Raw genomic sequence first — 57,671 nt, forward strand, 5'->3', positions numbered from 1 at the left:
ACTCTTGACATCCAGAGAAGCCAGCGGAGACGCAGGTGTGCCTTCGGGAGCTCTGAGACAGGTGCTGCATGGCTGTCGTCAGCTCGTGTTGTGAAATGTTGGGTTAAGTCCCGCAACGAGCGCAACCCTTATCCTTAATTGCCAGCACTTCGGGTGGGAACTTTGGGGAGACTGCCGGTGATAAACCGGAGGAAGGTGGGGACGACGTCAAGTCATCATGGCCCTTACGAGTAGGGCTACACACGTGCTACAATGGCGCATACAGAGGGCGGCTAACTTGCGAGAGTAAGCGAATCCCAAAAAGTGCGTCGTAGTCCGGATTGGAGTCTGCAACTCGACTCCATGAAGTCGGAATCGCTAGTAATCGTAGATCAGAATGCTACGGTGAATACGTTCCCGGGCCTTGTACACACCGCCCGTCACACCATGGGAGTGGGCTGCAAAAGAAGTAGGTAGTTTAACCTTCTGGGGGACGCTTACCACTTTGTGGTTCATGACTGGGGTGAAGTCGTAACAAGGTAGCCCTAGGGGAACCTGGGGCTGGATCACCTCCTTAACGATAAGATTGTTGTTGATTAGTGTCCACACAGATTGATTAGGTTTAGAATAGTTTAAAGAAGCAAAGCGTGGGTCTGTAGCTCAGGTGGTTAGAGCGTTCGCCTGATAAGCGAGAGGTCGGTGGTTCAAGTCCACTCAGACCCACCAATTTCTCTTCGTAGAAAATACAGATGGGGCTATAGCTCAGCTGGGAGAGCGCCTGCCTTGCACGCAGGAGGTCTGCGGTTCGATCCCGCATAGCTCCACCATCTTTAAGTGTTTTCACTGAGAATATTTAAAAATGGTTCATTCTTAATGAATCTTTGCTCTTTAACAATTTGGAAAGCTGACGAATAACAACAATCCCCATATCAATTGATATGCGTTGTTATTCAATTAAAAGTTCTCAAATCCTATGTCTTTTAAAGATGTAGGTACCAACACACATTCAAGTGTTCTTGGGAATCTTACTTTTTAAGTAAGTATTCATATTTGAGTCCGGCAAAATCGTGTCTGCATCATGTATAAAAATGGCAGACAACTTTGGTTGTTTGATTAAACAATCTAAAGTCCGAAACTCTTTGGGGTTGTATGGTTAAGTGACTAAGCGTACACGGTGGATGCCTTGGCAGTCAGAGGCGATGAAAGGCGTATTAACTTGCGATAAGCGCAGATGAGGTAGTAAAAACCACTTGAGTCTGCGATTCCTGAATGGGGAAACCCAATTGCATAAGCAATTATCATTAACTGAATACATAGGTTAATGAGGCGAACCGGGGGAACTGAAACATCTAAGTACCCCGAGGAAAAGAAATCAACCGAGATTCCGAAAGTAGCGGCGAGCGAAATTGGACTAGCCCTTAAGCGTTTAATGGTTCAGGTGAACAAGCTGGAAAGCTTGGCGATACAGGGTGATAGCCCCGTAACCGACAAACCCTTTTACGTGAAATCGAGTAAGGCGGGACACGTGATATCCTGTCTGAATATGGGGGGACCATCCTCCAAGGCTAAATACTACTGACTGACCGATAGTGAACCAGTACCGTGAGGGAAAGGCGAAAAGAACCCCTGTGAGGGGAGTGAAATAGAACCTGAAACCGTGTACGTACAAGCAGTAGGAGCCTCCTTGTGGGGTGACTGCGTACCTTTTGTATAATGGGTCAGCGACTTATATTCAGTGGCAAGGTTAACCGTTTAGGGGAGCCGTAGGGAAACCGAGTCTTAACTGGGCGCTCAGTCTCTGGATATAGACCCGAAACCAGGTGATCTAGCCATGGGCAGGTTGAAGGTTGAGTAACATCAACTGGAGGACCGAACCGACTAATGTTGAAAAATTAGCGGATGACTTGTGGCTAGGGGTGAAAGGCCAATCAAACCTGGAGATAGCTGGTTCTCCCCGAAAGCTATTTAGGTAGCGCCTCGGACGAATACTACTGGGGGTAGAGCACTGTTAAGGCTAGGGGGTCATCCCGACTTACCAACCCTTTGCAAACTCCGAATACCAGTAAGTACTATCCGGGAGACACACGGCGGGTGCTAACGTCCGTCGTGGAGAGGGAAACAACCCAGACCGCCAGCTAAGGTCCCAAATTATTACTAAGTGGGAAACGATGTGGGAAGGCTAAAACAGCTAGGATGTTGGCTTAGAAGCAGCCATCATTTAAAGAAAGCGTAATAGCTCACTAGTCGAGTCGGCCTGCGCGGAAGATGTAACGGGGCTAAGTAATAAACCGAAGCTGCGGCTGCTAGCATTTGCTAGCGGGGTAGGGGAGCGTTCTGTAAGCCGTTGAAGGTGGTCTGTAAGGGCTGCTGGAGGTATCAGAAGTGCGAATGCTGACATGAGTAACGATAAAGGGGGTGAAAAACCTCCTCGCCGGAAGACCAAGGGTTCCTGTCCAACGTTAATCGGGGCAGGGTAAGTCGACCCCTAAGGCGAGGCCGAAAGGCGTAGTCGATGGGAAACGGGTTAATATTCCCGTACTTCTTACAATTGCGATGGGGGGACGGAGAAGGCTAGGTGGGCCTGGCGACGGTTGTCCAGGTTCAAGTGCGTAGGCTTGAGAGTTAGGTAAATCCGGCTCTCTTTAAGGCTGAGACACGATGTCGAGCACCTACGGGTGTGAAGTCATTGATGCCATGCTTCCAGGAAAAGCCTCTAAGCTTCAGATTGTAAGGAATCGTACCCCAAACCGACACAGGTGGTCGGGTAGAGAATACCAAGGCGCTTGAGAGAACTCGGGTGAAGGAACTAGGCAAAATGGTACCGTAACTTCGGGAGAAGGTACGCTCTCGACGGTGAAGAGATTTACTCTTGGAGCTATTGAGAGTCGCAGATACCAGGTGGCTGCAACTGTTTATTAAAAACACAGCACTGTGCAAAATCGTAAGATGACGTATACGGTGTGACGCCTGCCCGGTGCCGGAAGGTTAATTGATGGGGTTAGACCTTGTGTCGAAGCTCTTGATCGAAGCCCCGGTAAACGGCGGCCGTAACTATAACGGTCCTAAGGTAGCGAAATTCCTTGTCGGGTAAGTTCCGACCTGCACGAATGGCGTAATGATGGCCACGCTGTCTCCACCCGAGACTCAGTGAAATTGAAATCGCTGTGAAGATGCAGTGTACCCGCGGCTAGACGGAAAGACCCCGTGAACCTTTACTACAGCTTGGCACTGAACATTGAGCCTACATGTGTAGGATAGGTGGGAGGCTTTGAAACACTGTCGCCAGATAGTGTGGAGCCATCCTTGAAATACCACCCTTGTATGTTTGATGTTCTAACTTAGCCCCGTTATCCGGGGTGAGGACAGTGCCTGGTGGGTAGTTTGACTGGGGCGGTCTCCTCCCAAAGCGTAACGGAGGAGCACGAAGGTGGGCTAATCACGGTTGGACATCGTGAGGTTAGTGCAATGGCATAAGCCCGCTTGACTGCGAGAATGACAATTCGAGCAGGTGCGAAAGCAGGTCATAGTGATCCGGTGGTTCTGAATGGAAGGGCCATCGCTCAACGGATAAAAGGTACTCCGGGGATAACAGGCTGATACCGCCCAAGAGTTCATATCGACGGCGGTGTTTGGCACCTCGATGTCGGCTCATCACATCCTGGGGCTGAAGTCGGTCCCAAGGGTATGGCTGTTCGCCATTTAAAGTGGTACGCGAGCTGGGTTTAGAACGTCGTGAGACAGTTCGGTCCCTATCTGCCGTGGGCGTTGGAGAATTGAAAGGGGCTGCTCCTAGTACGAGAGGACCGGAGTGGACGAACCTCTGGTGTTCGGGTTGTCATGCCAATGGCATTGCCCGGTAGCTAAGTTCGGAATCGATAACCGCTGAAAGCATCTAAGCGGGAAGCGAGCCTTGAGATGAGTTCTCCCTGGCGCTTAAAGCGTCCTAAAGGGTTGTCGTAGACTACGACGTTGATAGGCAGGGTGTGTAAGCGTTGTGAGGCGTTGAGCTAACCTGTACTAATTGCCCGTGAGGCTTAACCATACAACACCCAAAGGGTTTTGTGGGCTCAGAGCCAAGAACAGAATTGAATGTGTAGAGAACATAGAAACAGCTTTCCGAATTAAAGAATTTGCTTGGCGACCATAGCGTTGTGGACCCACCTGATTCCATGCCGAACTCAGAAGTGAAACGCAATAGCGCCGATGGTAGTGTGGGGCTTCCCCATGTGAGAGTAGGACATCGCCAGGCTTTAAATCTGTACTTGCTTAGTCATTAAGCAAGTCACCATAAAGTTTTAAAGAAATTTAGAATTTTATGTTGACTTTCAAAGTGGAAAGCGTATTATACGCGTCCTGCCTAAGTGCTAACGCACTGAAAGCATTGCTCTTTAACAATATAAACCTATCAATCTGTGTGGGCACTCGTTGATGATAATCAAAACTGATTCTTCGGAATCACAATGATTTCAATGATACAGAGTGACCAAACGAAGTAACTTATAGTTACATCGGCACAGTCAATTCAAACATTACTTAGCTATTTATTAGCAAAAGAATGTTCAGTATTCATTGAGTCACCAAAATCTTAAATTGAAGAGTTTGATCATGGCTCAGATTGAACGCTGGCGGCAGGCCTAACACATGCAAGTCGAGCGGAAACGACAACATTGACTCTTCGGACGATTTGTTGGGCGTCGAGCGGCGGACGGGTGAGTAATGCTTAGGAATTTGCCCAGTCGAGGGGGATAACTATTGGAAACGATAGCTAATACCGCATACGCCCTATGGGGGAAAGGAGGGGATCTTCGGACCTTTCGCGATTGGATAAGCCTAAGTGAGATTAGCTAGTTGGTGAGGTAAGAGCTCACCAAGGCGACGATCTCTAGCTGGTCTGAGAGGATGATCAGCCACACTGGAACTGAGACACGGTCCAGACTCCTACGGGAGGCAGCAGTGGGGAATATTGCACAATGGGCGCAAGCCTGATGCAGCCATGCCGCGTGTGTGAAGAAGGCCTTCGGGTTGTAAAGCACTTTCAGCAGTGAGGAAGGTGGTGAGCTTAATACGTTCATCATTTGACGTTAGCTGCAGAAGAAGCACCGGCTAACTCCGTGCCAGCAGCCGCGGTAATACGGAGGGTGCGAGCGTTAATCGGAATTACTGGGCGTAAAGCGCATGCAGGTGGTTAATTAAGTCAGATGTGAAAGCCCGGGGCTCAACCTCGGAAGGCCATTTGAAACTGGTTAACTAGAGTACTGTAGAGGGGGGTAGAATTTCAGGTGTAGCGGTGAAATGCGTAGAGATCTGAAGGAATACCGGTGGCGAAGGCGGCCCCCTGGACAGATACTGACACTCAGATGCGAAAGCGTGGGGAGCAAACAGGATTAGATACCCTGGTAGTCCACGCCGTAAACGATGTCTACTTGGAGGTTGTTCCCTTGAGGAGTGGCTTTCGGAGCTAACGCGTTAAGTAGACCGCCTGGGGAGTACGGTCGCAAGATTAAAACTCAAATGAATTGACGGGGGCCCGCACAAGCGGTGGAGCATGTGGTTTAATTCGATGCAACGCGAAGAACCTTACCTACTCTTGACATCCAGAGAAGCCAGCGGAGACGCAGGTGTGCCTTCGGGAGCTCTGAGACAGGTGCTGCATGGCTGTCGTCAGCTCGTGTTGTGAAATGTTGGGTTAAGTCCCGCAACGAGCGCAACCCTTATCCTTAATTGCCAGCACTTCGGGTGGGAACTTTGGGGAGACTGCCGGTGATAAACCGGAGGAAGGTGGGGACGACGTCAAGTCATCATGGCCCTTACGAGTAGGGCTACACACGTGCTACAATGGCGCATACAGAGGGCGGCTAACTTGCGAGAGTAAGCGAATCCCAAAAAGTGCGTCGTAGTCCGGATTGGAGTCTGCAACTCGACTCCATGAAGTCGGAATCGCTAGTAATCGTAGATCAGAATGCTACGGTGAATACGTTCCCGGGCCTTGTACACACCGCCCGTCACACCATGGGAGTGGGCTGCAAAAGAAGTAGGTAGTTTAACCTTCGGGGGGACGCTTACCACTTTGTGGTTCATGACTGGGGTGAAGTCGTAACAAGGTAGCCCTAGGGGAACCTGGGGCTGGATCACCTCCTTAACGATAAGATTGTTGTTGATTAGTGTCCACACAGATTGATGGTTTATGTAGTTTAGAGTATGAAGGTGCCCAACACCTTCGCGATTTGGTTCTGCTTTTTAAAGTGGAAATCAAAAGCAGTGTCCCGTTCGTCTAGAGGCCTAGGACACCGCCCTTTCACGGCGGTAACAGGGGTTCGACTCCCCTACGGGATACCATTGGGTCGTTAGCTCAGTTGGTAGAGCAGTTGACTTTTAATCAATTGGTCGCAGGTTCGAATCCTGCACGACCCACCATTCTCTTCCACGAGAATAAAAACAATGTGGGCGATTAGCTCAGTTGGGAGAGCACCTGCCTTACAAGCAGGGGGTCACTGGTTCGAGCCCGGTATCGCCCACCACTCTCTAAGTATTTTTGGTGTTGTATCCAAACCAATAGTGTTCATTGTTGGTTGCTTTTACGACTTGAGAATCTTTAGAAAGTGTTTTGTACACTTTTGCTCTTTAACAATTTGGAAAGCTGACGAATAACAACAATCCCCATATCTATTGATATGCGTTGTTATTCAATTAAAAGTTCTCAAATCCTATGTCTTTTAAAGATGTAGGTACCAACACACATTCAAGTATTCTTGGGAACAACATTTTATGTTGTTCATATTTGAGTCCGGCAAAATCGTGTCTGCATCATGTTTAAATAATTGCAGACAACTTTGGTTGTTTGATTAAACAATCTTAAAGGTTTCTTCGAAACTCTTTGGGGTTGTATGGTTAAGTGACTAAGCGTACACGGTGGATGCCTTGGCAGTCAGAGGCGATGAAAGGCGTATTAACTTGCGATAAGCGCAGATGAGGTAGTAAAAACCACTTGAGTCTGCGATTCCTGAATGGGGAAACCCAATTGCATAAGCAATTATCATTAACTGAATACATAGGTTAATGAGGCGAACCGGGGGAACTGAAACATCTAAGTACCCCGAGGAAAAGAAATCAACCGAGATTCCGAAAGTAGCGGCGAGCGAAATTGGACTAGCCCTTAAGCGTTTAATGGTTCAGGTGAACAAGCTGGAAAGCTTGGCGATACAGGGTGATAGCCCCGTAACCGACAAACCCTTTTACGTGAAATCGAGTAAGGCGGGACACGTGATATCCTGTCTGAATATGGGGGGACCATCCTCCAAGGCTAAATACTACTGACTGACCGATAGTGAACCAGTACCGTGAGGGAAAGGCGAAAAGAACCCCTGTGAGGGGAGTGAAATAGAACCTGAAACCGTGTACGTACAAGCAGTAGGAGCCTCCTTGTGGGGTGACTGCGTACCTTTTGTATAATGGGTCAGCGACTTATATTCAGTGGCAAGGTTAACCGTTTAGGGGAGCCGTAGGGAAACCGAGTCTTAACTGGGCGCTCAGTCTCTGGATATAGACCCGAAACCAGGTGATCTAGCCATGGGCAGGTTGAAGGTTGAGTAACATCAACTGGAGGACCGAACCGACTAATGTTGAAAAATTAGCGGATGACTTGTGGCTAGGGGTGAAAGGCCAATCAAACCTGGAGATAGCTGGTTCTCCCCGAAAGCTATTTAGGTAGCGCCTCGGACGAATACTACTGGGGGTAGAGCACTGTTAAGGCTAGGGGGTCATCCCGACTTACCAACCCTTTGCAAACTCCGAATACCAGTAAGTACTATCCGGGAGACACACGGCGGGTGCTAACGTCCGTCGTGGAGAGGGAAACAACCCAGACCGCCAGCTAAGGTCCCAAATTATTACTAAGTGGGAAACGATGTGGGAAGGCTAAAACAGCTAGGATGTTGGCTTAGAAGCAGCCATCATTTAAAGAAAGCGTAATAGCTCACTAGTCGAGTCGGCCTGCGCGGAAGATGTAACGGGGCTAAGTAATAAACCGAAGCTGCGGCTGCTAGCATTTGCTAGCGGGGTAGGGGAGCGTTCTGTAAGCCGTTGAAGGTGGTCTGTAAGGGCTGCTGGAGGTATCAGAAGTGCGAATGCTGACATGAGTAACGATAAAGGGGGTGAAAAACCTCCTCGCCGGAAGACCAAGGGTTCCTGTCCAACGTTAATCGGGGCAGGGTAAGTCGACCCCTAAGGCGAGGCCGAAAGGCGTAGTCGATGGGAAACGGGTTAATATTCCCGTACTTCTTACAATTGCGATGGGGGGACGGAGAAGGCTAGGTGGGCCTGGCGACGGTTGTCCAGGTTCAAGTGCGTAGGCTTGAGAGTTAGGTAAATCCGGCTCTCTTTAAGGCTGAGACACGATGTCGAGCACCTACGGGTGTGAAGTCATTGATGCCATGCTTCCAGGAAAAGCCTCTAAGCTTCAGATTGTAAGGAATCGTACCCCAAACCGACACAGGTGGTCGGGTAGAGAATACCAAGGCGCTTGAGAGAACTCGGGTGAAGGAACTAGGCAAAATGGTACCGTAACTTCGGGAGAAGGTACGCTCTCGACGGTGAAGAGATTTACTCTTGGAGCTATTGAGAGTCGCAGATACCAGGTGGCTGCAACTGTTTATTAAAAACACAGCACTGTGCAAAATCGTAAGATGACGTATACGGTGTGACGCCTGCCCGGTGCCGGAAGGTTAATTGATGGGGTTAGACCTTGTGTCGAAGCTCTTGATCGAAGCCCCGGTAAACGGCGGCCGTAACTATAACGGTCCTAAGGTAGCGAAATTCCTTGTCGGGTAAGTTCCGACCTGCACGAATGGCGTAATGATGGCCACGCTGTCTCCACCCGAGACTCAGTGAAATTGAAATCGCTGTGAAGATGCAGTGTACCCGCGGCTAGACGGAAAGACCCCGTGAACCTTTACTACAGCTTGGCACTGAACATTGAGCCTACATGTGTAGGATAGGTGGGAGGCTTTGAAACACTGTCGCCAGATAGTGTGGAGCCATCCTTGAAATACCACCCTTGTATGTTTGATGTTCTAACTTAGCCCCGTTATCCGGGGTGAGGACAGTGCCTGGTGGGTAGTTTGACTGGGGCGGTCTCCTCCCAAAGCGTAACGGAGGAGCACGAAGGTGGGCTAATCACGGTTGGACATCGTGAGGTTAGTGCAATGGCATAAGCCCGCTTGACTGCGAGAATGACAATTCGAGCAGGTGCGAAAGCAGGTCATAGTGATCCGGTGGTTCTGAATGGAAGGGCCATCGCTCAACGGATAAAAGGTACTCCGGGGATAACAGGCTGATACCGCCCAAGAGTTCATATCGACGGCGGTGTTTGGCACCTCGATGTCGGCTCATCACATCCTGGGGCTGAAGTCGGTCCCAAGGGTATGGCTGTTCGCCATTTAAAGTGGTACGCGAGCTGGGTTTAGAACGTCGTGAGACAGTTCGGTCCCTATCTGCCGTGGGCGTTGGAGAATTGAAAGGGGCTGCTCCTAGTACGAGAGGACCGGAGTGGACGAACCTCTGGTGTTCGGGTTGTCATGCCAATGGCATTGCCCGGTAGCTAAGTTCGGAATCGATAACCGCTGAAAGCATCTAAGCGGGAAGCGAGCCTTGAGATGAGTTCTCCCTGGCGCTTAAAGCGTCCTAAAGGGTTGTCGTAGACTACGACGTTGATAGGCAGGGTGTGTAAGCGTTGTGAGGCGTTGAGCTAACCTGTACTAATTGCCCGTGAGGCTTAACCATACAACACCCAAAGGGTTTTGTGGGCTCAGAGCCAAGAACAGAATTGAATGTGTAGAGAACATAGAAACAGCTTTCCGAATTAAAGAATTTGCTTGGCGACCATAGCGTTGTGGACCCACCTGATTCCATGCCGAACTCAGAAGTGAAACGCAATAGCGCCGATGGTAGTGTGGGGCTTCCCCATGTGAGAGTAGGACATCGCCAGGCTTTAAATTTAGACTCTTATAGTCTAACCAGTGCGGAGCGGTAGTTCAGTTGGTTAGAATACCGGCCTGTCACGCCGGGGGTCGCGGGTTCGAGTCCCGTCCGCTCCGCCACTTATTTCAACCCGATGCGAAAGCGTCGGGTTTTTTAATGTCTGAAATTTACGCCCTTCGGTCGTACGAGTCCCGCAGGAAGGCCAGCCCGATGACCGCAATCCCGAACTAGGCGTTCCCACCGTTCCGCCACTTCTTCTAAAGCCTTAACTAGGTGTCCCCGACGTAAGACAAGGCTTTTTTGCGTTTGAAGAAAACGAAAGAGATAGAGATAGCATTGTGTTCTCCACAATATGTTCTATATTGGCGATACACAAAAAAAGAAAAGCCCCCTGATTTGGGGCTTCTAGACTTCGTCGTGTTCAGTAGCTAGCTACTTTTTTTTCCATAAGTAGTAGGCACTTGCAGCTGCTACTAACAAGATCAAACCACCAGTTAGTTCTTCTGGGTGCGAATGTGCCGCTCCTGGGTGAGCCAGTGCAAGCGTTGGGAATAACGTAATTAGAGTTAGTAGTTTTTTCATTTTTCTTTCCTTTATTGTTTAGCTATTTCCCTGTTGGGATACTTGTTCTGATTTAGTGCGATAGCGACCTGACCTAATGCTAGGCCTCCATCACCACATGAAAATTGTTGGTGCTTTAAGAGTTCTAACTGACCATCTAAGTGCTTTTCGAGAAGTGTGATCAAGAGCTTATTGTGAAAAACACCTCCAGTAAGGACTAAGTGATCTAGTTGATACCGTTTTTTAGCTTTCAGTACAATTTGTACCAAGCCTAGAGCAAGAGCATTATGAAATCCCCAAGCTTTGGACTTAGGCTCAGCGTCGTTTGATAACCAATGATTCCAGAATGAACCAAAATCCAGTTCTAGCCCTTCTGTTGGTATCTCGAAGACAGAGCCGAACTCAATGCTTCTGGAGGCTAGAGCTTCAAGCTGACAAGCTGCTTGTCCCTCGTACTCGATACAATCAAATCCAATACCAAGAGATGCCGCGACTGCATCGAATAATCGTCCGGCAGATCTTGTTGGATGGCAATTCAGGTTTTGAGCGACGGCTTTTTCAATAAGATCCAAAGGTTTGTTTGGAAACAGCTTGTCCATTTCATCTCTAGAAAGGCTACAGAACTTATGCAGATGCGCATGTAGGCTTCGCCAGGGTTGTTTAGCAGCAACGTCCCCTCCGACAAGCTCAATAGATGGAATGCCACCAATTCTCTGACATTCAGAGTAGTCAGCGATCATCAGCTCTGCCCCCCATAGCTCCCCATCATCTCCGTAACCTAAGCCATCAAGGGCAAGTGCCATGACTTTACCTTGTTCTGGTTGCCAGCCGTTCTCTAGGAGACAGCTAGCGATATGAGCATGGTGGTGCTGAATCTCTATGTGAGATCCTTTACGAGACTTAGCATACTGATGACTAAAGTATCCAGGATGTTTGTCAAAGACGTGGTTGTCTATGTTGACCTGATACAAAGATTCAAAGTGGTTAATCGCCTCTTTGTATTGAGTCTGGGTTTCTATGTTAGACAGGTCTCCAAGGTATTGGCTTACTATGATCTGATTGCCTTTCCCGATAGCAAACGCATTCTTAAGATCGCCTCCATAAGCCAGATAGCCATCCGCATTTGGAAAACCTTCTGGTAGACTCACTGCGTCAGGTACACAGCCTCTGGCGCGTCTGAGAGTCTCGTAGGAGTCTTTATTAACACGGATGAGGGAGTCATCACAGCGTTGAACGATTTCTCTGTTATGAAGCACAAAGATATCGACAACTGGTGCAAGGTTCCGTATTGCTTCTTCGTTAGATAGTGCCGGTGGTAGCCCTGTCGCATTGCCGGATGTCATAACCAGTGGTTTCTTGAATGCGTCTGCTATCAAATGCTGGACTGGGTTAGAAGGAAGCATAACACCTATTTCATTCAGCTCTGGTGCAATGTTTTCGGCGATGTAGCTATTGTCTTTTTTACCCAAGAGCGTGATTGGTGCTATACGGCTCTCAAGCAACTCCTGCTCTTGCTCATTGAAGTAAGCAATCTCGTTTATGCTGGAAAACTCGTTCACCATAATAGCGAACGGCTTATATTGCCGGTGTTTACGGTCTCTCAATAACTGAATAGAGGTTTGATTGGTAGCGTCACAAGCGAGGTGGAAACCTCCTACTGACTTAATCGCAATAGTGTTCCCATCAGTTAATGCGCTAACCACATGACTTAACCAATTACCTACTAGCTTGTCGCCACTTGAGTTACATACCCATACCTCAGGACCACACTCGTCGCATGCTACGGGTTGGGCGTGGTAACGTCGATCACCGGGATTCTCATACTCTGATAAACAATCTGGACAGAGAGGAAAATCTTTCATCACCGTCTTTGGACGATCATAAGGTAGTTCTTTGATGATGGTGAACCTTGGGCCGCAGTGAGTACAATTGATAAATGGGTACTGATAGCGTCTGTCTTTATTGTCGTGAAGCTCCTGAATACATTCCGGGCAGGTAGCAGCGTCAGGCACAACCTGAGTATCCATTGCTGTAGCTTCTGACTTGGCGATACTGAAATTATTAGGAACGGTATCCCACTCAAAATCTTGAGAATGCACTGAATCTATCTGAGCTAGTGGGGGTAGTTCACTAACAAGCTTAGTTTGAAACGTATGCAGATTATCGCTGTTTACAAAGCGTATCAGCACACCTTCACCGTCATTAAGAACTTCACCGCATAGTGATAGTTCATGAGCTAATTGCCAGACAAAGGGTCTGAAGCCAACGCCCTGAACCTTTCCTTTTACTCTTAGCTCAACACCATTCATAACCAATACCCTTAGCAGATTCTTGGCATAGGCTCACTGGAAGGAAGATCCAGCCAGCGGCTTCCGCCAAACAGGTTTTTGATGGTCACTTGCTTCGAATCATTTGCGCTGCCGATGATGGCTGCGCTCTCACCTCCAGGCGTTTTTTGTAATGCTTCTACTGCGGCTTGAGCATCCTCTTCCGATACGATGGCAATCAGCTTACCTTCATTAGCAAAGTTAATAGCTTCAAGGCCAAGTAGTTCACAGATACCTCTCACCTGAGGTGTTAGGGGAACAGCGTCTTCATCTAGCTCAAGGCCACAGCCTGAGCTTTGCATAAACTCGTGTAGAACAGCGTTAACACCACCTCGGGTTGCGTCTCTCAGGCATCTGACGCCTTTTAATGGAACGAGAGATTCAACAAGCGGATAAAGGTGCTGACAGTCGCTTTCTAGCTGACCATCGAGTCCTAGGTTTTCCCGAAGGTTAAGTATGGTTGCCCCGTGATCACCGATGGTTCCGGAAACAATAATCTTGTCGCCAGGTTGTATGGTGTCTGCTCCCCACTCGATACCCAGAGGTACCGCGCCAAGCCCACTAGTGTTAATGAAAACTTTATCAGCTGCGCCTTTTGGAACTACCTTAGTATCGCCGGTTACTATTGTGATTCCAGCTTCACTTGCAGCTTTGGCCATAGAAGCGACGATTTGCTCAAGTTCATCAATCGCCAGACCTTCTTCAAGAATAAACGCAGCAGATAGGAACAAAGGCTTAGCACCACTCATAGCAACATCATTCGCGGTACCATAAACCGCCAGTTTGCCGATATTACCGCCGGGGAAAAAGATTGGGTCTATTACAAATGAATCCGTGGAATACGCAATTTGTTCTCCTACAACTGAAAACTGGCTGATAGGTAGTCTTGCCTGATCTTCTTGTTTATCCAGTGTGTCATTAGAAAAGTGCTTAACAAACATTTGAGCGATAAGTTGTTGCATCGCTTTACCGCCGCTACCGTGTGCAAGGGTGATTCTGTCAGTCATTACGCTTCTCCCTCTTTCTCTGGGTGCTTAGCCCCGTAGTTATAGTAAGCGGCACATGCACCTTCAGATGAAACCATCAATGCACCGATAGCTGTTTCAGGCTTACAGCTTGTGCCAAATAGTGGACAATCTGTTGGCTTACAACGGCCTGCTAGTATTTCACCACAGCGACTACCTTCAGGATCTTTGGAGTCTGATTTCTTAGTATCGAAGAATAGTTCTGCATCGTATTCAGAGAACAGCTCTGTCAGCTTAACGCCTGACTCATTGATAACGCCTAGCCCGCGCCATTCGCTCTCTTCTTTGACTTCGAAAACCTCAGAGACAGCATTTAGAGCATTTGGGTTGCCATGATCCGAAACCACTCTGGAGTACTGATTTTCAATTTCACACTTAGCATCTCGGATCTGAGTGATGACCATTAACAGGGCTTGAAGCATGTCGAGTGGTTCGAACCCGGTAATAACAGACGGCTTGTGATATTTGGTCGCCAGAGGTTGATATGGGTTCTTACCGATAACCATACTAAGGTGACCCGGAAGGAGGAAGCCATCGATACGAACATCATCTTGATCGAGTAGCGCTTCTAAGGTCGGCATTATGGTGATGTGCTGACAGAAGATTCTGAAATTAGGAATTTGCTTTCTTTTCGCTTCCAGAAGAGTCATTGCCGTTGCTGGCATTGTTGTTTCAAAACCAAGTGCAAAGAAAACAACTTGTTTATCGGGGTGCTTTTCTGCCAGTAGCAGAGCATCCATTGGAGAATATACGATTCTTACGTCACAGCCTCTAGCTCTGGCATCAAGAAGGGAACCATTAGAGCCGGGTACCCTCATGGCATCACCAAAGGTGCAAAGAATAGTATCGGGCTGATCGGCTATCGAAATACATTCGTCTAAGCGCGACTTAGGCAAAACGCATACAGGGCAACCCGGGCCATGAACAAACTCAAGGCTGTCAGAGATAAGCTGTACGATTCCGAACTTGAACAAGGTATGGGTGTGACCACCACAGACTTCCATAATCTGCAGAGGTTTCTTTTCTTGTGGGATTTCTGCTAGTACTTCTTCTATCTTTCTAACCAGTGTTTTTGCGAGCTCCGGATCGCGAAATTCATCTACATACTGCATCTCTAATCACCTACTGCTTGTCTCTGACTAAAGTCATCGATTTCATGATCCAGCGCCTGCATAGACTCCAGCGCTGCCAGTGTTTCTTTAGCTTGTGCGTCATCAATAATGCACATAGCAAAGCCAACGTGTACTAATGCCCATTTGTCGATGAGTACATTTGGGTCACCATCGACTACGCATGAAAGATTTACTTCGCGTTTAATTCCGCTTACTTCTACTGTACCGAGCATGCCTTCCGCATCAGTGATAGCGACGATTTTTCCGGGGATACCTAAGCACATAATTAACGAGCCTCCAGCCAGTCTAACCAGCTCTGCATACCTTCTCCTGTTGTCGCAGAAAGTGTCATATGTTTGATGTTTGGATTAACACGCTGAGCATTCTGAATACATGCTTCCACATCGAAGTTTACATAGGGTAGAAGGTCTATTTTGTTTACTACCATCAGTTCTGCATTGGCAAAAATATCAGGGTACTTAAGAGGTTTGTCTGCGCCTTCGGTTACCGAGATAATAGCTACCTTGTGTGTTTCACCTAAATCAAATGCGGCAGGGCAAACCAGATTGCCTACGTTTTCAATAAACAGTGTTGTACCTGTTTCAGGTGCCAGATTCGCGATAGCTTCCGAAACCATTGCAGCATCCAGATGGCATCCTTTACCAGTATTTACCTGAATGGCTTTTGCCCCGGTTTCACGAATCCTGTCCGCATCATTTGTGGTTTGCTGATCACCTTCGATGACTGCACATTTGGTATGATCAAGTTTCTTCAGCGTTTCCGTAAGAAGGGTGGTTTTACCTGAACCCGGGCTTGATACCATATTCAGGCTTTTGATCTGTCTGTGCGCCAGAAAAGAACGGTTCTTTTCCGCTATTTCATCGTTTTTAGCCAGAATATCCTGTTCGATCTGCACCATTCTGCTCTGAGTCATGCCTGGTGCATGAGAGTGTGCTGGCCCTTGTCCATAATGCAGGTCATCACCGTCTTTCTCAGGTTTAAAAGCCTCGTGAGTGTGTTCGTGCTGGTGATCATGTGTATGGTCATCATGTGAATGATGATGGTCATGGCTATGCTCATGGTTATGGTGATGTGGTTCATGTTGATGCGAATGGTCGTGAGAATGAGGTTCCTGACCATTGACGTGATAATGAATATGAACCGGTCCGTGATAGTGATGATGGTGAACTATCTGTACCTGATGAGAGTGATCATGATGGTGATGATCGTGTGAGTGCTCATGTGAATGATCATGATCGTGGTCATGGCTATGACCACCTTCAATTTTAACGTTGCCCGCAGCGCAACCGCATGTAGTACACATCAGATTACCTCCAATTCACGAATCTTCATTTCATCCCCACCCTTGGTTTGAAGGCTAAAGCCAGCACAGTCAGGGCAGGGGTCTAATCTGTCACTGATACTGACTTCTTTCTGGCAGTCAAAGCACCATGCTTTGCCAGAAAGTTCGTTAATCTCTAGTTTTGCGTTATTGGCAACTGTGCCTCTGCAAACAACATCGAAGCAGAAATGCATCGCATCAGTTTCGATTCCTGCGAAAGGACCGACATCAAGGTACACAGTTTTTACTTGTTTATATCCTTGAGCGGTTGCCTGCTCTTCGATTACCTGAACCAGACTTTCACAAAGAGACATCTCATGCATAGTCTGTTACTCCTTAACTTCTATCTGAAACTCGACGCAAGGGTCGATTGCCCAGATAAGCTGTCGAATCCAGCTAGGGTCGCTGGTTTCCAACTGTTGATTCATTAATGCCTGTTCAACCACGCCGCCTTTGTCGAAGTAACGATCGGTTGGGGCATCGATTTCATAAGATTGAATAACTCCATCAGAGCTTAGTTTCACGGTATGTGCTAAAACACCGCGAGAAGCGTGTGCCATACCGGGCTCTGGCATTCTGGCTAACCTAGGGTTTTCTGTTAGCCGACTGATTTCGATAAACCGAGCCAACATACGGGTAGCTAAACCTGAACCCCAGCAGTCTAGAGCTTGCAGGATTAATGGATGGTTCTTCTGCCTCACCAAACTTCCGGACTCAAGATCTTCTGACCAGTTATCATCCGATCCCAGTGAAGCCGCATTATGTAAGTTCACTGAAAAGTGGTGCGCATAAGGTGCATCTGTATGCGTCCAGTCTATAAACTCAGACCATTTTAGAGAGCGAAACTTAGATGGATGAGTTCCAAATAACGGCTCAAGTTGAGCTTCGATCTGAGTCCACTTATCCGCAGAAACCATAGAACAGCCCTGCTCATCTAGTGTTGCAGGTGGAAGTGCCTGTAGTGATTGCAGCAACAGCCTGTTTAGGCTAATGCTCTCTTTCATCGCATACTCACCACCAAACAGTTCTCTTTGCATCTGCCACGTCTGCCAGCAATGCTCTTTCAGCCACTCCAATGCACATCTCTCAGCCAGAGATCCACTCATTTCAGGTGATAGCTCACGAGACTGAGCTTTAAAGATAGCACCTATAGCTGCAGCTAGTTGTGCCTGAGAACAGAGTAGGAAAACTCTAGGTATCAGCTGGATCGCCTGCTCTGGAGTTTTACCGCAGAGTAGTTGTCCTATTTTCGTCGGGCGAGAGTTATCGATTGAGACGTTGGTAGTTTTACATGTCTCATCGAGATCAATAGTGAGCACTAACTTTCCGACGAAATTAGCTGAAGAACCTACTGCCATTATTCACTCTCGAGTGCAGCCTGACCGCTGGCCAGTTTTCTAAACAGGCCTCGCTTGGATTTATCGGCAATATCTGTGGTTTGAATCGCGGTGATCAGCTTTCGAACATCTCCGGCCACTCTTAGAGCATCTTCCTGACTAGTAAAGTCCTGAACAGGGGATTGGACGGAACAGGATAAATAGTGCCCAAGGTTTTCATGTTCACCATAGATGAAGTTATAGTCTCCAGCGGGTAACCGGATTCCGACTTTCTCACCGATATCAAACTCACGCCAATCTCTGTTTTCACTAGGAAGTAGCATGATGCTTAAAGTCCAGGGAGTAAGAAGAACGCCAAGCCAGTCACCTTCGTACTCAGAAAACCCAACCGCTTTGACCTGTAGTTTCTCATTTACAAATGGCATTTCGCTCATCTGATTCTGATGAATTTGTCCAAATACTTCCTCAATTACGGAGGAGGGGTTATCAATATAATTCTGCGGCACGTTCAAAATCTCCTTCGGCTAACGCTTTCTGTAGTTCGATTGCTTTTACGGCCTCATCGGGCTCTACTTTTTCTACAGCAAAACCACCTACCTGAATCAGCAAGTAGTCACCCACATGGACTTCGTCATCCATCATCAGAAGGCTTATTGGATAGTCTTTGTTTTCAGCATCAACAATGGCCGAATTACCATCTTCCGATATGCTGATGACCTTAGCGGGTACACCTATACACATACAGCGTCTTCTTTGATTTCTGGCTGAACACCGATCTTATCGAGATAGGTAAGAACTCGCTGGCTCATGTTTTCCAGTTGTCCTGACACGGTGTCTGTCATTTCGAGCCCAGGTTCGACTGACTCTGGGATGATGCCAACAAGATAAATGTTTTCTGGTGATTCGCCTGTCAGTTTTAGGGCACCAAGAAGATCGGATAAACCAAGCTGGTGGGGGGAAACTTTGTTGTTGAACAGTGCTGGTACTTCATCATCATACAGGTCAACGACGGTACCCGGAGCATCCCCTGTCAGGACTGCATCGATGATGATTACATGCTCTCTGCTGGCAATGTAATCCAGTAGTTCCATTCCGGCGGTACCTCCATCCAATAGCTCCACTCCTTCAGGGAACTGGTATTTTTGCTCAAGATGATTGACGACGTGCACACCGATAGATTCATCACTCAAGAGAAGGTTGCCTACACCTAATATCAATACATTCACATCTTTCTCCTTGTATCGCTATTTACTTCTCTGACGGAAGTTAAAAATAAGAGAGGTATATGGGGATACCTCTCTTAATACTGTGCTCGGGTCTATAGCACTTTTACTTTGGTAATACCCTCTCCGCGTGTATCCACAATATGCACCGCACAGGACATACATGGGTCGAATGAGTGAATAGTACGGATAACCTCAAGCGGGTTTTCAGGATCGGCAATCGGTGTACCAATCAAAGACTGCTCATATGGTCCCATCAAGTCCTCATTGTTTCGAGGACCAGAGTTCCATGTTGACGGTACAACAGCCTGATAGTTCTCAATCTTGCCATCGTTGATAACGATCCAGTGTGAAAGCAGACCACGAGGCGCTTCGTGGAAACCAACACCTTTAACTACGCCATACGGGAATACTGGCTTCACATAGGTTGTGGTATCGCCTGCGGCGATATTATCTATCAGCGCTTGCCATTGCTGGCTTAGGTGATCCTTAAGTACTGCACAACGAACCGCTCGCGTAGCGTGACGACCTAATGTTGAGTGAAGGTGTTTAATCTCTGGAGTGATACCTGTCAGAGTTTCGAATGCTCCCAGTACATCATTAAGGTGTTTGGTTGTCTTTTCATCACCGGCAGCAACAGCACAAAGTACTTGGGCCAGAGGGCCTACCTGAGCTGGTTTACCGTTGAAGGTTGGAGACTTAACCCATGAGTACTTACCTTCATCTTCAAAGCCAGTGTAGTTAGGGTTTGTCATTCCATCCCAAGGGTGGAACGGACCTTCTTCCTGATACCATGAGTGCTTGCTACTTTCTGCAACACCATTGATCAGGAACGGGTCTTTATGACCAGTAATTGGTTTAAAGGTAGAAAGGTCACCGTTTTCGATGTAACCACCAGGCATCAGGAAGCTACCGTTTTTACCATCGGTTGGTAAATCAGGCACAGCAATATAGTTAGTTACCCCTTCGCCAATAGATAACCACTCAGGGTAGTGAGCTGCCACGATAGCAACATCCAGCTTGTAAACCTGCTCGATAAACTCTTCAAGTTCGTCGATAAAGGTTTTGATGTACATCAGGCGTTCCTGGTTTAGAACAGCAGGAGCATCAAGGTTGATTGGGTTAGCTACGCCACCAACTGCCAAGTTTTGGATGTGCGGGCTCTTACCACCAAGAATCGCAACAATACGGTTAGCGTTGCGCTGATATTCCAAAGCCTGAAGGTAGTGTGCCACGGCGATCAGGTTGATTTCTGGTGGAAGCTTCATCTCCCTATGACCCCAGTAGCCATTAGCGAAGATACCAAGCTGCCCACTGTCTACCAAGCCTTTCAGCTTATCTTTCACTTTCTGGAACTCAGCAGCTGAGTTCAGCGACCACGTAGAAAGTGGACGACAGATCTCTTCACATTTAATTGGGTCAGCTTCAAGAGCAGATACTACGTCAACCCAGTCCAGAGCAGAGAGTTGATAGAAGTGAACCACGTTATCGTGAATGCCGTGTGCAGCAACGATCATATTACGAATGTACTGAGCGTTTACCGGGATATCTAAATCCAGCGCGCTCTCTACAGAACGAACAGATGCAATTGCGTGAACAGTGGTACATACACCACATATACGCTGAGTGAACACCCATGCGTCTCTAGGGTCCTGACCTTTTAAGATCTCTTCCATGCCTCGCCACATGGTGCCCGATGACCAGGCGTTAGTGACGACACCATTTTCGATTTCGCAGTCGATACGCAAGTGGCCTTCGATGCGGGTGATTGGATCAATTGTAATGCGTTGACTCATTGTTAAACCATCCCTTATTTATTTTCTGAGCCACTCAGGCTTTCTTGTTGAATACGGTTTGTAGTTGCTGCACCAGGTAATACAGGCAGTAGTTTAATAATCACGATATAACCCACGACTTCGATAGCCACCAGGCCGAAGGAAAGCAGGATTTCCTGAATCGATGGGAAATAGGCGTAGCCATCTCCTGGATCATACGCGACAAGTGCTAAGTCAATTCGATACATAGCAGCACCGATTAGCAGTGACGTTGCCGCTGCGAACATTGCAGGTGCGTTGTTTCGGATATGTTTGATAAAGATAACAGGTAGTGCCAGTAATGCTGTTTCAGCAATAAACAACCAGCTATACAGATCTCCGGCGAATACGTATTCCCATTTATCAGTCAGGTTAATGGCATGGAATCGCAGAATGACGAACATACCAACCAGCACCTGAATAAAGGTGAACAGGCGGTTGAATAGCGGTACTTCATCCGGCATACGCCCTTTCATACCAGCAGCTACGATTGCCCCTTCAAACACCACGATGGAGAAGCCCATAATCAGAGCACCTAGTAGTGAGAAGAAAGGCAGGAACTCATAGGTTTGCCATAGCGGGTGGATCTTATGTCCAGCCGTAATGAACAGTGAGCCCATCGAAGACTGGTGCATCGCAGGTAGCAGAGCACCCAGAGCGATTACCGCAAACAGAATCTTGTTGAGTACCTTCAAAGGTACCTTTAGACCGACCTTCTCTAACAGCGCCGGAGCAAACTCCATCACCAGTACAGCGAGATAGATAGTCATACAGACCGCTGTCTCGAAGAGTACCGAGTTGGGATTAAAGTGCCCGGGTATAAAGAAGTAAGGCATGTTCCACCAACGGCCGATATCCATTGTGATGGACAGACCACCAAGCGCGTAACCGAATAGACTGGCTAATAGCGCTGGTCGAACTAACGGGTGGTATTCACCTTTGTTAAATACGTAAACAGCCCAGGCTAGCGCCCAGCCACCACACGCGAAGCCAGTACCAACTAGCAGATCGAATGCGATCCAGATACCCCAAGGGTATCCACCATTCAGGTTGGTAACCGGTCCTAAGCCAAGTACCAAACGCTTGATGATGACGATGACACAAACAAAGGCAAAGAATCCAAAGAAGACGACAGGCCAGTTTATCAGGCGGCCACCGACCGGTTTCAGGTCACTATGATCATTCATGGTGGTCTCCTTTATCCTTGCTATTGTTTTCTTCACTGTCTGGATACATGCTCTTACGAGTCGCATACATCAGACCAACAAAGGCTGCGAACGGAAGCATCATGCCTTGATACAGAGTGTGCTGAACGGTTTCTGAACGAGCACCGTATGACTGTTCAGGCATGTCGTGCAGATCCAGCTTGTCAAATGGAACACCTGCAAGTACTAGCACCTGCGTACCACCACCTTCAGTTTCACCATAAACATGAGGGTAATACTCAGGAATATCTTTTTCGTGCGTTAAACCAGCATCAATTCTCTCGCGAGGATAGTCATAGTTATCGCCCGCTTTCATTGCCAGACGCTTCTTCGCTTCTACTAGTAACTCTTCACGAGTACCGTACAGAATTGCACCGGTAGGGCATACTTCAACACAACCAGGAAGTAATCCTTGATCAATTCGCTCAACGCCTTTCTGGTTACACAGTTGGCATTTTTGAATCTGACCAAATGGGTCATGGTATTCGTACTTAGGAATGTTGTAAGGGCAGGCGATCATACAGTAACGACAACCCGTACAAGTATCCGGGTTGTTGGTTACGATGCCAGTAACAGGGTCTTTCTGCATTGCGCTAACCGGACAAGCAGATACGCAGTTAGGGTCGACACAGTGCATACATTGACGCTTAACGTAGGAGAAGCCATTTTCTAGCTTATCTTTCTCTGTACCGTCACCATTGCTGTAGCGACGGATTACGTTCAGCGCATAAGCACTAAGATGGCTATTCTGCTCCCATTGAGCATCGCCATTTGGGTTTGGCTCCATGTTGTTTACGTCTTTACACTTAACAACACATGCCTGACAACCAATACATAACGTGGCGTCGTAAAGCATTCCGACGCCATCTGGTAGAGGTGGGTGAGATTCCCTCGCCATTGAGGGGCAGCTACTGGTCGCGATAACTGCGCCACTAGCTGACAGTTTCAAAAAGTCCCGGCGGTCCATTTAAGCCTCCTCGTTACTCTTTGATTTATAGTTGTCTTTCTTCTGACGTGTAAGTTCGCGTACCGTCATGATACTTACACCAGCAGCCAGACCTGCGACACCACCTAGTAGTGCCGAAGCACCCGGAGAAGCAGACTCGCCAACCTTTGTCCCTACTTCTGGAAGCTGTGCTGGTGGCGTTGGTTGGCGGACACTTGCGAGCTGGTGGATGCCTTTAGTAAAGCCAATATCTTTTTCATTACAGCCGATACATGGGTGACCAATACCAACTGGCCAGATACCACCACCTACATCGCAGAACTCAAGCGTTGAGCAGTTACCGTAAGTTTCCGGCCCTTTACAACCAAGTTTATAAAGACACCAACCTTCACGGTGTCCTTCATCTCCGAACTCAATAGCGAAGCGACCAGCATCGAAGTGCGGACGGCGTTCACAATGCTCATGGATACGGCGACCATATGCGAATACAGGGCGACCTTTGTCGTCCAGCGCTGGGAGGCTGTTGTAAGTAAGAAGGTGTGCGACGACAGCCAGGAAATTATGAGGATTAGGAGGACATCCCGGAATGTTCACTATGGTTTTGTCTGGCAGAATTTCATGCAGTGCTTTAGCTTCAGTTGGGTTAGGGCCAATAGATGCGACACCACCCCATGCTGAACATGAACCAATCGCAACAATAGCAGCAGCGCCTTCCGCTGCTTCCTTGATATGATCAACAATTGGTTTTCCTGCCACCATACAGTACACGCCACCGTCTTTGACGGGGATTGAACCATCTACAACCAGTACGTATTTACCTTTGTACTTCTCCATTGCATGGTGCTTATTCTCTTCTACTTTATGCCCTGCAGCGGCAGAAAGCACTTCATGGTATTCAAGAGAGATCATATCCAGAATGAGGTTTTCAACAGTAGGGTGTGTCGATCTCAAAAGGGATTCTGTACAGCCAGTACATTCCTGGGCGCCGATCCAGATTACAGGGGGTCTCTGCTTTCTGGCTATAGCATCGGCAACTTTCTGACCTGCGTTAGCACCAGTAATTCCCATTGTTGCAGCTAATCCGGAGCAAAACTTCATAAAGGAGCGGCGCGATACACCTTGTCGTTCTAAAAGATCATAGCCATCCATTTCAGACCATCCTTTGTTTTTTATTGTTTAGTTTTATGAATAGAGCTAAATATAATTATTCTTTATTAGCTTTTGTTAATATATGCAAGTGTAAGGAAATGTAAAATTTTTGATAAGATGCATGCTTGATCTAAATCAATTTGAAAACACTTAGTAATAGTGTGTATTTAAATATATGCGCTGGGTTTGTATTTTGGCTGATGCTAATAGCCATAAGGGGTTATATGTATTTTGTAAGGGGCGTTATCTATCTAGAAACAATTGATAAAAAGATGAAATATATAGACAAATAATACTAAATGGTTAATTAAATGTTGTAAATGAGAATTGTTAATGCCTATTTTGAAAGTGACTGTTAACAATGTTTAATGATTAATAATAGGAAAAAATAACGATGAAGAAGAGCACATGGCGTGCTCTTCTTCATCGTTATTTTTGAACGGTACGGTTTAAAGAATTCGTTGAAGTACTCGATCAGCTCTTACACGAGTAATTTTCTTAAGTAACTTACGAACTTCAACTGGATATGTTTCCACTTTTTCTAATTGTCGGTAGCTTCCAATAACAGTGGTGTGTTGAAGTATGTTTTCTACTTCTTGCTCAAACTTTTCCGTTAGCTGATGCATGTGATCATGAATCAGTAGGCCATTTTCAAGATCCAGGCTCCATGCCCTAGGATTTAAGTTGTTACCAGTAAGGAGCATATAGCGTTTGTCGATCCAGAGGCCCTTTAGGTGGTAGCTGTTGCTATCGTGTTTCCAGAGATGGATTGATAGCTTGCGACTAGCAATATGAGCTTCATTTACTTTAGCGAATCGGCGTAAATTCATCTCATAGAGGTAAGGGAGGCCACCTATGGTCTTAAATCCTTCTTCTGGTGGAATATAGAAGTCGTTGGCCGTTTTATCGCCAACCACAATAGTCACCTTCACCCCTCGTTTTATGGCTTTTTTAACTTCCTTCGCCACAGATTTTGGAAAGTTAAAGTAAGGAGTGCAGATGAATATTTCATCTTTAGCTTTGGCCAGAAGCTGATTTATTGTCTGATTTAGACGGTTCCGGCGTTTGCCTAGTCCCACAAGCGGGGTTAGGGGAACCTGGTCGCTCTGAAGCTTTTCGGGTTGGAATATATATTTGGACTGAGCCAGTGTTGAGCGAAACTGCCTGATTGCTTGTTTCAGCTCTTTGGTTTCTGGCTTATCGGGATCACAGAGAGAATTTACTGCCGGGTGAGCCAGCATTACGGATTCGATAAAGTGAACCATGCTATTCGCTAACGTTTTATTGGTAATAACGTGGTATCTGTCAAAACGGTAGCGATCTTTATAGCCCAGGTAAACGTTGTTTAAGCTGGCACCACTGTAAATAACGGTATCGTCAAAGATAAAGCCTTTAAGGTGTAATACACCAAATACTTCACGTCCCCTTACAGGTACGCCATATACAGGAATCTTGTGTTCGTGTGTTTCCGAGTATTTTTTGTAAAGAGCAGCATTTCCATCAGATTGTTCGGCACCAATTAAGCCTCTCTGTGCACGGTGCCAATCAACACAAACCTTTATATCCAGCTCAGGGTTATTCTGTTTAGCCTGATAGAGCTCATCAAAGATCAGCCTGCCAGCATCATCATCTTCTAGATACAGAGCTGCGATATAGATACGCTCTTGAGCGTTTCTTATCTCGTGAATTAATCGGTTTCGAAAGGCTTCTGCTGAAAGCAATATTTCAAACTTGTCCGGATCGATTGCGATAGTAGGCATCTGTTCAAATGGGTTGTTTAACGCCATCATATGGGATGAATCACCTCGGTTACTGCAAAAGTGCGAATTTTGAATTTTACCAAATATCGTTGAAAGATTACTATCCTTACGTGTCTCTTTCATCAGATTTTGTAAACTTCATTGGAATGAGTTGCTTACCGCTACGAGAATATCGTTCATAAAGTGAACGAAGTGGATTGGGAAGTTTATCAAGTTCTATTGTAACGAAGCTTTTTTGCGTATAAAAATCTTCCAGGTGTGAATATGCAAAACAGTAGTCGCCTTCGGAAAGAACATGTTGAGAGCAATAATCTAAAATTGTTAATCCCACCCCACGATGCCTGAATTCAGGTACAACCATCATTCCGGTGAGAAGTCGGTAAGAATCGATTGGTCTGATTCTTACAACACCACACATACTTTTTTCTGCGTAGCTAACATAAATAAGCTCATTGCTTTTGGCTTTGCCTGATGGGTAGTGTTGTTTATACAGCTTTTGGACAATAGGAAGCTTTATAGGGTCGAGCTTTTCAATATGAATTTGAGTCATTTGCTGGTGTTTTTGTAAGTCCGGTATAATATGACAACTTTTATTCTACCGCTAAGTATCATGCAGATATACCAAAACGCCAGCCTTAAGCCTTTTCACACATTCTCCATTGAAACTAGCTGTGAGTTTTTAGTCATTGTTGAATCTGTTGACGAACTGATTTCAGTCTATAAAAACAGTGACTGGAAGCACTTACCTAAACTTGTATTAGGTAAAGGAAGTAACGTTCTTTTTACTGAGCACTACGAAGGTGTGGTAGTCATTAATCGGATTAACGGCAAAAAGGTTGTTGAGTCGGAGCAAGCGTTCCATCTTCATATTAAAGGCGGTGAAGATTGGCCTGAACTCGTAAAATGGAGCACAGAAAATGGCTACTCCGGTCTGGAGAACCTGGCTCTAATACCAGGGTGCGCCGGCTCTGCACCAATCCAGAATATTGGTGCTTATGGAAATGAGTTTAAAGATTTCTGTGAGTATGTGGATGTACTCTGGCTGGAAGATTTTGCTCAGCAAAGGCTAACAGCAGAGGAGTGCCAGTTTGGGTACCGCGACTCTATCTTTAAACGAGAATATCAGGATAAGTGCGTGATCGTTGCAGTGGGGCTTAAGTTATCAAAAACGTGGAGCCCTAATACTTCGTATGGTCCGTTACAAGCTATACCGCAATCCGAATTAACGCCTAAGCGTATATTTGATGAAGTATGTAAGGTTCGAATGGAGAAGCTACCTGACCCAGCGAAGACGGGTAATGCAGGAAGTTTCTTTAAGAACCCGGTTATAGAAAAGGACCACTTTGAACGCCTAAAGCAGAGTTTCCCGAATATTGTGGGTTATGCTAACAATGAGAAAGTAAAAGTGGCTGCTGGATGGTTGATAGATCAATGTGGGTTTAAAGGCGTTAGTCAAAACGGAGCTCAGGTTCATCCAAATCAGGCTTTGGTTCTAGTTAACAAAGATAATGCGTCTGCTAAGGATGTAATCGAGTTAGCAGGAAGGATTGTCTCCGAGGTTTCTCGTAGATATGGCATTAACCTTGAGCATGAAGTGCGCTTTATGAACTCATCCAGAGAAACAAAACTATCTGAGTGCATGGGACGTAAATGATATGAGAGATTACAGCGTTAAACTGTCCATTATCAAAATGCTAAGTGACGGTGAGTTTGTTTCTGGTTCTGATATTGGAGACTCCCTGGGAATGTCCCGGGCGGCGGTGAGTAAGCATGTAAAAAGTCTCAATGACTGGGGGCTTGATATCTACAGTGTTCAGGGAAAAGGCTATAAGCTTTCAGAGCCATTTACCATGTTGGATGAGTCTGAGCTTGAGAAAAGAGTAAATGTTCCGGTCACTCTTATTCCTGTCATTGATTCCACCAATCAATATTTACTCGATCGTGTCGAACAGCTCGAATCTGGTTCGGTATGTCTTGCTGAATATCAGGAAAAAGGTCGGGGTAGGAGAGGGCGAGACTGGATTTCTCCGTTTGGTTCGAATTTATATATGTCAATGTACTGGCGTCTTGATGCTGGAATGGCTGCTGCAATGGGCTTAAGCCTGATTGTTGGCGTGGCGATCGTTGAAGCCCTGGAAAAATTAGGTGCGGAAGGGATCAAGCTCAAGTGGCCGAATGATCTTTATTATAATGATAAAAAACTCGCTGGTATTTTGGTTGAAATGTCCGGTCAGGCTGGTGGCGCTGCACACCTGGTTATTGGCATGGGACTCAATATCTCGATGCCTGAGGGCATTGAAGGGATTACCCAGCCATGGGTATCGTTAAAAGAAGTGTGCAAAACACTTCCGGATAGAAATATTCTTGCATCAGAACTAGTTAATGCTTGGGATAAAGCATTGGAAGAATATGAGTTGTATGGGATGAAAGGTTTTGTGGAGCGCTGGAATCGATACGACAACTTTAAAGAACGCCCAGCGAGACTCATCATGGGTAAGCGAGAGATTGAGGGCATTATTAAAGGTATAGACGAGCAGGGTGCGGTTCTTATTGAAACAGAAAATGGCGTGGAGGCCTTTATTGGAGGGGAAATTTCTCTTCGCGGATAAATTTAGGTTTTTATGGTCATTTCAACGCAGTGAGTTGGAATGACCATAATTTACTTTCTCAATAACACTTCTTCTACAGTATGATTTTCCCCTTTCTTAAGAATCAACTGTGCTCTTTCTCTTGTCGGTAGGATATTTTCCTGCAGGTTTTTTCCGTTAATTGATTGCCAGATAGATTTCGCTTTATCAATGGATTGCTGCTCGTTCATTTGTGTGTAATGCGAAAAATAGGAGCCAGGCTTTTTAAATGCGCTTTCTCTGAACTTTAAGAAACGATTTACATACCACTCCTCAATAAGAGAAGTCTCCGCGTCGACATATATAGAAAAATCGACAAAGTCAGAAACAAATACACGGTGTGGGTCATGAGGATAATCCATACCACTTTGTAGTACGTTCAGGCCTTCGATAATAAGAATGTCAGGGAGGTCTACAACTTTTTCTTCTTTAGTAATGTCATAAGTAATATGTGAGTAAACAGGTGCGGTGACATTACGTTTGCAAGCTTTAACATCAGAGACAAATTTTACCAGGCGTCTCATATCATAAGATTCTGGAAATCCTTTTTTGACCATCAGATCTCGTTCGTTAAGGACTTTATTTGGCAAAAGAAAACCGTCGGTTGTCACCAGCTCGACTTTTGGGTGTTTATCCCAGCGTGACAACAAAGCTTTGAGTAATCGAGCTGTTGTGCTCTTGCCGACAGCGACGCTTCCTGCAATTCCAATAATAAAAGGAGGCGCATGCTCACTTTTGCTGAGGAATTTATGCAATACGGTGTTGCGTCCCTGGCGAGCCGAAACATAGAGATTAAGGAGTCTCGTCAGAGGCAGATAGATCTCTTCTGCTTCCTTCATTGTCAGGTTCTCATTAATACCTTGAAGTTCAATCAGATCTTGCTCTGACAGGGTCATAGGTACGGAATTTCGTAAATCCGCCCATTTTTTCCTGTCGAAAGACATGTAAGGACTCATAGCACACGACGTCGTTTTTATTAGAAGTGCAGCGAAAATACATCATGTCGAAAATAAATCAAACGACATAAGCGACAGATTAGCCGAAAAGCTGGCAAAAATGAGTAATTTATAACCGATTGGGAATTATATTAAGGAAAAAGAAGTTTTTTTTAAATTTCCTATTGCAAGGTGCAAGATCATCCCATAGAATGCGCCCCACTTATGTGCCGACTTAGCTCAGTAGGTAGAGCAACTGACTTGTAATCAGTAGGTCACCAGTTCGATTCCGGTAGTCGGCACCACTTTCTCCTTTATGAGAGATTGTGCTAAAAAATTTTGGAGGGGTTCCCGAGTGGCCAAAGGGAGCAGACTGTAAATCTGCCGGCTCCGCCTTCGATGGTTCGAATCCGTCCCCCTCCACCATATTCTTTAGGAAATAGCTCACAGAGTTACTACGTGTTGCGGGCATCGTATAATGGCTATTACCTCAGCCTTCCAAGCTGATGATGCGGGTTCGATTCCCGCTGCCCGCTCCAACTCATTATGAGTGCTGATATAGCTCAGGTGGTAGAGCGCATCCTTGGTAAGGATGAGGTCGGCAGTTCGAGTCTGCCTATCAGCACCAGCTCTGTAAGCAATTATTTCCTTTTGATACTTTCTTCTAACTAAACTATGTTTAGTGATTGAGAATAAGTTAACTACCAAATGATTTGGTTGCGTGGTCATCAAAGCCACCTTAAATCCGTACCTAGAGGGACAACTCATGTCTAAAGAAAAATTTGAACGTACGAAACCGCACGTAAACGTTGGTACTATCGGCCACGTTGACCACGGTAAAACAACTCTAACTGCAGCTATCTGTACTACTCTTTCAAAAGTATACGGCGGTGAAGCGAAAGACTTCGCATCAATCGATAACGCTCCAGAAGAGCGTGAGCGCGGTATCACAATCGCAACTTCACACGTAGAATACGATACTCCAACTCGTCACTACGCACACGTAGACTGCCCAGGACACGCTGACTATGTTAAAAACATGATCACTGGTGCTGCGCAGATGGACGGTGGTATCCTTGTAGTAGCTGCGACTGATGGCCCAATGCCACAGACTCGTGAGCACATCCTACTAGGCCGTCAGGTTGGTATCCCATACATCATCGTATTCATGAACAAGTGTGACATGGTTGACGATGAAGAGCTTCTAGAGCTAGTAGAAATGGAAGTTCGTGAACTTCTATCTGAGTACGACTTCCCAGGTGATGACCTACCAGTAATCCAGGGTTCAGCTCTAGGTGCACTAAACGGTGAAGAGCAGTGGGAAGCGAAGGTTGTAGAGCTTGCAGAAGCACTAGACTCTTACATCCCAGAGCCAGAGCGTGCTGTAGACCAGCCGTTCCTAATGCCAATCGAAGACGTATTCTCAATCCAGGGTCGTGGTACAGTAGTAACTGGCCGTATCGAGCGTGGTATCCTAACTGTAGGTGACGAAGTTGCTATCGTTGGTATCAAAGAGACTACTACTACTACATGTACTGGTGTAGAAATGTTCCGTAAGCTGCTTGACGAAGGTCGTGCAGGTGAGAACGTTGGTGCACTACTACGTGGTACTAAGCGTGACGAAGTTGAGCGCGGTCAGGTTCTTGCTGCACCAGGTTCAATCACTCCTCACACTAAGTTTGAGTCAGAAGTATACGTACTATCTAAAGATGAAGGTGGTCGTCACACTCCATTCTTCAAAGGCTACCGTCCACAGTTCTACTTCCGTACAACTGACGTAACTGGTGACATCCAGCTACCAGAAGGCGTAGAAATGGTAATGCCAGGTGATAACGTACAGATGACTGTAGAGCTAATCGCTCCAATCGCGATGGACGAAGGTCTACGCTTCGCAATCCGTGAAGGTGGCCGTACAGTTGGTGCTGGTGTTGTTGCTAAAATCTTCGATTAAGATTTGACTAACAGCTAGTAAAAAGGGCATCATTTGATGCCCTTTTTCTTCACTGTTTTAAATTGAATACATGTAATTTGTGTATCTCAATGAAAAGTAAAGAATTTTTAATTGAGAGTAATCTTGATTAGCATGAATACGTTGATAGTTGAGTCGCGTATTTAGAATGAGCCCTGCAACAGCGGGGTTGTTGTCGTCTATATTTAAGACTTGGACAGGTTAGTTTTATGAAAGCAAATGCTGAAGCGCCTGACAGCTCAAACGCAGCAGATATTTTTAAATGGATTGTTGCTTTTGCTCTAGCTGCCGCCGCTGTTGTTGGTAATCACCTATACGGTGAAATGTCTGTTGTTATTCGCGCAGCTGCGGCTGTAGTATTGATTGCTGCTGCACTTGGTGTTGCCGCTACAACAACAAAAGGTAAGCAAGCGATTAACTTTGCACGCGAATCTCGTATGGAAGTTCGCAAAGTGGTTTGGCCGACTCGTCAGGAAACCATGCAAACAACTTTAATCGTTTTGGCTGTAAGTATTGTTATGGCTCTGGCACTTTGGGGCATCGACGGCATTATGGTGCGTCTGATCAACCTTGTGACTGGAGTGTGAGGGTTCTAATTCATGAGTGAAGCTCCAAAAAAACGTTGGTATGTGGTTCAGGCCTTTTCTGGTTTTGAAGGCCGTGTAGCTCAGTCTCTTCGCGAGCACATCAAGATGCACGCAATGGAAGAGCTGTTCGGTGAAGTTCTGGTTCCTACTGAAGAAGTAGTTGAAATGCGCGCGGGTCAACGCCGCAAGAGTGAGCGCAAGTTCTTCCCTGGATACGTTCTGGTTCAGATGATCATGAACGATGAATCATGGCACTTAGTGCGTAGTGTCCCACGTGTAATGGGCTTCATCGGCGGTACATCTGATCGTCCGGCTCCTATCACAGACAAAGAAGCAGACGCTATCCTTAACCGCCTGGAGCAGGCGAGCGAAGCGCCACGTCCACGTACTATGTACGAAGCGGGTGAAGTGGTTCGTGTTAACGATGGTCCGTTTGCGGACTTCAACGGTACTGTTGAAGAAGTTGATTACGAGAAGAGCCGCCTGAAAGTGTCTGTATCGATCTTTGGTCGTGCAACACCAGTTGAGCTCGAATTTGGTCAGGTTGAAAAACTTGATTAAAAAAACACCTTTTTAGGGTTGTATAAGGCGCGAATTATGAATATAATTTCGCGCCTTTTTACAGCAAGCGCTGTAAAAAAGAAGATTATTTAAACCGGGGAGCTGATCAGCTGATTAGCGTTACTACCCAAACTTAGGAAATATCATGGCTAAGAAAGTTGAAGCTTATATCAAGCTGCAAGTTGCAGCGGGTATGGCTAACCCAAGTCCACCAGTTGGTCCTGCTCTAGGTCAGCACGGTGTGAACATCATGGAATTCTGTAAAGCGTTCAACGCAAAAACAGAATCTGTTGAGAAAGGTCTACCAATCCCAGTTGTAATCGCTGTTTACAACGACCGTTCTTTCACTTTTGAAACTAAGACTCCACCTGCTGCTGTTCTTCTTAAGAAAGCTGCTGGTATCAAGTCTGGTTCTGGTCGTCCAAACACTGAAAAAGTGGGTACTGTAACTGACGCTCAGCTACAAGAAATTGCTGAGACTAAAGCTGCAGACATGACTGGTGCTGACGTAGAAGCTATGAAGCGTTCTATCGCAGGTACTGCTCGTTCAATGGGCCTAGTGGTAGAGGGTTAAGATCATGGCAAAACTTACTAAGCGTATGCGTGTAATCCGCGAAAAAGTTGACGTAACTAAAGAGTACGAAATCAACGAAGCTATCGCTCTTCTTAAAGAACTAGCAACTGCTAAGTTCGTAGAGAGTGTAGATGTTGCTGTAAACCTAGGTATCGATGCACGTAAATCTGACCAGAACGTACGTGGTGCAACAGTTCTTCCTCACGGTACTGGCCGTGAAATCCGCGTTGCAGTGTTCACTCAAGGTGCTAACGCTGAAGCTGCGAAAGAAGCTGGTGCAGACATCGTAGGTATGGAAGATTCTAGCGGCTCAGGTTAAGAAAGGCGAAATGAACTTCGACGTAGTTGTTGCTTCTCCAGATGCAATGCGTGTTGTTGGTCAGCTTGGTACTATCCTTGGTCCACGTGGTCTTATGCCAAACCCTAAAGTTGGTACTGTAACTCCTAACGTTGCTGAAGCGGTTAAGAACGCTAAAGCTGGTCAGGTTCGTTACCGTAACGACAAGAACGGCATCGTACACACTACTATCGGTAAAGCTAACTTTGAAGCTGCTCAACTACAAGAGAACCTAGAAGCTCTTCTAGTGGCAATCAAGAAAGCTAAGCCATCTTCAGCGAAAGGTACTTTCCTGAAGAAAGTAAGCATCTCTACTACTATGGGTGCTGGTGTTGCTGTTGATCAGGGTAGCCTGAACACTCAAGCAAACTAATTTGCAAAGGCGAGAAGTTAGTGTATAATTTCGCGCCTAAATATTTGTGGTTGGGACTGCCGTCACATTTTTAAAATGAGATGACAGTCTCCGTCCAAGACCGTAGGCGTTCTGATTCTTTTTAGATGATGAACTTAATAAAAACCTACGTAGACGGTGCCTGAACCGACAGAAAGCCAAACTATTTTAGATTGTCTTTCTTCTGGGAATGCACCGTATGAACTCTCAGTATCTTTTAAAGCGAGGATATTGAGTGGTGTAACGACAACCAGGAGTAAATCCAAGATGGCTTTAAATCTTCAAGACAAAAAAGCAATTGTTGCTGAAGTCAACGAAGCTGCCAGTGGTGCACTTTCTGCAGTTGTTGCTGACTCTCGTGGCGTTGAAGTAGGCGCAATGACTTCTCTACGTAAACAAGCTCGTGAAGCTGGTGTTTACGTGAAAGTTGTTCGTAATACACTTGCACGTCGCGCTGTAGAAGGCACAGACTACGAATGTCTAAAAGACCAATTCGTAGGTCCAACTTTGATCGCATTCTCTAACGAGCACCCAGGTGCTGCTGCGCGTATCTTTAAAGATTTCGCGAAAGAGAACAAAGAATTTGAGATCAGAGCTGCTGCATTTGAAGGCGCTATTACTGACGCTGAAGTACTAGCAACTCTACCAACTTACGACGAAGCTATCGCACGCCTAATGATGTGCATGAAAGAAGCTTCTGCTGGCAAGCTGGTACGTACTATCGCTGCACTACGCGATCAGAAAGAAGAAGCTGCGGCATAAGCCTTGCTTTTTACTGGTTGCTTAATAAACTAATTGTTGACTTAAAAGAGAATTGTTATGTCTATTACTAACGAACAAATCCTAGACGCAGTTGCAGAAATGTCTGTAATGCAAGTTGTAGAGCTTATTGAAGCTATGGAAGAAAAATTCGGCGTATCTGCTGCAGCAGCTGTTGTTGCTGGCGGCGCTGCTGGCGGTGAAGCTGCTGCTGAGCAAACTGAATTTGACGTAATCCTAACTGCTGCTGGCGGTAACAAAGTTGCTGTAATCAAAGCAGTACGTGGTGCTACTGGCCTAGGTCTTAAAGAAGCTAAAGGTCTAGTTGACAGCGCTCCAGCTCCTCTGAAAGAAGGCATCGCTAAAGATGAAGCTGAAGCTCTTAAAGCACAACTAGAAGAAGCTGGTGCTTCTGTTGAAGTTAAGTAATTATTACTTAATTTCTTAGCCGATTCGGCTAATGGCTGGTGGTTTATTGACCACCGGCCTTTTTGCGCTGTAGGGCAAGGGCGAAATTTCCGCTGTTTAGTCGTTCATGTCCATGCAAAAAACCGCTAAGTCTGATCTATAGGGCTTAGGGTCTACAGTAAACAGTCGTTAGTCACTACCCCTCTCAGAGGAATGGGTAGTTTGGGTCACTTATCAGCGAGCTGAGGAACCCCATGGTTTACTCTTATACCGAGAAAAAGCGCATCCGAAAGGACTTTGGTACTCGTCCACAAGTGTTGGACATTCCATATCTGCTGTCAATCCAGCTCGATTCGTTCGACAAGTTCATCGAACAGGATCCTGAGGGACAATACGGTCTTGAGGCTGCTTTCCGTTCTGTATTCCCAATTCAGAGCTATAATGGCAATTCAGAGCTGCAATACGTTAGCTACCGTCTTGGTGAGCCAGTTTTTGACGTTAAAGAATGTCAAATCCGTGGTGTAACTTATTCAAAACCACTACGCGTAAAACTACGCCTTGTTGTATTTGATAAAGATGCACCAGCAGGTACAGTAAAAGACATTAAAGAACAAGAAGTCTACATGGGTGAAATTCCACTCATGACAGACAATGGTACCTTCGTAATCAATGGTACCGAGAGGGTTATCGTATCCCAGCTGCATCGAAGCCCAGGCGTGTTCTTCGACAGCGATAAGGGTAAAACCCACTCTTCAGGTAAAGTATTATATAACGCACGTGTTATTCCTTACCGTGGCTCATGGTTAGACTTTGAGTTCGATCCTAAGGATAACCTGTACGTACGTATCGACCGCCGTCGTAAGCTTCCTGCGTCAATCATCCTTCGTGCTCTTAGCAAGACCACTGAAGAGATCCTGGATATCTTCTTCGAAAAAGTTAACTTCGAAGTTAAAGACCAGACTCTGATGATGGAGCTTGTTCCTGAGCGTCTACGTGGTGAAACAGCTACTTTTGATATCGTAGCTGAAGGCAAGACTTACGTTGAAACAGGTCGCCGTGTTACTGCTCGTCATATCCGTCAGCTTGAAAAAGATGGCGTTGAGTTCATCGAAGTACCAGTTGAGTACATCGTTGGTAAAGTTGCTTCTAAAGATTACATCAATGAAGAAACTGGCGAGATCATTGTAGGTGCTAACCAGGAAATCAGCCTGGAAGCTCTGGCGAACCTATCTCAGGCAGGTCACAAAAATCTACAGGTGCTGTTCACCAACGATCTGGACCACGGTCCATTCATGTCAGATACACTACGTATCGACAGCACAACAGATCGTATCTCTGCGCTAGTTGAAATCTACCGCATGATGCGTCCTGGTGAGCCACCAACAAAAGAAGCGGCAGAAGCGCTATTCGAAAGCTTGTTCTTCTCTGAAGAACGTTACGACCTATCTACTGTTGGTCGTATGAAGTTCAACAGCTCAATCATGCGCGAAGATGCTGGTGATCAAGGTATTCTTGATGAAACTGACATCGTCGAAGTAATGAAGAAGCTTATCGCTATTCGTAACGGTAAAGGTGAAGTGGATGATATCGACCACCTTGGTAACCGTCGTATCCGTAGCGTAGGTGAAATGGCTGAAAACCAGTTCCGCGTAGGTCTGGTACGTGTTGAACGTGCTGTGAAAGAGCGTCTGAGCCTTGGTGATCTTGACAATATCATGCCTCAGGATCTGATCAACGCTAAGCCGATCTCTGCTGCAGTTAAAGAATTCTTCGGTTCTTCTCAGCTGTCTCAGTTTATGGACCAGAACAACCCACTATCAGAAGTAACGCACAAGCGTCGTATTTCTGCATTGGGTCCTGGCGGTCTGACTCGTGAGCGTGCTGGCTTCGAAGTTCGAGACGTACACGTAACTCACTACGGCCGTCTATGTCCTATCGAAACGCCTGAAGGTCCGAACATCGGTCTAATCAACTCACTTTCTGCGTTTGCTCGCTGTAACGAATTTGGTTTCCTTGAGACTCCATACCGTCGCGTTGTAGATGGTGTTGTAACTGACGAAGTAGATTACCTATCTGCTATTGAAGAAGGTCAGTTCATCATCGCTCAGGCAAACTCAGCACTAACTGGTGAAGGTTCTTTCGAAGAAGAACTAGTTACTGCTCGTCAGAAAGGTGAATCTGGTCTGCACCCACGCGATCAAGTTAACTACATGGACGTTGCAACCAACCAGGTTGTATCTGTCGCTGCTTCTCTAATCCCATTCCTAGAGCACGATGATGCGAACCGTGCATTGATGGGTGCGAACATGCAACGTCAGGCAGTTCCAACACTACGCGCTGATAAGCCTCTTGTAGGTACTGGTATTGAGCGTAACGTTGCAGTTGACTCTGGTGTTACAGCAGTAGCGAAACGTGGCGGTATGATTCAGTCGGTAGACGCTTCTCGTATCGTAGTTAAGGTTAACGAAGATGAGCTGGTTCCAGGTGAAGCTGGTATCGACATCTACAACCTGACTAAGTACACGCGTTCTAACCAGAACACTTGTATCAACCAGCGCCCAACAGTACTTCCTGGTGAACCTGTATCGAAAGGTGACGTTCTTGCGGACGGTCCTTCTACAGACCTAGGTGAACTGGCGCTTGGTCAGAACATCCGTCTGGCATTCATGCCTTGGAATGGTTACAACTTCGAGGATTCAATCCTTGTATCTGAGCGTGTAGTTCAGGAAGACCGTTTCACTACGATCCACATTCAGGAACTGTCTTGTGTTGCTCGTGACACTAAACTGGGTTCTGAAGAGATCACTGCGGACATTCCAAACGTAGGTGAATCTGCTCTGTCTAAACTAGACGAGTCAGGTATCGTTTACATCGGTGCTGAAGTTAAGGGTGGCGACATCCTGGTTGGTAAAGTAACACCTAAGGGTGAAACTCAGCTAACTCCTGAAGAGAAGCTACTACGTGCTATCTTCGGTGAAAAAGCATCTGACGTTAAAGATACTTCACTACGTGTACCAAACTCTGTTTCAGGTACTATCATCGACGTTCAGGTCTTCACTCGCGATGGCGTAGAGAAAGACAAGCGTGCGCTTGAAATTGAGCAGATGCAGCTTAAAGAAGCTAAGAAAGACCTTACAGAAGAATTTGAAATTCTGGAAGGCGGTCTGCTTAACCGTGTTAAAGCGGTACTTATTTCTGGCGGTTACTCTGAAGCACAACTTGACTCTATCGGTCGTAAGAAGTGGCTAGAGCAGTCTCTTGCTGATGACGAGCTACAAGCACAGCTTGAGCAGCTTGCAGAGCAGTGGGACGAGCTAAAAGCTGACTTCGATAAGAAGTTCGAAAGCAAGCGTCGTAAGATCACTCAGGGTGATGACCTAGCTCCTGGCGTACTGAAGATCGTTAAGGTTTACCTGGCGGTTAAACGTCGTATCCAGCCTGGTGATAAGATGGCGGGTCGTCACGGTAACAAGGGTGTTATCTCTAAGATCAACCCTGTTGAAGACATGCCTTACGATGAAAAAGGTCAGCCTGTAGACATCGTACTAAACCCACTGGGTGTACCGTCTCGTATGAACATCGGTCAGATCCTTGAAGTTCATATGGGTCTGGCGGCTAAAGGTATCGGTGACAAGATCAACCAGATGCTTAAGGAACAGCAGGAACTGCATAAGTTCCGTGACTTCCTGCAGAAGGTTTACGACTTGGGCGATACTCGCCAGAAAGTTGATGTTGCAGCACTGTCTGATGACGAAGTTCGTACACCGATTAAGAACCTGCGTGGCGGTCTGCCAATTGCAACTCCAGTATTTGATGGTGCTCCAGAAGCATCTATCAAAGAGCTACTGAAGTTGGGTGACCTACCAGAATCTGGTCAGCTACGTCTGTTTGATGGTCGTACCGGTGATGAGTTTGAGCGTCCTGTAACTGTTGGTTACATGTACATGCTTAAGCTGAACCACCTGGTTGATGACAAGATGCATGCTCGTTCAACTGGTTCTTACAGCCTTGTAACTCAGCAACCACTTGGTGGTAAAGCTCAGTTCGGTGGTCAGCGTTTCGGTGAGATGGAAGTATGGGCACTTGAAGCATACGGTGCTGCTTACACTCTACAGGAAATGCTAACTGTTAAGTCCGATGACGTGAACGGCCGTACTAAGATGTATAAGAACATCGTAGACGGTAACCACAGCATGGAACCTGGTATGCCAGAATCGTTCAACGTATTGTTGAAAGAGATTCGCTCGCTAGGTATCAACATCGAGCTAGAAGACGAAGAGTAATTCCATCACTCATTAGAGTATTGGGATTATCGGTAGAAAGGCGCTTGCCGTTATCTAACAGGTAATCGGTGAGCTCCTTTTAACTCCTCACAGGAGCTGATTGTGAAAGACTTATTAAACTTTCTAAAAGCACAGCATAAGACCGAAGAATTTGATGCAATCAAGATCGGTCTTTCTTCACCAGACATGATTCGTTCATGGTCTTTCGGTGAAGTTAAAAAACCTGAAACGATCAACTATCGTACGTTCAAACCAGAGCGCGATGGTCTGTTCTGTGCGCGTATCTTTGGCCCGGTAAAAGACTACGAATGTCTTTGTGGTAAGTACAAGCGCCTTAAGCACCGTGGTGTTATCTGTGAAAAGTGTGGCGTAGAAGTTACACAAACTAAAGTTCGTCGTGACCGTATGGGCCACATCGAGCTAGCATCACCAGTTGCACACATCTGGTTCCTAAAATCACTACCGTCTCGTATCGGTCTGTTAATGGATATCCCTCTACGTGATATCGAACGCGTACTTTACTTTGAAATGTACGTAGTAACAGAGCCAGGCATGACAGATTCTAGAAAAAGGTCAGATGCTGACTGAAGAAGAGTATCTGGATCGTCTGGAAGAGTGGGGTGATGAGTTCACTGCTAAAATGGGTGCAGAAGCGATCAAAGATCTGCTTTCTACCATGGACATGCAAGCAGAAGCTGAACAAATGCGCGAAGAGCTTGAGTCTACTAACTCAGAAACTAAGCGTAAGAAAATCACTAAGCGTCTGAAGCTTGTTGAAGCGTTCATCTCATCTGGTAACAACCCAGAGTGGATGATTCTGACAGTGCTTCCGGTACTTCCGCCAGATCTACGTCCTCTAGTACCGCTAGATGGCGGTCGTTTTGCGACTTCAGATCTGAACGACCTATACCGTCGCGTAATCAACCGTAACAACCGTTTGAAGCGTCTACTAGAGCTAGCGGCTCCGGACATCATCGTACGTAACGAAAAACGTATGCTGCAAGAGTCTGTTGATGCACTTCTGGATAACGGTCGTCGCGGTCGTGCGATCACTGGTTCTAACAAGCGCCCTCTGAAATCTCTTGCTGATATGATCAAGGGTAAACAAGGTCGTTTCCGTCAGAACCTACTAGGTAAGCGTGTAGACTACTCTGGCCGTTCTGTAATCACAGTAGGTCCATACCTTCGTCTGCACCAGTGTGGTCTTCCTAAGAAGATGGCACTTGAGCTATTCAAACCATTTATCTACAGCAAGCTAGAAACTCGTGGCATGGCTACGACAATCAAAGCAGCTAAGAAGATGGTAGAGCGCGAAGAGCCTATCGTTTGGGATATCCTGGACGAAGTAATCCGCGAACACCCAGTACTACTGAACCGTGCACCTACACTTCACCGTCTAGGTATCCAGGCGTTCGAACCAGTACTGATCGAAGGTAAAGCTATCCAGCTACATCCACTAGTGTGTGCTGCGTATAACGCCGACTTCGATGGTGACCAGATGGCGGTACACGTACCTCTTACTCTGGAAGCTCAGCTAGAAGCTCGTACTCTGATGATGTCGACAAACAACATTCTGTCGCCAGCGTCAGGTGATCCGATCATCGTACCTTCTCAGGACGTTGTATTGGGTCTTTACTACATGACTCGTGACAAGATCAACGTGAAAGGTGAAGGTATGTACCTTGCTGGCCCTGAAGAGGCTGAGAAGGCATACCGTACTAAGACTGCTGAGCTACACGCTCGCGTTAAAGTACGTATCACTGAAACGATTCGTGACGAAGATGGTGAAGAGACAACTGAAACCAAGCTTGTTGATACGACTATCGGTCGTGCAATGCTTTGGCAGATCGTTCCATCAGGCCTACCGTTTGCACTAGTAAACCAGAAGCTTGGTAAGAAGCAGATCTCTAACCTTCTTAACGAGGCATACCGTAAGCTTGGTCTTAAAGATACGGTAATCTTCGCTGACCAAATCATGTACGCTGGTTTCGCATATGCGGCACTTTCTGGTGTATCTGTTGGTATCGACGATATGGTTGTACCGGCAGCTAAGTACACTGAGATCGCAGAAGCTGAAGAAGAAGTTCGTGAAATCCAGGATCAATTCCAGTCAGGTCTTGTAACTGCTGGTGAGCGATACAACAAAGTTATCGATATCTGGGCATCTACCAACGACCGTGTAGCAAAAGCTATGATGGACAACCTGTCTTCTGAAACTGTTGTTAACCGCGACGGTGAAGAAGAGCAGCAAGAGTCTTTCAACAGCATCTACATGATGGCCGACTCCGGTGCTCGTGGTTCTGCGGCACAGATTCGTCAGCTAGCTGGTATGCGTGGTCTGATGGCTCGTCCGGACGGTTCAATCATCGAGACGCCAATCACCGCGAACTTTAAAGAAGGTCTGAACGTACTTCAGTACTTTATCTCAACCCACGGTGCTCGTAAGGGTCTTGCGGATACCGCACTTAAGACTGCGAACTCCGGTTACCTGACTCGTCGTCTTGTAGACGTTGCACAGGACGTTGTTGTTACTGAACACGACTGTGGCACTCACGAGGGTGTCGATATGATGCCTCATATCGAGGGTGGTGACGTTAAAGTACCACTAACTGAGCTAGCGCTTGGTCGTGTAGTTGCAGAAGACGTACTTAAGCCGGGTACAGAAGATGTTCTTATTCCACGTAACACCCTGATCGATGAGAAGTGGTGTCAGATCATGGAAGAGAACTCTGTAGATAAGATCAAAGTTCGTTCTGTTGTAACGTGTGACTCTGACTTCGGTTGTTGTGCACAGTGTTACGGTCGTGACCTTGCTCGTGGTCACCTTGTTAACCAGGGTGAAGCAGTGGGTGTTATCGCAGCACAGTCAATCGGTGAACCTGGTACACAGCTAACCATGCGTACGTTCCACATCGGTGGTGCGGCATCGACAGCTGCAGCGGAAAACAGCATTCAGGCGAAGAACACTGGTTCTATCAAGCTACACAATGCTAAGTACGTTACCAACAAAGACGGTAAGCTGGTAATTACTTCTCGTGCATCTGAACTAACCATCATCGATGAGTTCGGCCGTACTAAAGAGAAGCACAAACTACCTTACGGTTCGATGCTGAACAAAGGTCATGACGACGCAGTTGAAGCTGGTGAAACAGTAGCTAACTGGGAAGCGCACACCATGCCAATCATCACTGAAGTGGCAGGTCGCATCCAGTACGTAGATATGATCGATGGCGTAACTGTATCTCGCCAAACTGATGATCTGACTGGTCTGTCTTCAAGTGAAGTAACAGAAGCAGCAGCTCGTCCGGCAGCAGGTAAAGATATGCGTCCAGCTATCAAACTTGTTGATGCAGCAGGTAACGATGTAATGATTCCTGGTACTGATATGCCAGCTCACTACTTCCTGCCTGGTAAAGCGATTGTAAACATCGAAGATGGCGCTGAAGTTGGTATCGGTGACACGCTAGCTCGTATTCCTCAGAAGTCTGGTGGTAACAAAGATATCACCGGTGGTCTTCCACGAGTTGCTGACCTGTTCGAAGCACGTAAGCCTAAAGAGCCTGCGATCCTTGCTGAGCACACTGGTACAGTAAGCTTTGGTAAAAGAGACTAAAGGTAAGCGTCGTCTGGTAATCACTCGCGAGGGTGGTGATACTTACGAAGAGATGATTCCTAAGCATCGTCAGCTTAACGTGTTCGAAGGTGAGAAGATCGAACGCGGTGATGTAATCGCTGATGGCCCTGAAACTCCGCATGACATCCTACGTCTGCGTGGTATTCATGCTGTAACTTCTTACATTGCTAATGAAGTTCAGGAAGTTTACCGCCTACAGGGTGTAAAGATTAACGATAAGCACATTGAAACTATCGTTCGTCAGATGCTACGTAAGTGTACTATCACATTTGCTGGTGACTCTGAGTTCCTACCTGGTGAGCAGGTTGAATACTCTCAGGTTAAGATTGCTAACCGTGCACTAGAAGCTGAAGGCAAAGAGCCTGCACGTTTTGAACGTGAACTTCTGGGTATCACTAAAGCATCTCTTGCAACTGAGTCGTTCATCTCTGCGGCATCGTTCCAGGAGACAACTCGCGTACTAACAGAAGCTGCGGTTTCTGGTAAGCGTGATGAGCTACGTGGTCTGAAAGAGAACGTAATCGTTGGTCGTCTAATCCCGGCTGGTACTGGTTTTGCGTACCATCAGGATCGTCAGGCTAAACGTGAAGAGCAACTAGAAGGTCCGTCAGCTGAACAAGCGACAGATAACCTGGCTGCACTGCTTAATGCAGGCTTCTCTTCTGACGAGTAATATCGTAAGCGTATGATAAAAGGCACCTTCGGGTGCCTTTTTTGTCGCTGTTATAAGTTACATTTAACTGTATTTCTAACAAGGACCTAATATGACCAGTCGAGTTTATGTTATCGCACAGTTTAAGCCTAAAGACGGAAAAGAAGCTGAACTGTTTGAAGTGCTTAAGGCTTTGGAGCCGGATGCAAACCGCGAGGAAGGTTGTGTACAGTACATTCTGACGCGCCAAATTGATCACCCAAGTGCAACGCGAAATGATTATCCGATCGTCTTCAACGAGATTTGGAAAGATGGTGAAGCCTGGGCTGCTCATGGCCGAAGAAAGCAAATTCAGAACTTTTTTGATACACAAGTTGCGGACGAAAATGGACTTGTGGAGGATGCGATAGTTACAGCTTATACGGACGAAGGGCATAACTACGACGCCCCGGTATTTGAGTAACGGCTATAAAACCAGAAAAGACCGCTTTGAAAGTGGTCTTTTCGATATTGACTGTTTATGCACCAGGAGGAACAGCAAGACTTTCGGCTATTAAGCTTATCAGCTGATCTTCAACGGCAAATCTGGTTTCCAGTATCTCACCAATTAACGAGTAGTCACTGTCGAAAGTATCGAGCGTATCATCCGCATCAACTTCAGCGTACTTATCAGTAAAGTTCAATAGTGGATCAGTAGTGAGTACTATTTTTCCATAAGTCTGATTAATCTCGTCCGTGGGGGAGAAACCTGTGGCTTTCCACTTATCCATAACCATTTCGTAGATTTTGAAATGGCCTTCCGAAATGTAGTCTACTAGTACCTGGCAAAAATATTGGAGCTCTGTAGGTGAAGGCAGCGCTGTTGACGTTGCGTGTTTACAATATTCGACAACCAGAGTTTGACGAGTATCTAGCCAATGATCGATAACATCATTGGAACCACCTAACTGCTCTTGAGTCTGTTTAAATTTATTAAGCATGACCATGTCCCTCATGATCAGATTACTCATTGATGAGCAATCAAAAGCCCTTGAAAGGGCGGTCCATTAAGAATAATTTTAATTGTGATACCAAGTTAGAGTAACAATTGATAGTTTATCTCTTTCGTTGGTATGAAATTAGATTGCCAGTAAAATGAGCCAACTTCAAGTGATGAGGTCAAAGGATGTTAAAAAATAGTGACAAAAAAGGAAGCATTTTGGCCTATTGGGTTGTTGTTGATAATAGTGATATTTGGTTGGTGAATGGAGAGCTTCCCAAGGGACGTGCTACAGATTTTGATTTACCAGAAGAGAAGGCAACAAAGGTCGGACAGTACAACAGCTTACCGGTTATGTGGGTCAATGAGAGTGACGTAGAGCGCTCGTTTGAGCTTGTCTCATTGAGAGAGTTATTGTTAATAGAGCAGGAATTGTTTTTGCTGGTCAGCAAAGCGGTTCAATATGGTCATATGACGCAGACTCAACGCTTCTGTTCGAAGTGTGGCGGGAGAAATTTTCTTAATCATATCGAAATTGCAATGCAGTGCGGTGAGTGCCGCAGCATACACTATCCACGCATTTACCCATGTATTATTGTTGCCGTACGGAAGGATGACAAAATCCTTTTAGCGCAACACGCTAAGCACAAGAATGGTATGTACACCGTTATTGCTGGTTTTACCGAGGTTGGAGAAACCCTTGAACAGTGCGTAGCTCGTGAAGTGATAGAAGAAACGGGCATCAACGTAAAGAACATCCGTTATTTTGCTAGTCAGCCATGGGCGTTTCCTTCAAGCATGATGGTTGGATACCTTGCTGATTATGACTCCGGAAGCATTTCTGTGGACAAAACAGAGCTTGCTGATGCTCAGTGGTTTTCCATCGATGATATGCCCGAAGTGGCGCCTGTAGGTACGATAGCAAGGACGTTGATTGAACATACGGTAAGTGAGATAAAAGCTGGATAAAAAAACCCCTCCGGTTAGGGAGGGGGTAAGTAAGATGTCGTTATGAGATGCTGGGTTACAAAACCCAGTTATTATAGTTTTCGCTAGCGTGCAAATTTGTATCACGCTCAAAATTGAGACGCAATGTAATAGCGAATATTATCGCTGAGAACATGATCCAGGTTGCAAAGCGTGCACTACTGCACCCCTACCTGTTAAAGAATGTTAATATGACTGCTTCATATAATAAGAAGCCGATGTGGATTAATACGGAATGACAGAACTAAAAAATGACCGCTACCTACGCGCTCTTTTGAAGGAGCCAGTGGATTACACCCCAGTATGGATGATGCGCCAGGCTGGTCGATACCTACCGGAATACAGGGAAACAAGAAGTGTTGCCGGAGATTTTATGTCTCTGTGTCGCAATGCTGAACTCGCTTCAGAAGTTACTCTACAACCTTTACGCCGTTATCCTTTGGATGCTGCAATACTTTTCTCCGACATTTTGACTATCCCGGATGCAATGGGGTTAGGTCTTCGATTCGCAGCTGGTGAAGGTCCGGTGTTTGATAAGCCGATTACCTGTAAAGCAGATGTAGACAAGATTGGCCTTCCAGATCCAGAAGGCGAGCTCCAGTACGTGATGAATGCAGTTCGTCAGATACGTAAAGACCTTCAGGGTGAAGTACCTCTCATCGGTTTCTCTGGTAGCCCGTGGACTTTGGCTACCTATATGGTTGAAGGTGGCAGCTCTAAAGCGTTCACCAAGATTAAAAAGATGATGTATGCAGAGCCTGCAACCCTGCATGCACTGTTAGACAAGCTAGCTGACAGCGTAATTGAGTACCTTAATGCTCAAATTAAAGCTGGTGCGCAATCGGTAATGGTATTTGATACCTGGGGTGGTGTACTAACACCTCGTGATTACAACGAGTTCTCTTTGCAATACATGCATAAGATCGTAGATGGCCTGATTCGTGAAAACGAAGGTCGTCGCGTACCAGTTACACTATTTACTAAGAATGGTGGCATGTGGCTTGAGAAGATTGCAGCTACAGGCTGTGACGGTGTTGGCCTTGACTGGACTATCGACATTGCAGATGCGGTAGCGCGTGTAGGTGACAAAGTTGCTCTGCAAGGCAACATGGATCCTTCGATGCTATATGCTTCTCCAGATCGTATTCGCCAGGAAGTTGGTTCAATACTGGAGGGCTTTGGTAACGCAGGCACTGGTCACGTATTTAACCTTGGTCACGGCATTCACCTTGACGTTCCACCAGAGAATGCAGGTGTGTTCGTAGAAGCAGTACACGAGCTTTCTAAGCCATACCATAAGTAAATCAATAAACCTCTGTCATTCCGTATAGCGAGGAACGAGCGTAGTACGGAATCTGGTCTTAGCTAGATCCCGGTTTTCGCTTCGGCTCATCCGGGATGACGAGGTTGTTTTTCTGCGAGAAAGCGCTGTACATGCTCTCTCATATAAGGCACTACATCTCTTTCGAACCACTCATTTCTTCTTAACCATAGAGTATTCCTCGGTGAGGGGTGAGGTAGTGGTATGTACTTAGGGGCCCACTTATCCCATGCTTTGACAGTTTCTGTCAGTGTTTCAGGCTTGTCCTTTAGGTAGTAGTTTTGTGCGTACTGACCAATAAGAAGTGTCATTTCTATATTCGGTAATAACTCCAGTACTTTTGTATGCCACAAAGGAGCGCACTCTTTTCTTGGGGGCAAGTCGCCACTCTTCCCTTTTCCGGGATAGCACAAGCCCATAGGCATAATCGCGATCTGTGTAGGGTCGTAGAATATATCTTTGTCTATTTCGAGCCAGTTACGAAGCCTGTCACCGCTCGGATCATTCCACGGAATTGAGGTTTTGTGCACCCGTGTACCTGGAGCCTGGCCAACGATCAAAAGGCGGGCTTCCTGGTTGGCCTGAATAACCGGATTCGCTCCTAGCTCAAGCTCTGGTTCGCATAACTTACAGGAGCGAATTTCGCTTAACAGCTTTTCGAGCATCAGTAGCCTTTATCAAAGTCAATCTGGTGCTTCAGTTGGAACCCGTCACGCCAGAGCAGGTAGTTTTCCTTAAATATTTCGAACACCTGCTCAGGGAAGCTATATGCAGCAATATGCGGTGTTACAGTAACCTTCGGGTTATGCCAGTATGGGCATTGCTGCGATATTGGCTCGTTTATAAATACATCAAGAAAAGCGTGCTCAATATTTTCCTGTTCAAGTGCATCGAGCAAGGCCTGAGTTACAACTGAGTTACCGCGCCCTACGTTAAAGAACAGAGCCTTTTGGCAGTGAGAGAAGAAATTTGTGTCAAACATACCTTCAGTTTTCGGTGTGCTAGGAAGCGTCGATACAATTACATCGGCTTCTACAAGTCGTAAACTGAGTTGTTCTATGTGAACGACCTCGGTAAATGATGAGTCTTTTGGTGGTATACCTGTCCGGTTAACACCAATGGTATGTATATTGAGTGCTTTCGCTGAACCTGCAAGATAGTTTCCCAGCGCGCCGGTACCGAGGATGATCATCTTCTTCTCAGCTAGTGTGGAATATCTGTGCGGCTTCCAGATCTTGTCTTGCTGCTGTTTTTTGTACGTTTCGAAGTGGCGAAAGTGAGAAATAGTGTATCCCAGCACATACTCTGATATCTGTTGACCGAATATGCCTTTTACATTGGTAAGGTCGTAATCTTGTCTTAATCCTTCTTTCATCAAAGGATCCACGCCAGCGTATGTTGATTGTACCCAGCTAACGTTGATGAACTCATCCAGGCATTCGGCTAAGACTGGTGGAGCTGCAAGAATGATATCGGCATCTTCATTGTTTTCGGTCAGTTCGAGATCCGGAAGGTTAGCGCTGTTGAATAGTTCCAGATACTTATTATCAGTTTGAGTTAATATTCTTAACTTATTAGTGAAATTATCCATATGCTTTCTTTTTTCCTTGTGGCGGATCAAGTACACTTCCGCTGTTATTAATAACCCCAACCTCGAGATCCTATGTTACAGAATCCGCTTCAAGTTCGCCTGGAAAAATTTGAGCCGTGGCAACAAATCACTTTTATGGCTTGCCTTTGTGAGCGTATGTACCCTAACTACGCTATGTTCTGTGAACAGACTGAGTTTGCAGAAGCTCGGGTTTATAGAGAGATCCTTGATGCAATCTGGGAACTTCAGACGGTTAAAACCGCCAAGATCAACTTTGAAAAGCAACTAGAGAAGTTGGAAGAGCTTATTCCGAGTTCAGAAGATTTTGAGTTTTACGGCGTATATCCTGCGATCGACGCTTGTGTAGGTCTTTCAACTCTAATCCATGGCTTACTGGACAGAGATTATCTGTTTGAAAACATGATTAAGCTAAGCCAGCAGTCTGTAAGCACGGTAGCTCAACTTGAGCAGGCAGAGACTGGTATTGAAATCACCAACGAGAACCAGAAAGAGAACGAAGCGGTTTGTGAGGAGTGGGATGTTCAGTGGGCGATTTTCCGACCACTGCGTGAAGCTAAAGAACGCGATATTGATTTGATTAAGGATTTACGTAATGAGTTACGTGAAGAGGGTATTAGTAATATCGGGGTTAGTTTGTAAGGTAACAGCTGGTTAAAGGTAACGGGACGGACGTTGTCCTACAGGTTACAGGTTGATACCACCTGTAACCCGCTTACCTTATTCTTCTTCGTCGCGGCTTTCTATTACGCCGTGAGCTTTCTTCCAGGTTTCCCAGCGCTGAAAAGCTAGTTGCTGCATGTCGGTTGCTTTGTCTGCCTCGTCGACAATCTCTTCTCCCAGTAAGTGCTCGAACACATCTTCAAGGGTCACAATACCCTGAATAGTTCCGTACTCATCGACAATTAGTACTAACTGAAGACGCTGCTTCATCATAGTATCGAAAGCTTTCGGTAAAGAGACATTGTTCAGTAACACGCTGATAGGACGCATTACTGCGCCAAGCTGTTTGTGTCCTTCGCCAGCTTGTTTCAGGCGATATAGCTCCAGCCTGTGAACAAAACCGATGATATTGTCTTTCTGCTGGCTGTATACCAGTGGACGGGAGAAAGGAATATCCTGGTGTTCCTCAAGAAACTCATCAATGCTCTGCTCTGCTTCAACCCGGAATACAACAGGTCTTGGAGTCATAACCTGCGTAACCGGTACGTCCTGCAAGGTTAGTAGGTTACTTAGAATCTTAGATTCACCTTCATCAAGTTCACCGCTGTCTTTTGCCAGCAATGCCATTGCAGAGAGCTCGTCTCTTAGTTTTGGCTGAACTGAGCCATGAGAAAGACGCTTAGTAATTTGATTAGACATCCACACAAACGGTGTAAGTGCCCATACCATCCAGTTTAATGCTGTCGTGGCTGATGGAGCTAACTGACGCCAGTAAGTTGCGCCAATTGTTTTTGGTACGATTTCTGACAGCAGCAGAATACCTAGCGTTAATAGCGCCGAGAACAAACCAAGCCATTCGCTACCGAATACGACAGTTGCCTGAGCACCGGCACCAGCTGCACCAATGGTATGGGCGATGGTATTCAGTGTAAGAATCGAAGCAAGCGGCCTGTCGATATCTGATTTTAGTTTATCCAGCTTGTCTGCTGCCGGGTGATTCTCTTGTTTCAGCTGAGCGATATAGCTAGGAGTAATGCTCAGAAGAATGGCTTCAAGCACGGAACAAATGAACGAAACACCAATCGAAATGGTGATATAAACAGTGAGTAAAAACATAAGCCTCTAGTTAGGAATTAGGTGAGGATTTCACCACTGATGCAAGACGTTATCTAGCATCAAGTACGGTATTTATTTGGTTTTATCGCTTGGTTTACAAGACTTTTGGTGGTTAAAAGTGTATCAAATTGTGAGTTAATGCGCATAAATCGTGTAATTGTTCGACATTAAAAGAAAAGTTCACAGACAAACCTTTGCCAGATGGGGTATTTATGCTTTACAGTGACGTAGATTTCGATAACACATGAGAAGGGAAACCTAATGAACAAGACCCAATTAATCGACTTTATCGCTGAAAAAGCGGATTTGTCTAAAGCACAGGCGAAAGCTGCTCTTGAAGCTACTCTTGACAGTGTGACAGATACACTAAAAGAGGGTGACCAGGTTCAACTAATTGGTTTTGGTACATTCAAAGTAAATCACCGTGCAGCTCGCACTGGTCGTAATCCAAAAACTGGTGATGAGATCCAGATTGCAGCAGCTAACGTTCCTGCGTTCGTTGCTGGTAAAGCACTGAAAGATGCAGTGAAGTAACACAATTGCGTCGGGCGAAAGCTCGGCGCATTTTTAACGCTTGCAACCAATGAAAAAAAAACTTCTTCTTGCCCTAGTTCCGATAATTCTCGTTGGATGTTCTTCTAGTGCTCCAACCGTTGCTCCTGAACAAATAGTTACCATGACTGGCGGCCAGTCTGTTGGCGACACAACTAGCCTCTATTGGTATACAGAAAAAATATCTCAGCCTTTCTCCGCATCTGACTTTGTTGCTTCAGGTGACTATGGCTGGTATCGGTCAGATTATCGGTGGAACAGCTTTAAGCTCAAGGAAGTTATCCGGAAAGGGGAGCTTCTAGAAGAGAACTTTGAGCTGATACCTTACGAAACACACCTAAGATTCAACGACGATGGCGAAGCAGTTTATCAGCGATATCGTCTGGATGGTAAAATACTACCGCTTACCCCAGAGCAAATAGCGCACATTCAGCGAGAAGCAAAAGCGCTGCGTACAGTGACTGCGGAACAAAACAAAAAAGGTGAGAGGCTGTTCCAAGAGATACTGGGATGGTGAAAAGTTTACAACCTGTGAAGGTACAACGTATAAAACCCTGGAATTTAACCAGACACTCCCGACATTTGTGATTAAACGCCTGGCTAATCTGGACAGCTATGCGGCGTTTCTTGGGAAGCGTAGTCCGGGTAAGTTGACGGTGTCTGATATTTATATGCTGCACGAAGATAGTTTCGACTGCATTGAACCGGTCAACTATATCGATGATTAACGAATAATTAAAAAACAAATACTAAAAAGGCGCTGAACATTCAGCGCCTTTTTGCATCAAGCTACTCTAGGCAGTAGATTATTTTTCCTGCTCTCTTGCAATCGCTCTGTAGCCAATATCGTTACGGTGGAACACGCCATCCCAGCTAATTTGTTTCGCAAGCTCGTAAGCGCGCTGCTGAGCCTCAGAGACGCTGTTTCCTAGTGCGGTAGCACATAGTACGCGACCACCGTTTGTAACCACGTTACCGTTGCTCTCAGACGTTCCTGCGTGGAATACCTTCTCACCTTCAGTCTCAGTTTGAGGTAGGCCAGAAATTACATCGCCTTTGTTGTAGCTGCCAGGGTAACCACCTGCCGCAAGAACGATGCCGATAGATGCACGAGGATCCCAGTGAGATTCACACTGGTCCAGTTTTTCATCGATAGCGTCCAGACAAAGGTCTACCAGGTCAGATTCCATACGCATCATGATTGGTTGAGTTTCCGGGTCGCCGAAACGACAGTTGTATTCGATAACCTTTGGTGTACCTTCAGCATCAATCATCAGGCCGGCATACAGGAAGCCAGTGTATGGGTGACCTTCCGCATCCATTCCCTGTACAGTCGGGTAGATAACTTCTTCAAGAATACGCTCATGGATCTCTGGAGTCACAACTGGTGCAGGAGAGTACGCACCCATACCACCAGTGTTAGGACCTGTGTCCTTATCACCAACACGCTTGTGATCCTGGCTGGTGGCCATTGGAAGTACACTCTTGCCATCAACCATTACGATAAAGCTCGCTTCTTCGCCTTCAAGGAATTCCTCGATTACAACGCGGCTACCTGCTTCACCAAATGCATTACCAGCAAGCATGTCTTTGATTGCGTCTTCAGCTTCTTCAAGCGTCATAGCAACGATAACGCCTTTACCCGCTGCAAGACCATCAGCCTTAACTACAATTGGAGCGCCTTTTTCACGAACGTAAGCCAGAGCTGGCTCGATTTCAGTGAAGTTCTCGTATTCAGCTGTAGGGATTTTATGGCGAGCAAGGAAGTCTTTAGTGAAAGCTTTAGAGCCTTCAAGCTGTGCTGCAGCCTTAGTCGGGCCAAAGATAGATAGACCTGCTTCACGGAAAGCATCTACAACACCGATAACCAGTGGGGCTTCCGGGCCAACAATAGTCAACTCGATTGCTTTTTCTTTCGCAAAGGCAACAAGCGCATCGATGTCTTCAACACCGATCGCTACGTTTTCCAGTTTAGGTTCCAGTGCAGTACCAGCGTTACCAGGGGCAACGTATACTGTTTCTACATCTGGGTTCTGTGCTGCTTTCCAGCCTAGAGCGTGCTCACGGCCGCCGGCGCCAATAATTAAAACATTCATGTTTTTTAAATCCTTATAGCGGCGTCAGAGCGTCTATTTCTGCGTCAAAAGTGCTCATTTACTATCGTAAACTCCGCGCTTTTTCCTTGAACTAGAAGCGCTGACTTGCTCTAACGTTTAAAAGTTATTTATAGCTTTGCCGTCTTCCTTAGGCTAAGGAAAATGGCTTTGCTCTAAAATGAAAAATATCTCGTTCCCACGCTCCGCGTGGTAATGCATATCTGACTTATTAAGACCCTCTTAGTAAGCCGGGTTAAATATTTCTTTTAATGCATACCAGACTCAATGAAGTAGTCAGAGAGTCTGGTCGTGTGCTTCTTAGTGGCGGAAGTGGCGCATTCCAGTGAAGATCATCGCCATATCGTGCTCGTCAGCTGCATCGATAACTTCCTGATCGCGCATTGAACCGCCTGGCTGGATTACGCACTTGATACCAGCTTCTGCTGCTGCATCGATACCGTCGCGGAACGGGAAGAATGCATCTGATGCCATTACGCTGCCTGCAACTTCAAGACCTTCGTCAGCGGCTTTGATGCCCGCGATTTTAGCAGAGTAAACACGGCTCATCTGGCCTGCGCCAACACCGATAGTCATATCACCTTTTGCGTACACGATAGCGTTAGATTTAACGAACTTCGCTACCTTCCAGCAGAATAGCGCATCTTTCAGCTCTTCTTTTGTTGGCTGGCGCTTAGAAACAACTTTCAGGTCATCAAGAGTTACCATGCCCTGATCGCGGTCCTGAACAAGAAGGCCGCCGTTAACGCGCTTAACGTCAAAGCTAGTTGTCTTAGTTGACCACTCGCCACACTCAAGTAGGCGAACGTTCTTCTTAGCTGCTACTACTTCAACCGCTGCTTCAGATACTTTAGGAGCAATGATGACTTCTACGAACTGACGCTCAACAATTGCTTGTGCTGTTTCAGCATCTAGCTCCTGGTTGAATGCAATGATGCCACCAAATGCAGAAGTAGGATCTGTCTTATATGCGCGGTTGTAGGCCTCAAGGATGTCTTTACCAAGAGCAACACCACATGGGTTAGCGTGCTTCACAATTACACATGCTGGCTCATCGAACTCTTTAACACATTCAAGCGCTGCGTCTGTATCAGCGATGTTGTTGTAAGAAAGAGCCTTGCCCTGAATCTGACGTGCAGTAGAAACAGAAGCTTCTTCTGGGTTAGCTTCTACATAGAAAGCCGCTGCCTGATGGCTGTTTTCGCCATAGCGCATGTCTTGCTTCTTCTCGAACTGCTGGTTGAAAGTGCGAGGGAACTTGCTTTCTTCGTCACCTTCTTTGTTCTCTCCGTAAGAAGGAACCATAGTACCGAAGTAGTTTGCGATCATACCGTCGTATGCAGCAGTGTGTTCGAACGCTGCGATAGCCAGGTCAAAGCGAGTCTCAAGAGTCAGAGATTTTTCGTTCTGATCCATTTCAGCGATAACACGGTCGTAATCAGATGCGTTTACAACAATCGTTACGTCTTTGTGGTTTTTCGCTGCAGAACGAACCATAGTTGGACCACCGATATCGATGTTTTCAACTGCGTCTTCAAGCGTACAGCCTTCTTTAGCTACAGTTGCTGCAAATGGGTATAGGTTAACAACAACCATATCGATAGGGTTGATGCCGTGCTTGTCCATTACTTCGTCATCCTGACCGCGACGACCTAAAACACCACCGTGTACTTTCGGGTGAAGAGTTTTAACACGACCATCCATCATTTCTGGGAAACCAGTGTAATCTGATACTTCCGTTACATTGATACCTTTTTCAGCAAGCAGGCGAGCAGTTCCACCTGTAGAAAGAATGTCTACACCACGCTCAGCAAGAGCTTGTGCAAATTCTACAATACCAGTTTTGTCCGATACGCTGATAAGCGCGCGACGAATTGGGCGTGCGTTGTTCATTACTTCGGTTTTCCTTTAAAGTCACAGGGCCTAAAATTGATCGCGCGTATTCTAACGAATTTGTAATAAAAATGCTCGCGCAATCGTTTGGCATCACAAAAATAATTATTTTTCACTACTTTTTATACCATTTTGCAGTGTTGAACGATAAGCAGGTTGTGAGCACCAGAGTTAAGGTTAGTTATGTTTCTTATTGGTGAATTATAAAAAAATACCGATAAGCGTCTGTAATGCAAAATAATGGGTTGATAACTGCGCCAATATACAGTCAACTATACATAACGAGATAAATTAAGAAATTAGTCAAGGAAAGGCCATGAGCAACGGTAACATTCTTACTCAGTCACAGATCGAGAGCGGTAGAGATATTCCACTTAAAGAGCTTCTATACGCAAAAAGAGTATTTGATAACTATTTGCTGATTGCTAAAGGAAGCCGTCCGGTAGAACTGCTTGCTGAAATGAAAGAAGCAGTAAAAGGTGTTGAATACTTTAAAACTGACAGCGATCCTTGCGAAGCAAGAAATGTATTAAGCGCTATGTTTGCTGAAGTTGAAACTTCTGAATCTTTTGAGCAGTTTAATGAGTTAGCCAAGAATCCATGTGCGGCTTTAGATGTGCTTATTGAGGACAGAGTTCTTCTTATTAAAAAGGAACGTGAGTTACTGGTGAAGTACGGCTACGACGTATCAAAGATTTAATTATCTGCTTATAGTGAATAGATCGAAGGCTGGTGGGGCTAACCTACCAGCCTTTTTTAGTAGGGAAGTCTATAGCTTTCGCTTCTTACTGATATCGACGGCACCAATATAGTCTTCTTTAAAATCGGCAGATGTCAGCATCTTCTCTGGAACCTGAATTCTGATAATTGTGCCAGCTTCAACTACCGTTTTTGTCGGGTGGCTGACCATATGTACGATATTCCCGCTCACCAGTCGAATGCCCTTATTAAGGATTGCCTGATAATTCACATCAACTCGCTGAACCAACTCAAATCCGAACAAGGTTAGAGGTTTTTCGGTGACACTGATGTTTTCACGAAACTCTGCCTGTATAACCACGCTTTTAGAAAGAATGATCTCTTCAAGATCTCTGACCTTATTTTCTAAAGAGGCTGAAAATACCCACTCATTTAAAATCGGCTCCCATTTTCCGCCAAGCCTCATGCATGCCGCGTAAGTGAAACGGTTTTTTCTTCCGGGCTTCATGGTGCAGATAGCGATGGAGTTTTGCTCCGCATAAGGCAGTGTCAGGCGGAACACTGCATCAGCTGCGTAATGTTCATATTTATTGGTTATCTCTTCTACATGCAGAGTTACCTCACCAAGAGGGAGGTCAGCACTAAAATCGTCGATTAATATACGACAAAAATAGCCGTTTTTAGTGCACTTAAAATAATCTTTCTCGCGAGATAGAACGGTAAATGTCTGCATCTTTAATCTTCTGATCCGCTATTAAGTATTTGTTGAGCGAGGCGGTGCTGCTCTATGCGTACCTGCTCTTCCGGAGAAAGTTCTTCCACCTCGTGTTTGTGCTGGATTTCATTCAGGATCTTGTCGAGCTTTTCCCCAACTTTTCCCTGACTCTTAAGCGAGCTCAGATCGAAGTCGTTTCGCATCTTATCGATAGGTGTTTCAATATCAGGCTGACTATTGATATTGACCTGAACCAGACTCTCTTTCTCATCCAGAATTACATCGAGGTTGTTAATCATCACCTCGGTGAAAGCCTCACGGTATAGGGCTGCGAATTCTACTTCTAGATATCGCTCAGACAGGTTTCTAATCGCCCCTGAACGACGTTTTTTAATAAACTTTTCTACACGGTTAATTGGTTTGTCTTCAACCAGCAGACGCTGCCTTGCTTTAATGATTTCCGATTTAGTTGGGGTATCGATTAGCATCTCAAGCAGCTTCATTGCTGGTGGCCATTCATTACCTGAAGCAAGGCGTTCGTATATGTTGTTCATTAAGCGCTCGTACTGCTCTTTAGTTAGTTCAGAGGCAAACGACATAAAGCGCATATCCGGTTCATCACCAAATTCCTGCCTTACTTTAGGCTTACTGAACAGATCCATCATTTCTTGCCATAAGCGGTGGATCTTAACTTGTTGCTCATTACTAAAACCCGAGAGGCGCTCAACGGTTCTGTCGGTGAACTGAGCTTTCGGAGCATTGGTTTTAGGGTTAATCTCGGCAGGGCGATACGACTGCGGTGAAGATGGCTTACTGACGTTCGCGACCATATTGCTTTTCTGGTTCTCTTTCAGCTCTTTCCCTCTGCGTTGAAGGTATTCGCTGAAGTCCTCGCCGCCCATAACTTCATGCATCGGTTTCGGTGAATTCTTATTGTCGTTGTTGCTCATAATTTGTTACCTGCACAAGAAATTAAAATGGCCGAATATACGTTGATTTTTTAATCATCCCAGTCACATTTTGACTGCTGGTATAGATTTTTGAGTTTCTCTTCGTACTCATCACGAGACGATTGCTTCACCATTGGCTGGCTCGTACGTGATGTTTTGAAAGCATCATTCTTAAAGTGGAAGATTTTCTGGGTCAGGCGGTCATTTAACATCGACTGAGGGAACAATTGCTCCCCGGTATTCTGGACATCTTCAACAAATGATTTCCAGATCTCGGTCTGCCCACGCACGCCGTTGGTATACATAGTGGTCTCTGCCCATGAAGGGATTTCATTAGGCGTAATCTCTATGATGTTAATCATCTTCTCATTTTTGTTTGCTCTTAGTGGTTTTTGATAGGCAAACTGTGAGCGGTTAAGCCTGGCTTTTGATTGCTTGGGTGCGGCTTGTTGGTTGCTACCGCTATAGTAGTTTGTCATGGTAGCTAGGTTCTGTTGCTCCTCTCGGCTGATATCCTCTCGAGTATTTAGCCTTTCTAGTAGCAGTTGACCTGAAATAGTCCCTTCACTATGAGATGTCTGAATATTGATGGTTCCGCCTC

42 protein-coding genes, 10 tRNA genes, 6 rRNA genes and 3 pseudogenes (1 of these 61 running past the window's edge) are annotated in these 57,671 nt (G+C 46.1%); 34 read left to right on the forward strand and 27 right to left on the reverse strand.

Features of this window, described 5'->3' with window-relative positions; all coding sequences use genetic code 11:
- The 12 genes from P7F88_RS00005 to P7F88_RS00060 all read left to right on the forward strand — a co-directional run.
- Nucleotides 1–556 (forward strand): 16S ribosomal RNA (locus P7F88_RS00005); the annotation flags it as partial.
- Between the two features lie 72 nt (nucleotides 557–628).
- A tRNA-Ile gene (locus P7F88_RS00010) sits at nucleotides 629–705 on the forward strand.
- A 25-nt stretch (nucleotides 706–730) separates the two neighbouring features.
- Nucleotides 731–806: transfer RNA gene (locus tag P7F88_RS00015), tRNA-Ala, on the forward strand.
- Nucleotides 807–1,130: 324 nt separating this feature from the next.
- A 23S ribosomal RNA gene (locus P7F88_RS00020) occupies nucleotides 1,131–4,021 on the forward strand.
- Between the two features lie 91 nt (nucleotides 4,022–4,112).
- Nucleotides 4,113–4,228, forward strand: a 5S ribosomal RNA gene (gene rrf, locus P7F88_RS00025).
- 338 nt (nucleotides 4,229–4,566) lie between these two features.
- A 16S ribosomal RNA gene (locus P7F88_RS00030) occupies nucleotides 4,567–6,118 on the forward strand.
- Between the two features lie 121 nt (nucleotides 6,119–6,239).
- A tRNA-Glu gene (locus P7F88_RS00035) sits at nucleotides 6,240–6,315 on the forward strand.
- 2 nt (nucleotides 6,316–6,317) lie between these two features.
- A tRNA-Lys gene (locus P7F88_RS00040) sits at nucleotides 6,318–6,393 on the forward strand.
- Between the two features lie 28 nt (nucleotides 6,394–6,421).
- Nucleotides 6,422–6,497, forward strand: a tRNA-Val gene (locus tag P7F88_RS00045).
- A gap of 368 nt (nucleotides 6,498–6,865) precedes the next feature.
- Nucleotides 6,866–9,756, forward strand: a 23S ribosomal RNA gene (locus tag P7F88_RS00050).
- Nucleotides 9,757–9,847: 91 nt separating this feature from the next.
- A 5S ribosomal RNA gene (gene rrf, locus P7F88_RS00055) occupies nucleotides 9,848–9,963 on the forward strand.
- A 33-nt stretch (nucleotides 9,964–9,996) separates the two neighbouring features.
- Nucleotides 9,997–10,073 (forward strand) — tRNA-Asp (locus P7F88_RS00060).
- 313 nt (nucleotides 10,074–10,386) lie between these two features.
- Here the strand turns inward: P7F88_RS00060 and P7F88_RS00065 are convergent.
- The 17 genes from P7F88_RS00065 to P7F88_RS00145 all read right to left on the reverse strand — a co-directional run bounded on the left by P7F88_RS00065 (nucleotide 10,387) and on the right by P7F88_RS00145 (nucleotide 26,305).
- Nucleotides 10,387–10,536, reverse strand: coding sequence for a hypothetical protein (locus P7F88_RS00065; protein WP_277821341.1), 150 nt, complete (start codon nucleotides 10,534–10,536; stop codon nucleotides 10,387–10,389).
- 11 nt (nucleotides 10,537–10,547) lie between these two features.
- Entirely contained in the window at nucleotides 10,548–12,824 is a 2,277-nt protein-coding gene (gene hypF / locus P7F88_RS00070) for a carbamoyltransferase HypF (protein ID WP_277821342.1), read from the reverse strand.
- Nucleotides 12,825–12,835: 11 nt separating this feature from the next.
- The gene (gene hypE, locus P7F88_RS00075) at nucleotides 12,836–13,849 is read right to left on the reverse strand and encodes a hydrogenase expression/formation protein HypE (RefSeq protein ID WP_277821343.1); all 1,014 of its coding nucleotides are present in this window, start codon (nucleotides 13,847–13,849) and stop codon (nucleotides 12,836–12,838) included.
- A complete protein-coding gene (hypD, locus tag P7F88_RS00080) occupies nucleotides 13,849–14,979 on the reverse strand; it encodes a hydrogenase formation protein HypD (RefSeq protein WP_277821344.1) in 1,131 nt (376 codons plus the stop codon). The genes hypE and hypD overlap by 1 nt, the downstream gene beginning before the upstream one ends.
- 2 nt (nucleotides 14,980–14,981) lie before the next feature.
- On the reverse strand, nucleotides 14,982–15,263 hold the full coding sequence (gene hypC, locus P7F88_RS00085) for a HypC/HybG/HupF family hydrogenase formation chaperone (RefSeq protein ID WP_277821345.1): 282 nt from the start codon (nucleotides 15,261–15,263) through the stop codon (nucleotides 14,982–14,984).
- 2 nt (nucleotides 15,264–15,265) lie between these two features.
- Complete coding sequence (hypB, locus tag P7F88_RS00090) at nucleotides 15,266–16,303, reverse strand: hydrogenase nickel incorporation protein HypB (protein ID WP_277821346.1); 1,038 nt, start codon at nucleotides 16,301–16,303, stop codon at nucleotides 15,266–15,268.
- The gene (gene hypA, locus P7F88_RS00095) at nucleotides 16,303–16,644 is read right to left on the reverse strand and encodes a hydrogenase maturation nickel metallochaperone HypA (protein WP_277821347.1); all 342 of its coding nucleotides are present in this window, start codon (nucleotides 16,642–16,644) and stop codon (nucleotides 16,303–16,305) included. Before hypA ends, hypB begins: the two co-directional genes overlap by 1 nt.
- A 6-nt stretch (nucleotides 16,645–16,650) precedes the next feature.
- Entirely contained in the window at nucleotides 16,651–17,679 is a 1,029-nt protein-coding gene (locus P7F88_RS00100) for a hypothetical protein (protein WP_277821348.1), read from the reverse strand.
- The gene (gene hybE / locus P7F88_RS00105) at nucleotides 17,679–18,164 is read right to left on the reverse strand and encodes a [NiFe]-hydrogenase assembly chaperone HybE (RefSeq protein ID WP_277821349.1); all 486 of its coding nucleotides are present in this window, start codon (nucleotides 18,162–18,164) and stop codon (nucleotides 17,679–17,681) included. The genes P7F88_RS00100 and hybE overlap by 1 nt, the downstream gene beginning before the upstream one ends.
- Nucleotides 18,145–18,399, reverse strand: a complete 255-nt coding sequence (locus P7F88_RS00110; RefSeq protein ID WP_277821350.1) for a HypC/HybG/HupF family hydrogenase formation chaperone — start codon at nucleotides 18,397–18,399, stop codon at nucleotides 18,145–18,147. The genes hybE and P7F88_RS00110 overlap by 20 nt, the downstream gene beginning before the upstream one ends.
- Nucleotides 18,390–18,884: a HyaD/HybD family hydrogenase maturation endopeptidase gene (locus P7F88_RS00115; RefSeq protein ID WP_277821351.1), complete on the reverse strand. Its 495-nt coding sequence runs from the start codon at nucleotides 18,882–18,884 to the stop codon at nucleotides 18,390–18,392. The genes P7F88_RS00110 and P7F88_RS00115 overlap by 10 nt, the downstream gene beginning before the upstream one ends.
- A gap of 92 nt (nucleotides 18,885–18,976) precedes the next feature.
- On the reverse strand, nucleotides 18,977–20,677 hold the full coding sequence (gene hybC, locus P7F88_RS00120; protein WP_277821352.1) for a hydrogenase 2 large subunit: 1,701 nt from the start codon (nucleotides 20,675–20,677) through the stop codon (nucleotides 18,977–18,979).
- Between the two features lie 14 nt (nucleotides 20,678–20,691).
- The gene (hybB, locus tag P7F88_RS00125; RefSeq protein WP_277821353.1) at nucleotides 20,692–21,882 is read right to left on the reverse strand and encodes a Ni/Fe-hydrogenase cytochrome b subunit; all 1,191 of its coding nucleotides are present in this window, start codon (nucleotides 21,880–21,882) and stop codon (nucleotides 20,692–20,694) included.
- Nucleotides 21,875–22,867: a hydrogenase 2 operon protein HybA gene (gene hybA, locus P7F88_RS00130; protein WP_277821354.1), complete on the reverse strand. Its 993-nt coding sequence runs from the start codon at nucleotides 22,865–22,867 to the stop codon at nucleotides 21,875–21,877. The genes hybB and hybA overlap by 8 nt, the downstream gene beginning before the upstream one ends.
- Entirely contained in the window at nucleotides 22,868–23,995 is a 1,128-nt protein-coding gene (hybO, locus tag P7F88_RS00135) for a hydrogenase 2 small subunit (RefSeq protein ID WP_277821355.1), read from the reverse strand. It lies immediately after the preceding gene.
- Nucleotides 23,996–24,444: 449 nt separating this feature from the next.
- Nucleotides 24,445–25,785: a CDP-diacylglycerol--serine O-phosphatidyltransferase gene (gene pssA, locus P7F88_RS00140; RefSeq protein WP_277821356.1), complete on the reverse strand. Its 1,341-nt coding sequence runs from the start codon at nucleotides 25,783–25,785 to the stop codon at nucleotides 24,445–24,447.
- Nucleotides 25,786–25,861: 76 nt separating this feature from the next.
- Entirely contained in the window at nucleotides 25,862–26,305 is a 444-nt protein-coding gene (locus P7F88_RS00145) for a GNAT family N-acetyltransferase (RefSeq protein ID WP_277821357.1), read from the reverse strand.
- A gap of 60 nt (nucleotides 26,306–26,365) precedes the next feature.
- Between P7F88_RS00145 and murB the strand changes: the two genes are divergently transcribed.
- On the forward strand, nucleotides 26,366–27,409 hold the full coding sequence (gene murB, locus P7F88_RS00150) for a UDP-N-acetylmuramate dehydrogenase (RefSeq protein WP_277821489.1): 1,044 nt from the start codon (nucleotides 26,366–26,368) through the stop codon (nucleotides 27,407–27,409).
- Nucleotide 27,410: 1 nt separating this feature from the next.
- Nucleotides 27,411–28,364, forward strand: a complete 954-nt coding sequence (birA, locus tag P7F88_RS00155; protein ID WP_277821358.1) for a bifunctional biotin--[acetyl-CoA-carboxylase] ligase/biotin operon repressor BirA — start codon at nucleotides 27,411–27,413, stop codon at nucleotides 28,362–28,364.
- Nucleotides 28,365–28,414: 50 nt separating this feature from the next.
- Here birA and coaA read toward each other — a convergent pair whose 3' ends face one another.
- Nucleotides 28,415–29,338, reverse strand: coding sequence for a type I pantothenate kinase (coaA, locus tag P7F88_RS00160; RefSeq protein ID WP_277821359.1), 924 nt, complete (start codon nucleotides 29,336–29,338; stop codon nucleotides 28,415–28,417).
- 208 nt (nucleotides 29,339–29,546) lie between these two features.
- Between coaA and P7F88_RS00165 the strand changes: the two genes are divergently transcribed.
- The 14 genes and pseudogenes from P7F88_RS00165 to P7F88_RS00230 all read left to right on the forward strand — a co-directional run bounded on the left by P7F88_RS00165 (nucleotide 29,547) and on the right by P7F88_RS00230 (nucleotide 43,935).
- A tRNA-Thr gene (locus P7F88_RS00165) sits at nucleotides 29,547–29,622 on the forward strand.
- A gap of 36 nt (nucleotides 29,623–29,658) precedes the next feature.
- Nucleotides 29,659–29,743: transfer RNA gene (locus P7F88_RS00170), tRNA-Tyr, on the forward strand.
- Nucleotides 29,744–29,781: 38 nt separating this feature from the next.
- Nucleotides 29,782–29,856: transfer RNA gene (locus tag P7F88_RS00175), tRNA-Gly, on the forward strand.
- Between the two features lie 13 nt (nucleotides 29,857–29,869).
- Nucleotides 29,870–29,945, forward strand: a tRNA-Thr gene (locus P7F88_RS00180).
- A gap of 138 nt (nucleotides 29,946–30,083) precedes the next feature.
- Nucleotides 30,084–31,268: an elongation factor Tu gene (tuf, locus tag P7F88_RS00185; protein ID WP_277821360.1), complete on the forward strand. Its 1,185-nt coding sequence runs from the start codon at nucleotides 30,084–30,086 to the stop codon at nucleotides 31,266–31,268.
- A gap of 227 nt (nucleotides 31,269–31,495) precedes the next feature.
- Complete coding sequence (secE, locus tag P7F88_RS00190) at nucleotides 31,496–31,873, forward strand: preprotein translocase subunit SecE (RefSeq protein ID WP_277821361.1); 378 nt, start codon at nucleotides 31,496–31,498, stop codon at nucleotides 31,871–31,873.
- A gap of 12 nt (nucleotides 31,874–31,885) precedes the next feature.
- Nucleotides 31,886–32,434, forward strand: coding sequence for a transcription termination/antitermination protein NusG (nusG, locus tag P7F88_RS00195; protein ID WP_277821362.1), 549 nt, complete (start codon nucleotides 31,886–31,888; stop codon nucleotides 32,432–32,434).
- 145 nt (nucleotides 32,435–32,579) lie between these two features.
- Nucleotides 32,580–33,008 (forward strand): 50S ribosomal protein L11, encoded by a 429-nt coding sequence (gene rplK / locus P7F88_RS00200; RefSeq protein WP_275130538.1) that lies wholly within the window; start codon nucleotides 32,580–32,582, stop codon nucleotides 33,006–33,008.
- Between the two features lie 4 nt (nucleotides 33,009–33,012).
- Nucleotides 33,013–33,718 (forward strand): annotated as a pseudogene (gene rplA, locus P7F88_RS00205) (50S ribosomal protein L1).
- Between the two features lie 285 nt (nucleotides 33,719–34,003).
- Entirely contained in the window at nucleotides 34,004–34,498 is a 495-nt protein-coding gene (gene rplJ, locus P7F88_RS00210; RefSeq protein ID WP_277821363.1) for a 50S ribosomal protein L10, read from the forward strand.
- A 57-nt stretch (nucleotides 34,499–34,555) separates the two neighbouring features.
- Nucleotides 34,556–34,924: a 50S ribosomal protein L7/L12 gene (gene rplL, locus P7F88_RS00215; protein WP_277821364.1), complete on the forward strand. Its 369-nt coding sequence runs from the start codon at nucleotides 34,556–34,558 to the stop codon at nucleotides 34,922–34,924.
- A gap of 233 nt (nucleotides 34,925–35,157) precedes the next feature.
- Complete coding sequence (gene rpoB / locus P7F88_RS00220) at nucleotides 35,158–39,186, forward strand: DNA-directed RNA polymerase subunit beta (protein ID WP_277821365.1); 4,029 nt, start codon at nucleotides 35,158–35,160, stop codon at nucleotides 39,184–39,186.
- Nucleotides 39,187–39,288: 102 nt separating this feature from the next.
- A pseudogene (gene rpoC / locus P7F88_RS00225) lies at nucleotides 39,289–43,493 on the forward strand (DNA-directed RNA polymerase subunit beta').
- A gap of 91 nt (nucleotides 43,494–43,584) precedes the next feature.
- Complete coding sequence (locus tag P7F88_RS00230; protein ID WP_277821366.1) at nucleotides 43,585–43,935, forward strand: putative quinol monooxygenase; 351 nt, start codon at nucleotides 43,585–43,587, stop codon at nucleotides 43,933–43,935.
- Between the two features lie 55 nt (nucleotides 43,936–43,990).
- Here the strand turns inward: P7F88_RS00230 and rsd are convergent, their stop codons facing one another.
- Nucleotides 43,991–44,458, reverse strand: coding sequence for a sigma D regulator (gene rsd, locus P7F88_RS00235; protein ID WP_277821490.1), 468 nt, complete (start codon nucleotides 44,456–44,458; stop codon nucleotides 43,991–43,993).
- Nucleotides 44,459–44,637: 179 nt separating this feature from the next.
- Between rsd and nudC the strand changes: the two genes are divergently transcribed.
- Complete coding sequence (gene nudC, locus P7F88_RS00240) at nucleotides 44,638–45,420, forward strand: NAD(+) diphosphatase (protein ID WP_277821367.1); 783 nt, start codon at nucleotides 44,638–44,640, stop codon at nucleotides 45,418–45,420.
- Nucleotides 45,421–45,673: 253 nt separating this feature from the next.
- On the forward strand, nucleotides 45,674–46,741 hold the full coding sequence (gene hemE, locus P7F88_RS00245; protein ID WP_277821368.1) for a uroporphyrinogen decarboxylase: 1,068 nt from the start codon (nucleotides 45,674–45,676) through the stop codon (nucleotides 46,739–46,741).
- Between the two features lie 86 nt (nucleotides 46,742–46,827).
- Here the strand turns inward: hemE and P7F88_RS00250 are convergent, their stop codons facing one another.
- Together P7F88_RS00250 and P7F88_RS00255 are read right to left on the reverse strand one after the other, a co-directional pair.
- Nucleotides 46,828–47,424, reverse strand: coding sequence for a uracil-DNA glycosylase family protein (locus tag P7F88_RS00250; RefSeq protein ID WP_277821369.1), 597 nt, complete (start codon nucleotides 47,422–47,424; stop codon nucleotides 46,828–46,830).
- Nucleotides 47,424–48,350, reverse strand: a complete 927-nt coding sequence (locus P7F88_RS00255) for a D-2-hydroxyacid dehydrogenase (protein WP_277821370.1) — start codon at nucleotides 48,348–48,350, stop codon at nucleotides 47,424–47,426. Before P7F88_RS00255 ends, P7F88_RS00250 begins: the two co-directional genes overlap by 1 nt.
- 72 nt (nucleotides 48,351–48,422) lie before the next feature.
- On the opposite strand from P7F88_RS00255, the gene P7F88_RS00260 reads away from it, so the two are divergent.
- A complete protein-coding gene (locus tag P7F88_RS00260) occupies nucleotides 48,423–49,010 on the forward strand; it encodes a YjaG family protein (RefSeq protein WP_277821371.1) in 588 nt (195 codons plus the stop codon).
- A gap of 78 nt (nucleotides 49,011–49,088) precedes the next feature.
- On the opposite strand, the gene P7F88_RS00265 is transcribed toward P7F88_RS00260, so the two are convergent.
- Complete coding sequence (locus P7F88_RS00265; RefSeq protein WP_277821372.1) at nucleotides 49,089–50,147, reverse strand: CNNM domain-containing protein; 1,059 nt, start codon at nucleotides 50,145–50,147, stop codon at nucleotides 49,089–49,091.
- 261 nt (nucleotides 50,148–50,408) lie between these two features.
- Between P7F88_RS00265 and hupA the strand changes: the two genes are divergently transcribed.
- The gene (gene hupA, locus P7F88_RS00270) at nucleotides 50,409–50,681 is read left to right on the forward strand and encodes a nucleoid-associated protein HU-alpha (protein WP_277821373.1); all 273 of its coding nucleotides are present in this window, start codon (nucleotides 50,409–50,411) and stop codon (nucleotides 50,679–50,681) included.
- A gap of 49 nt (nucleotides 50,682–50,730) precedes the next feature.
- Nucleotides 50,731–51,427, forward strand: a pseudogene (locus P7F88_RS00275) (DUF1481 domain-containing protein).
- A gap of 78 nt (nucleotides 51,428–51,505) precedes the next feature.
- Here the strand turns inward: P7F88_RS00275 and purD are convergent.
- Both purD and purH read right to left on the reverse strand, forming a co-directional pair.
- Complete coding sequence (gene purD / locus P7F88_RS00280) at nucleotides 51,506–52,795, reverse strand: phosphoribosylamine--glycine ligase (protein ID WP_277821374.1); 1,290 nt, start codon at nucleotides 52,793–52,795, stop codon at nucleotides 51,506–51,508.
- A gap of 318 nt (nucleotides 52,796–53,113) precedes the next feature.
- Nucleotides 53,114–54,706 carry a bifunctional phosphoribosylaminoimidazolecarboxamide formyltransferase/IMP cyclohydrolase gene (gene purH / locus P7F88_RS00285; RefSeq protein WP_277821375.1) on the reverse strand — a complete coding sequence of 531 codons (1,593 nt, stop codon included), beginning with the start codon at nucleotides 54,704–54,706 and terminating at the stop codon, nucleotides 53,114–53,116.
- A gap of 316 nt (nucleotides 54,707–55,022) precedes the next feature.
- On the opposite strand from purH, the gene P7F88_RS00290 reads away from it, so the two are divergent.
- Nucleotides 55,023–55,406, forward strand: coding sequence for a hypothetical protein (locus P7F88_RS00290; protein WP_277821376.1), 384 nt, complete (start codon nucleotides 55,023–55,025; stop codon nucleotides 55,404–55,406).
- Nucleotides 55,407–55,475: 69 nt separating this feature from the next.
- On the opposite strand, the gene P7F88_RS00295 is transcribed toward P7F88_RS00290, so the two are convergent.
- The 3 genes in view from P7F88_RS00295 to P7F88_RS00305 are tightly spaced (at most 50 nt apart) and all read right to left on the reverse strand, a layout consistent with a single transcriptional unit that may run on beyond the window.
- Nucleotides 55,476–56,138, reverse strand: coding sequence for a hypothetical protein (locus P7F88_RS00295; RefSeq protein ID WP_277821377.1), 663 nt, complete (start codon nucleotides 56,136–56,138; stop codon nucleotides 55,476–55,478).
- Nucleotides 56,139–56,140: 2 nt separating this feature from the next.
- Nucleotides 56,141–57,070, reverse strand: coding sequence for a hypothetical protein (locus P7F88_RS00300; protein WP_277821378.1), 930 nt, complete (start codon nucleotides 57,068–57,070; stop codon nucleotides 56,141–56,143).
- 50 nt (nucleotides 57,071–57,120) lie between these two features.
- A protein-coding gene (locus P7F88_RS00305; RefSeq protein ID WP_277821379.1) for a hypothetical protein crosses the window boundary here: on the reverse strand, nucleotides 57,121–57,671 show its 3' portion. 190 nt of this gene lie beyond the right edge of the window; 551 of the gene's 741 nt are visible here — the last part of the coding sequence; the start codon falls outside the window, past its right edge; its stop codon occupies nucleotides 57,121–57,123.

Source organism: Vibrio hannami, assembly GCF_029589055.1.
Classification (GTDB): Bacteria; Pseudomonadota; Gammaproteobacteria; order Enterobacterales; family Vibrionaceae; genus Vibrio; species Vibrio hannami.

What these genes read in the sequence shown, in the direction of transcription:
- P7F88_RS00065 (WP_277821341.1), bottom strand. Translation starts at nt 10,536, where the DNA reads ATGAAAAAACTACTAACTCTAATTACGTTATTCCCAACGCTTGCACTG.
- hypF (WP_277821342.1), bottom strand. Translation starts at nt 12,824, where the DNA reads ATGAATGGTGTTGAGCTAAGAGTAAAAGGAAAGGTTCAGGGCGTTGGC.
- hypE (WP_277821343.1), bottom strand. Translation starts at nt 13,849, where the DNA reads ATGACTGACAGAATCACCCTTGCACACGGTAGCGGCGGTAAAGCGATG.
- hypD (WP_277821344.1), bottom strand. Translation starts at nt 14,979, where the DNA reads ATGCAGTATGTAGATGAATTTCGCGATCCGGAGCTCGCAAAAACACTG.
- hypC (WP_277821345.1), bottom strand. Translation starts at nt 15,263, where the DNA reads ATGTGCTTAGGTATCCCCGGAAAAATCGTCGCTATCACTGATGCGGAA.
- hypB (WP_277821346.1), bottom strand. Translation starts at nt 16,303, where the DNA reads ATGTGTACTACATGCGGTTGCGCTGCGGGCAACGTTAAAATTGAAGGT.
- hypA (WP_277821347.1), bottom strand. Translation starts at nt 16,644, where the DNA reads ATGCATGAGATGTCTCTTTGTGAAAGTCTGGTTCAGGTAATCGAAGAG.
- P7F88_RS00100 (WP_277821348.1), bottom strand. Translation starts at nt 17,679, where the DNA reads ATGGCAGTAGGTTCTTCAGCTAATTTCGTCGGAAAGTTAGTGCTCACT.
- P7F88_RS00110 (WP_277821350.1), bottom strand. Translation starts at nt 18,399, where the DNA reads ATGTGTATAGGTGTACCCGCTAAGGTCATCAGCATATCGGAAGATGGT.
- hybC (WP_277821352.1), bottom strand. Translation starts at nt 20,677, where the DNA reads ATGAGTCAACGCATTACAATTGATCCAATCACCCGCATCGAAGGCCAC.
- hybB (WP_277821353.1), bottom strand. Translation starts at nt 21,882, where the DNA reads ATGAATGATCATAGTGACCTGAAACCGGTCGGTGGCCGCCTGATAAAC.
- hybA (WP_277821354.1), bottom strand. Translation starts at nt 22,867, where the DNA reads ATGGACCGCCGGGACTTTTTGAAACTGTCAGCTAGTGGCGCAGTTATC.
- hybO (WP_277821355.1), bottom strand. Translation starts at nt 23,995, where the DNA reads ATGGATGGCTATGATCTTTTAGAACGACAAGGTGTATCGCGCCGCTCC.
- pssA (WP_277821356.1), bottom strand. Translation starts at nt 25,785, where the DNA reads ATGATGGCGTTAAACAACCCATTTGAACAGATGCCTACTATCGCAATC.
- P7F88_RS00145 (WP_277821357.1), bottom strand. Translation starts at nt 26,305, where the DNA reads ATGACTCAAATTCATATTGAAAAGCTCGACCCTATAAAGCTTCCTATT.
- murB (WP_277821489.1), top strand. Translation starts at nt 26,366, where the DNA reads ATGCAGATATACCAAAACGCCAGCCTTAAGCCTTTTCACACATTCTCC.
- birA (WP_277821358.1), top strand. Translation starts at nt 27,411, where the DNA reads ATGAGAGATTACAGCGTTAAACTGTCCATTATCAAAATGCTAAGTGAC.
- coaA (WP_277821359.1), bottom strand. Translation starts at nt 29,338, where the DNA reads ATGAGTCCTTACATGTCTTTCGACAGGAAAAAATGGGCGGATTTACGA.
- tuf (WP_277821360.1), top strand. Translation starts at nt 30,084, where the DNA reads ATGTCTAAAGAAAAATTTGAACGTACGAAACCGCACGTAAACGTTGGT.
- secE (WP_277821361.1), top strand. Translation starts at nt 31,496, where the DNA reads ATGAAAGCAAATGCTGAAGCGCCTGACAGCTCAAACGCAGCAGATATT.
- nusG (WP_277821362.1), top strand. Translation starts at nt 31,886, where the DNA reads ATGAGTGAAGCTCCAAAAAAACGTTGGTATGTGGTTCAGGCCTTTTCT.
- rplK (WP_275130538.1), top strand. Translation starts at nt 32,580, where the DNA reads ATGGCTAAGAAAGTTGAAGCTTATATCAAGCTGCAAGTTGCAGCGGGT.
- rplJ (WP_277821363.1), top strand. Translation starts at nt 34,004, where the DNA reads ATGGCTTTAAATCTTCAAGACAAAAAAGCAATTGTTGCTGAAGTCAAC.
- rplL (WP_277821364.1), top strand. Translation starts at nt 34,556, where the DNA reads ATGTCTATTACTAACGAACAAATCCTAGACGCAGTTGCAGAAATGTCT.
- rpoB (WP_277821365.1), top strand. Translation starts at nt 35,158, where the DNA reads ATGGTTTACTCTTATACCGAGAAAAAGCGCATCCGAAAGGACTTTGGT.
- P7F88_RS00230 (WP_277821366.1), top strand. Translation starts at nt 43,585, where the DNA reads ATGACCAGTCGAGTTTATGTTATCGCACAGTTTAAGCCTAAAGACGGA.
- rsd (WP_277821490.1), bottom strand. Translation starts at nt 44,458, where the DNA reads ATGGTCATGCTTAATAAATTTAAACAGACTCAAGAGCAGTTAGGTGGT.
- nudC (WP_277821367.1), top strand. Translation starts at nt 44,638, where the DNA reads ATGTTAAAAAATAGTGACAAAAAAGGAAGCATTTTGGCCTATTGGGTT.
- hemE (WP_277821368.1), top strand. Translation starts at nt 45,674, where the DNA reads ATGACAGAACTAAAAAATGACCGCTACCTACGCGCTCTTTTGAAGGAG.
- P7F88_RS00250 (WP_277821369.1), bottom strand. Translation starts at nt 47,424, where the DNA reads ATGCTCGAAAAGCTGTTAAGCGAAATTCGCTCCTGTAAGTTATGCGAA.
- P7F88_RS00255 (WP_277821370.1), bottom strand. Translation starts at nt 48,350, where the DNA reads ATGGATAATTTCACTAATAAGTTAAGAATATTAACTCAAACTGATAAT.
- P7F88_RS00260 (WP_277821371.1), top strand. Translation starts at nt 48,423, where the DNA reads ATGTTACAGAATCCGCTTCAAGTTCGCCTGGAAAAATTTGAGCCGTGG.
- P7F88_RS00265 (WP_277821372.1), bottom strand. Translation starts at nt 50,147, where the DNA reads ATGTTTTTACTCACTGTTTATATCACCATTTCGATTGGTGTTTCGTTC.
- hupA (WP_277821373.1), top strand. Translation starts at nt 50,409, where the DNA reads ATGAACAAGACCCAATTAATCGACTTTATCGCTGAAAAAGCGGATTTG.
- purD (WP_277821374.1), bottom strand. Translation starts at nt 52,795, where the DNA reads ATGAATGTTTTAATTATTGGCGCCGGCGGCCGTGAGCACGCTCTAGGC.
- purH (WP_277821375.1), bottom strand. Translation starts at nt 54,706, where the DNA reads ATGAACAACGCACGCCCAATTCGTCGCGCGCTTATCAGCGTATCGGAC.
- P7F88_RS00290 (WP_277821376.1), top strand. Translation starts at nt 55,023, where the DNA reads ATGAGCAACGGTAACATTCTTACTCAGTCACAGATCGAGAGCGGTAGA.
- P7F88_RS00295 (WP_277821377.1), bottom strand. Translation starts at nt 56,138, where the DNA reads ATGCAGACATTTACCGTTCTATCTCGCGAGAAAGATTATTTTAAGTGC.
- P7F88_RS00300 (WP_277821378.1), bottom strand. Translation starts at nt 57,070, where the DNA reads ATGAGCAACAACGACAATAAGAATTCACCGAAACCGATGCATGAAGTT.